The organism is SAR202 cluster bacterium (genome assembly GCA_016872285.1).
In the GTDB taxonomy this organism is placed as follows: Bacteria; Chloroflexota; Dehalococcoidia; order Lucifugimonadales.
Map to the genome: position 1 here is coordinate 1 of VGZZ01000023.1, position 41,044 is coordinate 41,044.

Sequence of the window (41,044 nt, forward strand, 5' to 3'; positions counted from 1 at the left end):
GGGGGGGTTGGAGGTCTTAATATTATGGCAAGGACATAGATGAAATACCTGAATGAGAGAGGGAAGGGCGAGGCGACCTCGCCCCTACTATCGACGTAGCCTAGCTAGCGGGACGCAGGAAGTGAGTTACCGTCATAACAGATTCCCTTCGACCAGGCTCAGGACAGGCCTGGGCTGCGTGCCGATGAGTACATCGGGTCTGCCGCTCGGAATGACAATACGATTTCTTTTCCATAGACCACAATCCTCAGCTGGCATATGTATTCAAGGCAGACCTGCCATGTGCCCTCAATTCATCTATAATGGCGGCCTCGGCAGTATGTTTTGAGGAGGTGTGTTATGAGGCTGGAAGGAAAGGTGGCGATTATTAGTGGGGGCGCCAGGGGAATGGGGGCGGTGGAGGCCAGGCTTTTCGCGAAGGAGGGGGCAAAGGTGGTGTTGGGTGATGTGCTGGAGGACCTGGGGAAGCAGGTGGCGAGGGAGATAGAGGACTCAGGCGGGGATGCTGTGTTCGTGAAGATGGACGTGCGCAACAAGAAGGACTGGGACAAGACGGTGGATACGGCGATGAAGAAGTATGGGAAGGTCAACATTCTGGTGAACAATGCCGGCATATTTAAGAGGACGCCGATTGATAAGACCACCGAGGCGGACTGGGATGAGATTATGGACGTGAACGGAAAAGGGGTCTTTCTGGGGTGCATGGCGGGGATAGCGGCGATGCTGAAGTCGGGAGGCGGGTCGATAATAAACATATCGTCGATATCGGGGATAGTGTCGCTGGGGACGCCGCCGTACAACGCGTCCAAGGGGGCGGTGCGGATTATGACGAAGACGCTGGCGGTGGAGTACGCCAAGCGGGGGATAAGGGTCAATTCGATACACCCGGGGGTTATCGACACGGACATGATGAAGGGGGATACGCACACGAAAGAGGAATGGGACCGGCTGATACCGATAGGCCGGTGGGCGAGGCCGGAGGAGGTGGCGAACGGGGCGTTGTTTTTGGCGTCGGACGAGTCGTCATATATAACGGGGGCGGAGCTGGTGATAGACGGGGGGTTCACGGCGCAGTAACGTCGGCGATTTGTGAAGCTATTCCGATTTAGGAGATGGGCATGCGACTTTCCGGCAAGGTGGCGCTGGTTAGCGGGGGCGCGCGAGGGATGGGCGCCGCAGAGGCGAAACTTTTTGCCAGGGAGGGGGCAAAGGTGGTGATAGGGGATGTGCTGGAGAAGGAAGGGAGAGAGACGGAGGCGGAGATTAGGAAGGCCGGTAGAGAAGCGGTCTTTCTGAGGATGGACGTTACAGAGGCGGCGGACTGGCAAAAAGCGATTGACCTGGCGGTGAGCCGTTATGGAAAACTTAACGTGCTGGTGAACAATGCCGGCATAATCGACCGGTCTGAGCTGCTGGACACGAGTGAAGAGACATGGGACAGGGTTCTTGGAGTGAACGCCAAGGGAATTTTTCTGGGCTGCAAGCTGTGTGTCCCGCCGATGCTCAAGTCGGGTGGGGGATCGATAATCAACATCTCGTCGGTCTCAGGCATGGTCTCGATAGGGTATCCGGCATACAACTCGTCCAAGGGAGCAGTGCGGGCGCTGACTAAAAACCTGGCGGTAACTTATGCCAAGAAAGGCATACGGATAAACTCGATACACCCAGGGTCGATTTGGACTCACATGTCGGTAACAGGGATAAACCGGACGCGCGACGAGCGCGCGGAGACGATACCTATGGGACGGGTGGGTGAGCCGGAGGAGGTGGCTTACGGGGCGTTGTTTCTGGCGTCGGATGAGTCTTCGTATATAACGGGGACGGAGCTGGTCATCGACGGCGGGCTGACAGCGGAGTAGGGAGAGGGATGCAAGAAAGAGAAGTCATGAGAGGTGTGGTCTAGCCTGGCGGACGGAGCGTGGAGCCAGTGTTTCACCCTCTCTTCTGTTCTCCCCCATCAAGGGGGAGAAAGTTGAAAAGTGGACAATCGTGCTTTGTACAGGGGAAACCGAGCTACTTTTGTAACCTCAACGTTATGACACGATGTTTAGTGTGACTAGAGAGGTGGATTTGAAAAGGCGAGGGGCTCAATAAAAGATGGGAACGGCGATGGAGAGGTGGCGGTCGATGGTGGAGGCGGAGCACGCGCAGACGGAGCGGCTGCGGGACCCGGCGCCGCCGGGCAGCGATTTCTGGAAGAGTAGGGCGCAGCATTTTCGGCTGGACCCCCATCGCAGCGACGACCCGCTGGTGCATTTTCTGTCATCGATGTTGAAGCCAGGGGATACATTGCTGGATGTGGGGGCGGGGGCGGGACGGCTGGCGCTGCCGCTGGCGCTTCGGTGCCGGCATGTGACGGCGGTAGAGCCGTCGGGGAGTATGGTGTCGGCGCTGAAGGAGGATACGGAGTATTACAAGATTGGCAATGTGTCGGTGGCGAAGGCCAGGTGGGAGGAGGCGGAGGTGGAGCCGTCGGACATCGTGCTGTGCGCGCATGTGTTGTACACGGTGAAGGACGTGGGGCCGTTTTTGAAAAAGATGACGTCCAAAGCGAAGCGGGAGGTGTGGGTGGTGCTGTTCCAGGAGCCGCCGCAGACGGGGCTGTACCCGTTGTGGCGGATGGTGCATGGGGAGGACAGGCTTAGTCTGCCGTCGCTGCCGGAATTGAGGGAGGTGCTGGGGGAGATGGGGATTGAGGCGACGCACCACCAGCTGCCGCCGCGGGCGTCAGGGGAGACGGTGGGGTCCCGAGAGGAGGCGCATGAGGCGCTGCGGTCGAGGATGTTTGTTACCGAGGGGAGTCCAAAGGATAGGCGGCTGGGGAGGGTTTTGGAGGAGGCATTAGAGGAGGTGGAGGGAGGATGGCGGCTGAAGTGGAGGCGGAGCCTGGCGCCGGTGGTGACGGTGTGGAGGGTGTAGTAGGAGGGGAGTACAGAAGACAAGGGCGAGGGCAGATAAATCGAGCCTCCACGTTGTATGGGGAAATAGCGGTAGTGGAGTGACTCGCCCCTACGTTGAGACCTGATAGGCTGTGACGAAGACGAGAAGGGGCTACAGTCACGGCGATTAGGTCCTTCGACTACGTCCCGACGAGTACATCGGGACTTCGCTCAGGATGACAGGACTTGTTTTATTATCTGTCCTACGAATGTTTAAGCGACGCTTTGGGGAAGGTGTAGGTAGCGATCGTGAGACGCGATGGTGGCAGGCGCATCGTTGAGGTTTCTCGACTACGCTCGAAATGACGCAACGTCCTGCCCTGCAACCCATCAAAAATGAGAAGGGCCCTCCGAATATTCGGAGGGCCCTGGGTGGTTGGGGGTGTGAGGGAGGTTAGGGGACGCCGACGGTGTCGTGGAAGGCTTTGGCGAGTTTTTCGATGCCGCGGCGGATAGAGTCGTCGCTGGGCATACCGAAGCAGAGGCGGATGTAGTTTTTGCCCTTGGCGGGGTCCACGGCCCAGTCCTTGCCCGGGTTGTAGATGACGCCCAGCTTCTTGGCGGCTTCCAGGGGCTTGGTGGTGTCCACGTTCTCGGGGAACTTGATCCAGAGGACCATGCCTCCTCGAGGAGTATAGAACTGGACGTTGGGTCCGAAGTGTTCTTTTAGCGCAGCCACGAGGACGTCGCGCTTGCGCTGGAGCATGTCGCGGACTTCCTCGATATGCTCCTCGTAGTGGCCTTCCAGGTAGTCGGCGACGATCCAGGGAGTGATCATGTTGGTGCCGACGTCGACTTTGGAGGCGACGAGCTGGCTCATGATGTCTTTAGGCGCCACCAGGTAGCCCAGTCTCATGCCGGGAGCCAGGGACTTGGAGAGGGAGCCGATGTGAAGGACCTGGTTGGACTTGTCCAGGGACTTGATGGAGTTTTCCCATTCTCCTTCATAAACAAGGTCTGAATAGCATTCGTCCTCGAAGATGGGGACGCCGTACTTGCCGGCGACTTCCAGCATCTTCTTGCGGCGCTCCATGGGCATGTTGGTGCCTGTGGGGTTCTGGCAGGATGGGATGGTGTAGAGGTACTTGGGGGTGACGCCCTTCTTCTTGAGGTCGGCGAGGATCTTTTCCAGGGCGTCGATTTTCATGCCTTCGTCGTCCATGGGGACGCCAATGACCTTGGCGCCGGCGCGGATGGCGTTGCGCATGGTGCCGGAATAGGTGAACTCTTCGACGAGGACGGTGTCGCCCTGGTCGATGAGGGTGTCGTTGATGAGGAGGATGCACTGGGTGGAGCCGGAGGTTATGAGGATTTCATCGGGGCTGGCGTTGATGCCGCGGTACTTTTTGAGCTTCTTGGACAGATACTCGCGCATAGCCAGGTTGCCCAGAGGGCCGTTGCCGTCGGAGTAGTAGACGGCCAGCTTCTTGCCGTGCTTCCTGAGGACCCGTTCGGCGGATTCGACGAAGTCGTCGACGGGGATGAGGTCGGGGTCGCTGTGGCCGGTGATGAAGTGGTGTTCGTAGATGCCCTCGTAGGTGGCCGCGGGCGGCGGGAGATTTTTGGCGTAAAGCTTTTTGTAGTCAAGGCCCTGGGTGGCCATTGGGAGCGCCTCCTGAAGTTATTGTCGAGAATGCGGGTGCGAGTCGGCCCCATGATAGCACCGCTGGAAAAGGGGTGTCCACTTGACAAATTCAGTGACAAGAACTAATGTGCTGCGCTATGTAGGCAAGCTGCTTTGTTATTGGTTTAGTTAATGTATTCTGCTTACAGTTGCAGGATGCCAGAATGAACAACGTCGCACGGTGGTCCTTCAGGTTCTTATTCTTGAGCGCCGTAACGGCGTCGCTGATCTTCTCTCTTTTTAATGAAGGTACGCTCGCTGTTGAGCCTCAAGCATCTAAGCCAGCCCGGGACACCTCCATGCCGACGGTTACTGTGGAAGTTGATCCGTCAGCTAACGATGGAATAATTACGTCATCGGATGGGAGAGTTCGTGTAACCGTTCCTAAAGGGGCGACTAATGAACCTTTACGTCTCGAACTGACAGCACTGAAGGGTTCGGGAGATGGTTATTGGCGAATAACTAGAGCCTTTGAGATAAACGCGTATGCAAGAACCAGAGGAGATGCCAAGGTTAGCCAATTTGCCAGGGACGTTGAATTTCGATGGAATTTCAGTGACGCCGAAATAGCCGGCCTGGAAACCAGGTCATTAAGGATGTTCTATTTTGATGAAGCGACGGGCCAGTGGGTCACCCTCACTAGCTAAATAGACTGGCAAAGCCACGAAGTGGTCGCGACATCAAACCATTTCAGTATCATTGGTGGCGGAGCTACACCTTCTATTTCAGGCCCAAGTGGAGTATTGGCGTTCCAGGTAGACCTTCATTCTGGAGCCTCTAGGTCGCAGTATCCCATAGAAGTTCCACCGGGTGCTGGCGGCATCCAACCAGATCTGGCTTTGGTGTACAACAGCGCATCTATAGATGAAATGCGAAGTACTAGGGACACAGGTTCGTGGGTCGGTATCGGTTGGAGCCTATCGCTACCCAGAATCACTAACAATCCCAATGCAGGGCAGTTCCTTGAACTCAACGGTGCAGGAGGCCAACTGCTTCAGAAATCCGATGGAAGTTTTGAGACTGCTCCAGCATCTTTCTTCAAAATCACTAGGAATTGGCCCTATTCGTGGCAAGTAGTAGACAGAGTAGGCACGTCCTATGTTTTTGCTACCCAACAGACCTATTACACATTTAATGGCAGTGATTGGACACCCAACTATCTCAGATGGTACGTAAACACCATAACAGATGTGCATGGTAATGAAATGTACATTAGCTATGAGGCGTCTGTGCGTCAATCTTGCAAAGATGGTTATGGCTGTGTGCAGAACGTTCGCTCGGTGTATCCCAAGGACATCTATTACAACAAATTTCAAAATACAGGAATACCAGCCGATGATTACCATGTAAATATTCATTTCAATTTTTCCTATGATGTAAACGATCCCACTGACGGATTTATACGCACCGATAACGTCAGGTCCAACGGCCCCCATAACCCAGCACCAGAAGTGATGGAAGATCGCAGGCTGGATTCCATAGAGGTAAAAGTTGATGGGGTCCTGGTAAGAAAATACGTTTTGCCTATTCGCAGACGGCCCCGCACACACAGGGGGTGGCAGGGAGAATGAAACTTGATGCGATTACTCAGTTTGGAGCCAACGGAACGTCTGCTCTCCCTGCTACCGCTCTCACGTACGTGGATAAGACTTTTGGATACTGGACGCAGTATGAACGAGTGCAGCCGCATACCTGGCCCTATATATCACAGGTGAATAACGATTACGGAGCAACAGTTTCCTATGTTTATGCCGAGATACCCAACGCACCATCAAGCAACTTGTGGTCGCGAATAACCGTTTCAAGTAAAACGATTTCTCCGGGAATCGGGCCAAGTAGAACAACAACTTACACCTATAACGGGGGGCCGTCCTACAACGGGGACTGTATAGGCTCATCAGAGCCGCTGGAATATCGTGGATTCCAGAGAGTAGACGAAGATGACGGCACCGGCGTTTTGGTGCAACACACCTATTATACCTGTGGAGGCCTAATTCAAATTACACATCCGTTAACCGGGGATGTGTCCTGGAAAAACACGAATCAGCTTAAGGGGCATGAGTACGACACATACTGGAGGCGATCTCAACAACTCTACCTGAAGCGGCAATACACTGATTGGAGCTCAGTCACATTGAGCGACAGCGGCTCTCATAGGATTTATCTTGATAATGCCGGTACATATACAGCAGATGGCTCGAATAGCAAGAAGCGATGGACTTGGTATGGCTATGACTCTTATAACAACCAGCGGTGGATAAAGGACTATGGCGATACCTCTTGGGTGCTAGGGAATGACGTCAATACTGGAGATGAAGTAACAACATGGCGGGCCTTTGCCTACAACACCACGGCCAACATCCTAGAGAAGCCATATCGTGAGCGGGTTTATCAGGGCATCAAGGATTCCGATGATGGAACTGGCAATATCCTCTCAATGAACCAATTCTACTATGACGGCAACAATGCTGATGGACAACTTGGAGCCTCACCATCCAAGGGAAATTTAACCCGCACCCAGCAGTTCATCAAAATCGACGGCTCTAGCTCCATCAACACTTATCATGTTTATGATTCCTTTGGGAATCTCTCGGAAGTAACAGACCCTAACGGCAACAAGAGTTTCCTGGATTATCAAGACAATATTTAGCTTAGCCGGAGAACAAATCCTGACGGTATCACTGGCCTGGTTTCCCATTGGCGCTTTTTTGAAGGTAGTGGTGTATTGGCCGCCGACAGCAAAGGGTCTAACACAGGAACCCTAACCAACGGCCCATCCTGGGTGGATGGGAAGTACGGCAAAGCCCTGAGCCTGGATGGCGTAGACGACTCCGTGCAGTTTCCTGCTGTCAACTCCACCCAGGTTATCACGCTTAGTCTGTGGATCAAGTCAAGCAACGCCACTGGCTGGCGCGGCGACGCGGTATACAAGGCCGGGAGCTACACCATTGGCCCTACGGTCACTGGTGGCCTCGACATCAACTTCTCAGTCAACACTACCGTGGCGACGCACGACCTCATCACTACCGTGAATGACCACCAGAACTGGCACCACGTCGTAGGGACCTATGACAGCGCGACGAGTACCCAGAAGATCTATGTGGACGGCGTGCTCAAGAACACCAGAACGACGACTGGGACAGTGGTGTCCAATGGCAACCCCATACAGGTGCTGCTCACAGGGTCCGTTGACGAGGTGCGCATCTATAACCGGGCTCTCACCAGTGCTGAAGTTACGACACTGTATCACAACGGCCTCAGCGAATCGGCTACATGGGAGTTAGGGTCTGGTAGGCCTCTCTCGGAGACAGATGTGAACGGGCAGACCATATCCTTTGAGCACGACACCTTCAAGCGAATAACGAAAGTAATTAAACCTGGCGATTCCTCTGCCAGCCCCAGCGTCACATACAACTACAACTCGTGGGGAACCCTCAACTCCCAGAACCTGGAAACCGTGGTGAAGATAGACGGCAGCAATAGCCTGTGGAGCAAGCAGTACTTTGATGGTATAGGACAAGTTGTACAGATACAGGCCAAAGGTGAGACTGAAGGCGCAACAACATACACCGTCATCCAAGAGACCACGTCCTTCAACACCCAAGGACGTTTGGACAAAAAGTATGTTTCTCAGAAGCTAGACTCGACACAGGTAAGCGGCTATAAAGTCCCGGAGGCATCTTGGAAGTACATTAGCTTTGTATACGATGACTTGGGTGAAGTTTCGACACTGACTAATCCCGATGGCACCACGATCACCTATACACGAGATTACGCCAATGCGCCCTGGCAGGTAACCAGCACCAATGCCAGAGGAGTCAAGAACCGACAGAGTTTCGATGCTAACGGCCGGCTGACCAAGGTTGCCGAATATGACTTTTCGCATAGTATTTACGCCACCGCCAACTATACCTATGACCTGTTGGGCAATCTGACAAAGGTTCAGGACAACAGTAGCAACCTAACTACAATAAGATATGACGCTCTGTCCCGTAAGATTGGCATGTCAGACCCGGATATGGGCAACTGCGGCAATCTGACTACTACCAACCCCAATTCATCTTTCCCCTGGTACAGCGCGCCCTGCTGGAACTACGACTATGACGCCAATGGGAACCTTGCGAGACAGCGGGACGGTAAGACCCAGGATATCTACTTCCAGTACGACGCTTTAAACCGAATGACTTGCAAGTCCACGGCTGCAAGCTGCACCGGCACGATACTGGCCCAATACACCTACGACGACACAGCAAGTGGGAACATGGGCAAGGGCAAGCGCACCGGTATGACTGATGCCTCAGGCTCCATGAATTCCAAGTACGATAGCAGGGGGAGGCTCACCGAAGAAAAACGTACTGTTGATTCCACTATCTATACAACCAGCTTCACCTATGATGGCGCAGACCGCGTCACGACCATCACCTATCCTGACGGCGATGTGGTGACCAATGGCTTCAATGGCGCCGGCCTACCCAGGACGGTTTCCGGCTCGGTTGTTGGCAATTTGGTGACCGAGACCCTCTACAACCCACTGCGACAAATCTCCCAAATTGACCTTGGCAACGGACTTAGAAACGTTTTCCACTATCACGGATTGGACGCTGTGGACGGGGGCGATGCGACGAGCTACTGGGGAAAGCTCTACCGCATTAGAACCTACAAAGTGTCTGACAGCACCGACCGCCTTCATCTGAAGTACTGGTGGGATGCAGGAAGCAACCTCACTCAACGCAAGGACGTTCAAGCCAGTGAGACCGAGACGTTCACCTACGATTTCCTAGATCGGCTGACAGGGGCCAGCGGGCCGTACACTGAGTCCTACGCCTATAACGCTATCGGCAACATTACCAACAAGAATGGGACAAGTTACACCTACGGCTCCTCTAAGCCTCATGCTGTAACCGCAGTGGGGTCTGCAATCTACGCCTATGACGCCAACGGGAACATGACGGACCGAGGGACTCAAGACCTATCCTGGGACGCTGAAAACCGCTTAGCCTCAGTGACAGCGGTGTCTTCTGGTCTCAAGGCCAACTGGCGATTTGAAGAAGGTTCAGGAACAAGCGCTCAAGACAGCACTGGGAATGGCTACACAGGCACCCTAGTTAACGGGCCCACATGGGCAACAGCAGGGAAGGAAGGCAAAGCTCTCTCCTTTGACGGAGTTAACGACAAGGTAACTTACTCGCCGGCCATTGCAGGCCATCCATTCACTGTCTGCCTTTGGGCTAAACAGAACGGCTCTGCTGCCACCAGCATCTGGGGGGGAGGGAGGCACCGATAGCGCCTACCATGTAGCAATACAGTCGACAGGCACACGGTTCAAATTCAGGCAGCGTGGCCTGAATGATACCTTCTACGATGTCCAGGGGCCAGAAAGCGCCAACGACGGGAACTGGCATCACATCTGTGGAGTGAGCGCCTCGGATACAAACCACATCCTTTACATAGACGGCGTACAGGCGGGCAGTAATACCGATAATGTGCCATTTGTAGCTTCTGCTGGACTCACTGGTAGGATAGGTACCCTTTTTGCCCAGGTGGAGGAGACCTACTTCAACGGTAGCATCGATGAAGTGAGGATCTACGAGCGCGCTTTGAGCGCTGCTGAGATTGCCACCATCCACGCCAACGGCTTTGAGACCTACGTCTATGACGGCGACGGGGTGAGGGTGAAGAAGACGGTGGGCGGCACTACCACGGTGTACGTCAACAAGTACTACCAGGTCACGGGTAGCACCGCCACCAAGCACTACTACTTTGGCGGGCAGTTGGTGGCGGTGAAAGAAGGCGCCGCCCTCCGCTACCTCCACACCGACCATCTGGGCTCCTCCAGCGTGCCCACCGATACCAGCGGGGCCAGCGCGGGGAGCCAGACCTACAAGCCCTTTGGCGAGACGCGGGCGAGCAGTGGGACGTTTGGGACGGACAGGAAGTTCACCGGGCAGCGGCTGGACGGGACGGGGCTGTATTTCTACAACGCCCGGTATTACGACGCGGCGTTGGGGAGATTTATTAGCCCTGACCCACTGATTCCGCATAGATACAACCCCCAGGCTTATAACCGGTACTCATACGTATTCAACAACCCTCTTAGATACACAGACCCAACGGGGTACTGCCCATTCTGCGACTTCGTGTCAAATACGTTTCAGGCCGTAGCTTCTGATCCGCTGGCTGTCGCACACGTCGGTTTAGACCATCTAGGCTACGTCCCAGGGCCTTTAGGCATGGCGGCTGATGCCTTAAATGCCGGCCTCTATCTGGCGGAAGGGGACTTTGCTAACGCAGCGCTCTCGGGTGTGGCGATTGTGCCGGTGGCGGGGGATGCGGTGAAAGCGAGCAAGAGCCTTAAACTAGCTGATGACGCCGCTGCTAAAATGAAGGAAGTTCATAAGAGGGGTAAGGCCGGAGAAACCCAGTACGGGGTTGACGATCCTAAAAAGAAAATCGTCTCACTGTCAGGGATGGCTACAAAGCGGTATCCAGACAAGGTCACTGATACAGCTATCCATGAAGTCAAAAATGCTAAGAAGGTGCGCCTAGATAGCCAGCTAAAGGACTACATTCTCTACGCAAAACAGAAAGATATAGACTTTATTCTGGTTGTCAGGCGGAATAGTAAAGTAGACTCAAGCATAGAGAAGTACGCGAAGAAAAATGACGTCAACATTCGTATCCTTTATGAGCTTGAGTAAATAACTTATATGAGCTTTCAAAAGACACGTAAGTGTCCTGAAGGTTACCCAGCGCCTCAGGTACCAGAAAACGAGAAGGAGAAAAAAGTCTACCTTCGTAAGGCGACGGCTGAAGCCAAAGAAGCAGCAGCGCCCCTGCTAAGAGAACTAGCCGATATCGGGGTCAATGTTGAATCTATTTGGGACCTGGTGAATTACAATTTTGACTATCGGCAGGCTGTGCCGATTCTGATTGACTGGCTGCCAAGGATGCAGAATATAAGAGTAAGGGAAGCAATTGTAAGGGCCCTGACGGTAAAGTTTGCTAGTCCCGCGGCTATATACCCTCTCCTAATAGAATTCGAATGCGGTAGTGAGTTTATTAAGTGGGAAGTGGGTAATGCCCTTGCCGAAGTAGCAGATAAGAGTGTGTTCGACGACATCTTAAGACTAGTCAAGGAGCCTCAGCACGGGACGGCGCGCCAAGAGTTGATAATAAGCTTAGGACGCCTGAAAGATAAAAGAGCGATTCCTACCCTTGTTAACCTACTGAGGGATCCAGACGTCCAGGGCCACGCAATAAACGCCCTGCGCCTCTTGAGTGCTACTGAGGCCAGGTCCGCCATAGAGCCCTTCTTGGCCCACGAGAAAGCGTGGATTCGTAGGGAAGCCAAGTCAGCCCTCGGGAAGTTTGACAAGCTAGGGAAAGATTCTTAGCTGTTAAGGGAAGAATTGCTTCCTTATCGAATTCTATGTATCACTGCCTGGATCATGTAATGGTAGAGGGCAAGGCGGTGAAGGTATAAGCGTGGACAGCAATTGAGATTCCTCCTTGATGCGGGAATCCAGGCAGGCTTTTTCTGGGGAAGGAAAGGGAAGGGGCTGAGATAAATTGGTACAATGCCTCCATAGTGTATTCGTTGGGAGGTAGGAGATAGCTATGTGGAACAACATGAAGGTTATTGACGCGGACGCGCACATGCACGAGCCGCAGTATTTGTGGGAGCGGTATGTGGAGCCGGCGTTTAGGGAGCGGGTTCCCAAGGTCATCGGGATGAATGGCATCAATTTTATCTATGAGCCGGACGGGAGGATTATTCCGCACGGGCAGGGGAAGACGGGGCATTCGGCGGCGGCGTATCGATGGATGGAGAAGAAGTACGGGGAGGCGTACCGGCAGTGGTGGTCGCCGGAGATCCGGCTGAAGGATATGGACAAGCACGGGTGGGACGCGCAGGTAATCCTGCCGACGGGCGGGAACGGGAGCTTTGCCGGCGACGCGGCGCTGAAGGACCCGGAGGTGGGAGGCGCGCTGTCGAGGGCGTACCACAACTGGTGCCGGGAGTACTGCGACGCCAACCCCAAGCGGCTGTTTTTCACGGCCATACTGCCCGCCGGCGATGTGGAGATTATGATGGCAGAGGCGCATCGGACGGTGGAGAAGCTGGGAGCGGTGTCGGCGCGGAACCCGCTGCTGCCGGAGGGGAAGTGGCTGCATCATTCGGAGATGGATCCGCTGTGGCAGTTCGCGTCGGAGGCGGACTTTCCGATCACCATTCACGGCGAATATTTGAGGCGGCGTTTTCAGCCCTTCGCGTCGATAAAAGGGAAGGAGCCGGCCTTTGCGGCGCTGGACCATGCAGTGGGGTTTGCCTTCGACAACATGGCGACGCTGGGGCACTTTATCTTCGGCGGGGTGCTGGAGCGGTTTCCCAAGCTGAGGCTTGGGATACTGGAGTCGAACGTGGGGTGGGTGCCTTTCTGGTTGGGGAGGCTGGACGAGCATGCGCACGGGCGGCAGAGCGCGTTTTCGGACGAAGGGTCGATACCGCCGCTGCAGCCCAGCGAGTATTTCAAGCGGCAGTGCATAATGTCGGCGGACGCGGACGAGCCGGGGCTAAAGTACGCGGTGGACTTTCTGGGGGAGGACCATCTGGTGTTCAACACCGACTATCCGCACCCTGACGCGCCAGACCCTGAGAGCGTGAGGCCGGCTTTTGACGCTCAGCCGATAAGCCAGAGCGCGAAGAGGAAGATTTTGTGGGATAACGCGGTGAGGCTGTATGGGCGGAGGATGGGGGTTTAGGGGGGCCGCCAAGGCTGGGGAGCGGAATGCTCTAAGCTGACGCGGTCCTCACAGACACCATCCTTGTTCTCATTCGTAATACCATCCCCTAGCCCCTTCCTGCTGGAAGGGGAGATCTAAAAAGAAGCACCAATTCCCCCTCTATCTCCCCCTTTTCCTCACAGGAAAAGGGGGAGGACCAAATAAGACAACCCATGGCCCCATGATGAAAAAGCTTGGTTGAAAAGGGTGGGGGCGGGTGATAACCTTGCCAGCATCAAGCCCCGCTTAGCCACATTCAGAAAGGCTATTTAGATGGCACTACCAGAAAGAATGAGGTTTGGGATTTTCATGGCGCCTTTCCAGGCGTTGGGAGAGAATCCGACGCTATCTTTGGATCGAAGTCTAGAGTTACTACAGTGGCTAGATTATCTAGGCTATGACGAGGCGTGGGTGGGGGAGCATCACAGCGCGGGGTGGGAGATCATCGCGTCACCGGAGGTGTTCATCGCGACGGCGGCGGAGCGGACGAAACATATAAAGCTGGGGACCGGCGTAGTGAGCCTGCCGTACCACCACCCGCTGATGACGGCAAATCGAATGGTGCTGCTGGACCACCTGACTCGAGGGCGGGCGATGTTCGGGGTGGGACCGGGGGCGCTGGTGTCCGACGCGGTGATGATGGGGATCAACCCACCGACGCAGCGGCCCCGGATGGAGGAGTCGCTGGACGTGATTATGAAGCTGTTCACGTCGACGAAGCCGATTACCCACGAGTCGGACTGGTTTACGCTGAAGGAGGCGCGGCTGCATCTTCGGCCATATACGAAGCCGCACATGCCTATCGCGGTGGCGGCGGTGCAATCGCCGTCGGGGATGATGCTGGCAGGGAAGCATGGGGCGTCGATACTGACTATCAGCGTGCCGGCGGTAGGCACGGGGACAGGGAATAACTCGGGGATGCCGGCGAGGAAGTCGCTGAAGGAGTACTGGAAGATAGCGGAAGAGTCGGCGGCGAAGCACGGGAAGACGGTAAAGCGGGAGGAGTGGCGGCTGGTGGCCCACGCGTTCCTGGCGGAGACCAAGAAGGAGGCCATGGACCGGGCACGCCGTACGGCGGGGGTGTACCAGCGGGAGTATTTCGAGGAGACGCTGGGGAACGCCATCGACTACAAGGGTCCGATCGACGGGATAATCGACTTTTTGGTGGGGACGGGACAGTGGTGCGTCGGGACGCCGGACGATTTGGTGGAGTATATACACCGGCTGGACGAAGAGAGCGGCGGCTTTGGGGGTTTCCTGGTGCAGGGGGCGGAGCTGGGAACGCGGGAGGAGCTGATGCACAGCTATGAGCTTATCGCGCGTTATGTGATGCCGAAGTTTCAGGGGTCGCTGGAGAACCTGGTGGGGTCGAGGAACTGGACGGCGGAGAGGAAGGACCAGTTCCAGGCGCTGCGTCGGAGCGCGCTGACGAAGGCGCAGGAGGATTTCGCGAAGAAACGGTGATGGGAAGAGGGGCTTGTCTATAAAAAGAGAGGTGGTTTTAACGCGACTTCTCCTTTTGTCACGGGATCTATCTTTGTAGCGCCAAACCAGTTTTCACGCCGATCAGATTCTTCGACTGCGTCCCGACGAGTACATCGGGACTTCGCTCAGAATGACAGTTCCCCCTACCAGCCTTCCCCCACAACGTGAAAAAGAAGCTAGGCTAGCGGGTGGCCTTCTATGAGGCGTTTGCCGTAGATTTTGACGGAGTTGTCCCAAAGGATTTTGCGTTTGGAGTCGTCAGAGAGGGGCTGCTCCAGCATCTCTTTGAGGGGAGCGGAGGTGGAGGGCGCGTCGGGGTGCGGATAGTCGGTGTTGAAGACGATGTTGTTGTCGCCGATGTAGTCGACGACGTACTTGATGGAAGGCTCATCGGCGTCGGCGGCGACGGCGCACTGACGGAGGAAGTATTCCTGAGGTGTGTGCTTGAGAGGATGCTCGTCGAACCAGACGGACTGGCGGCCCTCGCAGTACTTCTCGAGGCGGTTGAGCCAGAAAGGTACCCAGCCGGAATTGGATTCCAGGATGAGGAGGCGGAGCGTGGGGTACTTGTCCAGGAGGCCGCCGTAGATGAAGTGGCCGAAGTTGATCATGTTTTCGACGGGGAACTGAATGGCCTGGCTGAGGGCGATGTAGGCGCCGGTGCGCTTGGCGTATCGAGCAGCGGCAGCGGGCTCGCCGCCGGCGCTGGTGTTGCCGTGGACGGAGATGGGGACATCAAGGCCCTGGACGGTGTCGAAGAAGGGGGCGTAGTCGGGGTGGTCGAACTGCTTGTCAGGGATAGCGCGAGGGAGGAAGACCGAGACGGCGCCAAGTTTTTCGACAGTGCGGACGCTCTCTTTCACCATCTCTTTGGGGTGGGTGCCCGGGACTATGGCGGTGAACCTGACGCGCTTTGAGGAGCCGCTGCAAAAGTCGTAGGCCCAGTTGTTGTAGGCGCGGTGGAGGGCGGGGAGGACATCGGTCTCGACGTCGCCCGGAAGGGCGGCGGCGTTGGTGGGAAGGCAGACCTGGATGTCCCAGCCTTCGGTATCCATGTCGATGAGGCGGCTTTCGAGGGTCCAGCCGGCGCGGAAGGCGTGGCCGAACTTGTTCTCCATCTCGGAGTAGAGGGTGTTGGCGCGGACGGCGGAGAAGGGCTTGTTTTCGGCCTTGTAGACTAGGCGCGCCTTGCTGATGATGTCGGTGACGATGGGGCGTCGGTCGTAGAACTCCTTCTCGACGTACTTGTCCCAAATGTTTTTAGGCTCGTAGAAGTGGGCGTCAGCATCGATGACTCGGAAGCCGTTGCGCATAGAACCCTCCTATGAGAATTGTCTTAGGGTACTTGTGAGTTTTCCCAACACAGAATTGAAAAGGATAATCGCACTGTAGTATTAACGCCCGTATCGTGTCCATAGGGTTTTACCCCTCAACCTGCGCCTTCTCCCACAAGGGGAGAAGGAATTTGCTTAGTGCCTGTCAATCCTTTTATCTGCATTCGGCCTCAGTGAGCAGCAGGCCGCTATTGTACCCGGAAGTTGTCGACTTCGGCGTGGTGGATGAGAGGGGACAGCTGGTCAAAGAAGTCGTTAAAGAACTTGCGGGCCTTAGCGTCTTGCATAGCTTTGGTGAAGGAGTCCTCGATTTCTCCCATGCTTTCGGCTTCCATTTCGTGGATGACACGGTCGGTGCGTCCGCTGAGGTAGTCGGTGAGGATGCGGGACTTCAGGGTGAAGCCCATCTTTCTAATCTACTTGTCCTCGTCCTTAAGAAGCTTCACTACAGCGTCGGCTTTGCCGACCCTGGCGATGAATGTGCGGCGATGGACTACAGACATGGCGCGCCTCCTTGGAAGGTTGGGGCAATTATATAAGTAAGTCTTAGGTTACACAAAAGGGCATAAGAACAAGGGAAGAGGGTTGACCACCTAGCCTATCTGATATAAAGCCGTATCGGGATGATAAGCGGACCAGCCGTACCATTCGGAGATGAAGGAGGGGATGAACTGGAGGCTGGCGCCCTCACAGCCCTGGGAGACGCATCGACCCTGGAGGTCCCAGAGGTTGCCGGTGGCCTTGTCTTTAAGCTGTGAAGCGTTAGTCTCTGAAGGAGCAAACTCGAGAACTTTTCCTCCTACCACCCGTGAATAGGCAAGGCCAGTCTTTGCTGAAGCGTCAAAGAAAACGACAATGGGCAGGCTGTTAATTTCGTCATTGAGGATGCCGGCGGCTTTAGAGAGAGCGTCGACCGGGTAGGCTTTGTATTGGCCATTGACTTCGACGCCCACGACCAGGGCGTTGGCCGGCAGGCGCTTGTCGCCGTAGAGGGCTTCGCGGGGGTCAAAGTCGCCGATGGGGAAGCGGCGGTACTGGTTTTTGAAGGTGGTGTTGTTAGAGAGGACCAGGGTGTCTTTGTGGGCTCTCTTCCACTCGCCCCAGGTCATTTGAGGCAGAGCGATGATTTTCATTCGCTGGCCCTGGAGGGGGCCGCGGGTGGCGCGACCGTCCAGGTGGGCCCAGATGGTCCGAGTCTCACGGTCTTGCATAATCAGCACTTCTCTATCGAGGCCGAAGACTTCAAAATTGAGGTGCTGGCCGTTGACTGTGGGGTTGAACCCAACCCCTGAGCTGCACTTAATTCAATACGTTATCAGGACGGGTGAGCCTTGAACCATGTCGTTGGCGATGTGGTGATACCACATCATCATGACGGGGTAGGCGCGGGCCTCGCCGTTCAGTTCCAGACCAAGGACTAGGTCGTCATCGCGTAAGTAGGAGGCGTCGCCGGCTTTGACGAAGGTGGGGCTATAGAGGGGGACGAATTGGGTCTGACGTTTGTAAGCGGGGTCGAGGGTGGGTAGGAGGGTGGGAGTGGGGGAGGGAGGACTGGTGGATGCGATGGTGGTAGGGGAAGATCCTTCGACTACGTCCGAGTACGGACTGCGCTCAGGACTCGCTTCGCTCGGCCCCCGCCCCGATAGCGTAAGGGTGGCGGCAATGGTCGGTGTGGGCGTTTGGGCGGGGGAGGTCTGCGGGGTGAGGGAGGACTCGCCGCCGCAGGCGACGGCTAATAGGAGGAAAAAGAGCCAGAGGGGTTTTTTCACGCGAATATAATACATCGGGACGGTATGGATAGAGCAGAGTGGAGACATGGCATTATTAGGGATATACTCCCCGTAACTTTCTATGGAAAACCCCAAAGGAGGCGAGTATGCCCCTACCGCCAAATCGAGTGGACTATTTGCCGATTGTCGACAGGCCGGTTATCAAGTGGCCGAAGAAGGCGCGGGTAGCCTTTTGGGTGTCGCCGAACGTGGAGCATTACGAGTACCAGCCGATTTACGACGGAGTGCGGAACCCGTGGCCCCGGTCACCGTACCCGGACGCGCGGGAGTACTCCTACTGCGACTACGGGAACCGGGTGGGGTTCTGGCGGATGGTGAAGCTGTTGGACAAGAACAAGATAAAATGCACGGTGTCGCTGAACATGGCGGTGCTGGAGCATTACCCCGAGGTGCGGGACGCCATGGTGGAGCGGGACTGGGACTTCATGTCGCACGGGATATACAACACGGTGTACCTGAACACCTACAGCGAGAAAGAAGAGCGGGAGTTCTATCGAGACAACATAGACACGCTAAAGAAGCAGACGGGGAAGCAGTTGAAGGGGATGCTGGGGCCAGCCATATCGGGCACGGACAGGACGCCGGACCTGATGGCGGAGGCGGGGCTGATTTATCACACGGACTGGATGCATGACGACCAGCCGGTGCCGATAAAGGTGAGGAAGGGGCGGCTGGTGTCGGTGCCGTATTCGGTGGAGACCAACGACGGGATTATCAGCCGCAACTACGCCGACGGGGAGCAGTTCTACAAGATATGCAAGGCGCAGTTCGACGTGCTATATCGAGAGGGAGAGGAGAGCGGGCGGGTGATGTGCGTGGCGATACACCCGTTCCTGACGGGGCAGCCGCACAGGGCCAAGTACGTGGAGAAGGCCTTCGATTACATCATGAGCCACGATGGGGTGTGGCAGGCGACGGCAGACGAGATCGCGGAGTGTTACCTGGATAACTACTACGAGCAGTTTGTGTCGCACGCGGCGCGACTGAACGGGGAGGAAAAATAGCCATGCCAGCAACTCGAGGAAAGGTGGGGATGGACCATCCGCATTATGAGTGGTCGCCGATTATAAATCGGCCGAAGCTGAAGTGGCCTAATGGCGCGAGGGTGGCGCTGGCGGTGGTGGTGAACGTGGAGCATATGGAGTGGAACCCGCCGGAGGGGCATTATCAGGTCGCGGGGCTGTATACCAGGGGACTGCCGGATATTCGGGTGACGTCGCATAGGGAGTATGGGAAGAGGGTGGGGGTATATCGCTTGTTGGACGTGCTGGAGAAGCACGGGATACCGGCGACGGTGTCGATGGATGGATTGACGGCGAAGAACTATCCGTTTTTGGTGAAGCATTGCGTCGAAAGAGGGTGCGAGATTATCGCGCATGGGGTGTCGCTGAGCAGGATGATTACCAGCCAGATGTCGGAGGCGGAGGAGAGGAAGGAGATAAAGGCGTCGATAGATGCTATCAAGGCGGCGACTGGGAAGATGCCGATGGGGTGGTTCGGGCCGGAATACGGGGAGTCGCATCGCACGCCGCAGTTGCTGGCGGAGGCGGGGATTCGGTACGTGTGCGATTGGGTGAACGACGAGCAGCCGTACCCGATGACGACGAAGAAGGGGGAGCTGTACGCGCTGCCGATGAACCTGGACCTGGACGATGACTTCGCGCTGCGGGACAGGAAGTATCCGATGGACGAGTACGCAAAGCTGCTGGTGGATGCTTTCGATACGATGCATAAGGATGGGTTGGAGACTGGGAGGGCGCTGACGCTGAATTTGCACGCGTGGACGAGCGGGCAACCGTTCAGGACGTATTATTTGGACCAGGCGCTGGGCCGTATGATGGGGAAGAGGAGTGTGTGGGCGGCTACGGGAGGGGAGATTATCGAATGGTATAGGAAACAGGGGAAGAAGGGGAGGTGTAGAGAGGGAGGGCGCGGCGACTCGCCCCTACATTAAGGGGTCAGGGTGGAAGTAATGGATGAAGTGTGACAGTGGTCACGGCGATTAGATTCCCTTCGACCAGGCTCAGGGCAGGCTTCGACTGCGTCTCAGAATGACAAAATGGGGGAGGTTATCTGAATGGCGACGAAGACGATGATTAAGGGTGGGTGGGTGATTGGGTGGGGGAAGGAGGGGCATGAGGTGTTGGAGGGTGGGTGCGTGGTGGTGGAGGGGGATAGGATTTCTTTCGTGGGGTGGCCGTCGGACAAGGCGTGTCCGAAGGCTGATAGGACGATTGATGCCGGGGGGAAGCTGGTGACGCCGGGGCTGGTGAACCTGCACTGCATCGCGAACCTGGACGCGCAGGTGTTTCGCATGGACGCGCCGATTAAGGAGGGGAGCGGGTATTCCAAGCCCGAGGCCTGGCTGATGGACCCCAAGGCGCCGAATATATTGTCGGACGAGGACTATCGAGTGAGCGCGCTGTTTAGCGTGGCCACGCTTTTGAAGGCGGGGAGCACGTCGTTTACGGCGGTGACGACGAGCCTGACGAAGCGATGGGATGACGCCGAGGCGGAGCCGGCGGCGCTGGTGGAGGCGTCGGAGAGGCTGGGGGCGAGGGCCTGGGTGGGGCCGTTATTTCGCGAGGCGGTGGACTATACGCGACCTGACGGGACACGTGGAGAGACGTGGGATAGGAAGAAGGGGCAGGCGGCGTTCGACAAGGCGGTGTCGTTTGCCAAGTCGGTACAAAAGAAGAAGCACCCGCTGATCAGCCCGGTGCTGTTCCCGTCGAGGACGGACAAGTGCTCGGACGATTTGCTGAAGGAGACGATTCGGCAGTCGAAGGCGCTGGGCGGGATACACGTGCGAAGCCACTTCTCGGAATATTTGCAGGAGTATCGCGAGTTCAAGTCGAAGCCGGAGAACCGGGACAGGACAATGGTGGAGTGGCTGCGGGACGTGGGGTTTCTGGGCCGGAACGTGTGCCTGACGCACGCTATATACATAGCGGGGCACAGCGACACGGGTATGCCGCCCCACGACGATTTACAAATACTGTCCGAGACTGGCACCAGCGTTGGGCACTGTCCGGTGGTGTTCGGGCGGGGAGGGTCGAGGCTGGAGTCGTTCAGCCGGTATGTGAATGCGGGGGTTAATGTGGGGGTGGGGACGGACACGTTCCCGCCGGACCTGCTGGACGAGATGAGGGTGGGGTCGATCATCGACAAGACGGTGAACAAGCAGCGAGGCACGGGGACGGCGAAACAGTTCTTCGACGCGGCCACGGTATCGGGGGCGAAGGCGCTGGGGAGGGAGGACATTGGGAGGCTAGAGGCGGGATGCCAGGCGGACATAACGATTTGGGACTTCTCGAAGCTGGACGTGGGGCCGGTGGACGACCCGTTGAGGACGCTGGTGCATTTCTGCAACGGTCGTGACGCGGACACGGTGATTGTCGCGGGGAAGACGGTGGTGGAGGGAGGCCGGGTGGCGGGGCTGGACGAGGAGGAGCTGCTGCACAAGGCGCAGAGGGTGTGGGAGAAGTTCAAGTCGGGAATTGTGGGATGGGACTGGGCGAAACGGACGTCGGAGGAGGTGTATCCGTCGGGGCTGCCGAGGAGGGGGAGGAGGTGAAGAAGACTCTTGCGCTGAAGAGGCTGGAGGAGCGATGGCGGGAGTTTGGGGAGTCGTTGGAGGGGCTGCCGGATGCGGCGTTGACGGGTGGGGCTATCGTGGGTGAGTGGACGGCGCGGGACCTTATGGCGCACGTGACGACGTGGGAGGAGGAGACGCTGAAGCTGCTGCCGGTGATACTGAAGGGGCGGCGGACGCCTAAGTATTCGGCGCTTTATGGTGGGGTGGACGCTTTTAACGCGCAGTCGCACGAGAGGAAGTGGGGGATGGAGCTGGAGGAGGTGCGGAGGCAGATGGAGGGGACGCACCGGCGGCTGGTGGGGTATTTGGAAGGGGTGGCGGAGGAGGTGTTTGAGGGGAACGAGCGGTTTGTGCGTCGGCTGCGGCTGGATACGTACGGGCATTATAGGGAACATGCGGAGCATATTAGGGAGTGGCATGAGAGGAGAGGGTCCTAGCGGCCTGGGTACAAACTAGCAAAAAACATGCCCTTAAAAGATGTGATGAAGCGCATGGAATACAAAACGTTGCGTATTGACTAAATACGCAGACCGAAGTAAGGTGCTTTCTCGCGCGTCCTCTTCTAAATGGCGAAAGCGGTTAAGAATTAAGCGGAGGTACCTTGTGAAACGCACCTTACGCGATCGTATAAGTTTCTCAGTATGGGCTCTGGCAGCTTTGTTGGTAAGTATCGGCGTTATTGCAGCTTGCGGAGACGAAAGCACGTCATCGCCGACGGGCGCGCCGCAGGCGACGGCGACTTCCCAGCCCACGAGCACGCCGGTCCCGACTTCGACGCCAACGGCGGCGCCGAAAGTGCCGGTGTCGCCGAGGCTGGAGGTGGCGATGGTAACGCCGGGCAACCAGGTGACTATGTATCATCTGACGTTTTTCAGCGCCGGCAGCGTTCTAAGGCCTATGTATAACTTTCTGATCTGGAACGACGTAAAGAGCGACCAAGAGAAGCCAATGCTGGCGACGGAATGGTCGACATCGCCGGACGCAAAGAGCTGGACGTTTACGCTGCGCAAGGGTGTGCCGTTCCACGACGGCTCCGAGTTCACGTCTAAAGACGTAAGGCGGTCATGGGAGATAATCACGTCGGCCAAGAGCATCGCCACGGGGGCCAGCGACTTTAGAGGCAACATAGGGAGCGCCGACAATATCGACATCAGCGATCCCGGCAAGGTGACTTTTAAGCTAGCTCAACCCTGGCCCGAGTTCAGTTTCGCGGTGTCGGAAGCGTATACGCTGGCGATTTACAAGGCCGACCACTGGGATAAGGTGGGCGAGGAGGGCTACAAGGCCAATCCCATCGGCACCGGGCCGTTTAAATATAAGGAACTGAAGGTGAACGAGCACCTCCTTTACGAGAGGTTTAAGAAGAAGGGCGAGACGCACTGGTGGAAGGTGCCGGAGTTCGACGAGCTGCAGTTCCACTACGTCAACGAAGACGCCACCCGCCTGGCGATGCTGCTGGCGAAGGAGGTCCATATAGCGGACATCTCGCGGACCTTGCTGCCGCAAGCGCAGTCGAGGGGGTTCAAGGTCGCCAACGCGAGTTTGCCGGGGCTTGAGTTCAGGGGCGTCATTGGGGGGGCAGTACTTTGACAAGCCCATGGTAATCAAGGAAGGGGCGAATAAGGGCAAAGAGCATCCAGTATCGCCTACGTTTGATTCTAAAGACCCCTTTAGGAACGCGAATGTCAGGAAAGCGCTGAACCTAGCCGTCGATAGGGAGCAGATAAGGAAGACCTATTTTGGCGATGCGGGCATACCCAGCGCTGTCCAGGGAGTTCCGCCCTATCGGGGAGACCACAAGGGTGACTGGAAGTCCTATGCATACAACCCTCAGGAGGCCAAGAGGCTGCTGACGGAAGCCGGGTATCCTAACGGGTTTGAGTTCAATTTTTACGTGGGGCCGTGGACGGGTCTAAGCGAGGCGCCAGATATAGCCGAGGTGCTGGTGGGATATTGGAAAGCCATAGGGTTGAACCCGAAACTTGTGCCTGAGGAGACAAGTGTAACAATTCCAAAGGCGAGGGCTAGAGAGCTAGGTAAATCTATGACCATCTGGCAGGGGTCCATCAACACCTACCAACAGCACATGCTCTTCCTAGTGAGCAAGGTAACGGGTGCCCCTGGATACATATGGGAGTATGAGGAGCTGGACAACATGTACATTGAGCTTACCAAGGCTACGGACCCCAAGGAGAGGCTGCGAATTACTCAGCAGATGGGCGACTACGTTTACAATAACTACTTGAGTCTGCCCATGTTCTTTGTGGTGCCGCAGATAGCTTTTGACCCTGCGGTCTTGAAGGACTACAGCGTGAACTACAGGAACTTTGGGCCTGTGAACCACCACGAATTCTCGGAGCCAATTTACAAGTAGCCCACTGTTTCGAGGGGAACCTTCAGGGCGACGGCTTTAGCCGTCGCCCTGGTTTTTGTGTATCGTCTCGTAAATTTAGATACTATGAGTAATAGGTACTCTGAGTTAACTTCTTATGAATAAAAGGCCGCATGTAGTAATCATCGGGGCGGGGTTTGGGGGGTTGTGGGCGGCGCGTGGGCTGGCGGGGAAGGCGGTGGACGCGACAATTATCGACAGGAACAACTACCACACCTTCTTTCCGCTGTTGTACCAGGTGGGAGCCGCGGAACTGGAGCCGGAGGATATCGCGTATCCGGTGAGAAGCGCGGTGAGGGGACATCACAACGTGCGGTTTATGCTGGGGGATGTGAGCAGGGTAGACCTGGCGGGGAAGAGGGTAGAGGCGGCGGGGCACTGGATGGAGTATGACTACCTGATAGTGGCGACGGGAAGCCGCACTAGTTTCTTTGGGGTGCCGGGGGCGCAGGAGTACGCGTACCCGCTGAGGACGCTGGACGATGGGATAGCGCTTCGGAACCACATTTTGCGATGTTTTGAGAAGGCGTCGCATGAAGCTAACGAGGAGGCTCGGCGGGCGCTGCTGACGTTTGTCATCGTTGGAGGGGGGCCGACGGGGGTGGAGTTTGCGGGGGCGCTGTCGGAGCTTATTTACAGGCCGTTGAGGAAGGACTATCTAGGGTTGGATTTCGGGGAGGTCAAGGTGGCGCTGGCGGAGGCGTCGGACAGCCTGCTGTCGGCGTTTCCGCCGAAGATGCAAGCATACGCGCTGAAGCGGCTGCGACGGATTGGGGTGGAGGTGAGGTTGGGGTCGGTGGTGGCTGAGGTGTCGTCGGAGTGCGTAAGGCTGAAAGATAGGAGTGACGTGGCGACCCGGACGGTGGCGTGGACGGCGGGGGTGCAGGGGGATGTGGTGGTGAAGGAGTGGGGTCTGCCGGTGGGCAGGGGGAACCGGGTGACAGTGGAGCCAACGCTGCAGGTACAGGGGCAGTCGCAGGTGTACGCGGTGGGGGATGGGGCGATGGTGGGGGATGGGAAGTCGCTGCCCATGGTGGCGCCGGTGGCGATGCAGCAGGGGACGAGGGCGTCGGAGAATATTTTGCGGCAGGTGGAGGGGAAGGCGCCGGAGGCGTTCGAGTACAAGGACGCGGGGTCGATGGCGGTGATAGGGCGGAACGCGGCGGTGGCGAATTTGTACAACCGGTGGCAGTTCACGGGGTTTGCGGCGTGGGTGATATGGCTGGGGGTGCATCTGTTCAAGCTGATTGGGTTCAGGAACCGGCTGGTGGTGCTGACGAGCTGGGCGTGGGACTATCTGTTTTTCGAGCGGGTGGTGAGGTTGATTTTGCCGAGCGTGGAGGGGAGGGGGACACCTCCGCCCCGCCCCGACCCACCATCCTAACCTTCCCCCTCAAGGGGGGGAGGGACCAAGAGGGGGAGGCACTGCCCTTCCCACGCTGGTGGCAGGTGGTAGTGATAGAGGGTTGTATCTCTAGGGTTTCACCCTCTCTTCTGTTCTCTCCCATCAAGGGGGAGAAGGTAAAAAGCGGACTGACCTAGTTAGTGTCAGTGGAAACTGGGTTGCGGTAATAACAGATTCCTCGACTACGTCTCAGAATGACAAAAAGAGGCGCGGGTTGGCGAGGTGGGATGTGATGGTAGCGGACGGCGCGTTGAGGTTTCTCGACTACCCCATTCGGATACGTCCGAGTACAGACTTCGCTCAGGGCTAAAGGCTCATCGAAATGACGTAACACCACACCAAGCCACCCACCACCGAGGGAAGGGACTGGAATCCAGCTTCCGCTGGAATGACGAATCAGCAGTGAATTAGACGCGGTCGTATTTGGAGAGGCTGCGGAGTTCTTTGGGAGGGGTCATTTTGGAGCCGCGGATGGTGAAGGAGACTTCCGAGACGTAGAGGGAGCCGTGGGAGTCCACGGCGATGCCGTGGGGGGCGATGAACTGGCCGGGGCCTTCGCCTTCCTCGGGCGTGCCGAATCGGCATACTAGCTGGCCTTTGAGGCTGTAGATGGAGACTCGGTGGCCAAGGCCGGGGGCGTCGTCGACGCCGGCCATACCGTTGAGCTCGCCGACGTAGATGTGGTCTTTCCAGAGGACCATGGCGTCGGGCCGGTGGATGTTGTTCCACATGGTGACGAACTTGCCCTGGGGTGTGAAGACCTGGATTCGATGGGCCTCGCGGTCGACGACATAGACGTTGTCACGCTCGTCGATGGCGATGTTGTGGGGGCGGATGAACTGGCCGGCGTCGATGCCGGGCTCGCCCCAGGAGAACTTGTACTTGCCCTGGCTGGTATAGACGTGGATGCGGGAGTTGCCGTAGCCGTCGGAGACGTAGATGTCGCCGTTGGAGGGCATGATGGCCGCGGAGGTGGGGCGGTTGAAGGGCTGGCCGCTCCACTTGGGTGAAGGATGGTCGCGCCGGCCTAGCTCCAGGAGCTTTTTGCCGTCGGGGGAGAGCTTCTGGATGGTGTGGATGCCGTCGTCGGCGACGAGGAGGGAGTCGTCGTGGGCGATGTAGAGGCCGTGGGTGCGGCTGCTGAAGAGGCCTTTGCCTATGGTGCGGAGGTATTTGCCCTGTCGGTCGAAAACGACGATGGGGTGGTCGCCGCGGGTGAGGACGTAGATGTTGTCGTGGGAGTCGACGGCGACGCCGGGGCATTCCAGGAGCTTGAGGCCGGCGGGGAGTTTGGGCCAGGCGGCGACGTGGGTGAAGCTGAATCCTTTGGTACCGAAGGTGGCGGGCATGGGGGGCCTCCTGGGGAGGAGATGTGGGGGGATTGTAGCACTAGGGATGGGAGGGAGAAAGAAGCGGACATTAGGAGGGAGGAGGTTGGTTAGAGGCTGGCGGTGGGCATAGACCCTTCGCGGGGCTCAGGATGACAGGACCCTTTTTATTACCTACCCTCAGAATGTTTAGCCAACGCTTTGGGGAGGGCGCATCTGGCTGTATGGAGTGTAATGGTGGCAGGCGGATTGTTGAGGTTTCTCGACTGCGCTCGAAATGACGGAAAGAGAGTGGCCCGCCGAGTACTCGGCGGGCCACTGGGCTTAATGGGGATGGGGATTACTTGGACTTTTTGACGCGCTGGAGGGCGCGGCCCAGGCGCTGGCCGATGGCCTCCAGTTGGTCCAGGGAGGCGTTGGAGAAGGCCATGCGGCCGTGGGTCTTGTCGGTGGACTTGTCGAGGTAGAACTCTTTGCCGGCGGTGTAGAGGAGGCCTTCCTTGGCGGACTCGCGGAGGACGTCCTCGGTGGCGGCGTTGGGGGTCTCGAACCAGAGGAAGAAGCCGCCGGTGGGCTTGTTGAACTTGACCTGGGGGCCGCAGTTTTCCAGCAGGGAGGTGGCGAGGGTTTCGTTCTTCTTGGCGTAGACGGCGCGCACCTTCTTGATGTGGGGTTCCAGCTTGCCGGAGCCGATGTAGGCGTCCAGCATGTGGATGAGGAGGGGGCTGGTGCCCATGTCGAAGCGGACGCGGCCCATGGCGTCGATGTAGTCCTTGGGGGCCTGGACCCAGCCGGCGCGGAGGCCGGTGGCGATGACTTTGCTGAAGGTGCCTAGCTTGAGGACGCCCTGTCCGCCGGCCATGGCGTACATGGAGGGCGGAACGGGGTCGTCGAAGTAAAGCTCGGAGTAAGTGCAGTCCTCGACGATAAGGATTTCGTTCTCGGCGCACATCTTGATGAGCTCGGCGCGGCGGTCTTCAGGGAGGACGGTAGCGGTGGGGTTCTGGTAGTCGGGGGTGACGTAGAGCATTTTGACGCGCTTGCCCTGCTTCTGGGCCTTCTTGATGGCGGACTCGACGGCGTCGGGGTTGATGCCCTGGTCGTCGACCTCAGCGCCGACGACATTAGCCATGTGGCCCTGGATGGCGCGGGTGGTGCCGGAGTAGTTGGGGTCTTCGATGATGACGACGTCGCCGGGGTTGATGAAGGCCTGGGCGATGTTGTCGAGGCAGCCTGAGCCGCCGTTGTGGATGATGACGTTTTCGGGCTTGACGGGGAGGCCGTCCAGCCTGGTCTGACGCTGGGCGACGATGTTGCGGAGGCCGTCGAAGCCCATGACGCCGCCGTACTTGAGGGCGTCGGAGGGTTTTTGGACAAGGACCTTCTGGAAGGCTTCCATGATGTCTTTGGAGGGGAGGGTGGGGGAGTCGGGGATGCCGCCGGCGGCGATGATGGGGTTGGGGTGGTCGATTTTCCAGCCGGCGCCCGCGGCGGTGGCGCTGCCCGCGCCGATGGTGCGGGCGGAGTCGGAGAAGATATTGTTCATGTTAACGTTTTGCCACTTCTTGGCGGCTTCCTTCGGGTTGTTGGCTTTTTGCGGCATTTTTATCCCCTTTCGTGTCCTCTGGAGAGGAGGTTTATGTTTTAGGCAAGGCTGTTAGAGTTCGTAAGAGTCTATCATATTGGGGGTGAGTTGTAAGGGGAGAGTCTGATCCCTCCGCTGAAGCGCTCTAACATGAAAAGCCGGCCTTGTTCATAATCGGGATACCATCCCCTGGCCCCTTCCCCGACTGCATCGGGACTGAGTACAGCCTGCTGGAAGGGGAAGGGAAAATAAGGACCACCTCATCATCCCCCTTCGACAAGCTCAGGGCAGGCTCTATCCCCCTTTTCTCCTTTGCAATAGGAGAAGAGGGAGCACCAGAGGGGAAGGGCCAGAGGAAGCGTGGATTGTCGAAATATGGGCGCCGCTGAACGGATGACACGCTCAGGATTTCTTCAGCGAGCCTTTCGTGTGTCGAGATGGGTGCGTGCGGATGCGCGGGGGTAACTGGGGCAGGGAAGGGTAGGATGGGTGGAGGAGAGGCGGCCGGGGGTTAGGCGGCAATTTGCTGCTGCTGGACGGCTTCTGCGTATTGTTCAAGACCGGCGGATTTTTTGGCTTTGATTTCTATGAGGAGGCCGCACTGGAGGCACTGGAGGTAGGGGCCGTAGATGTCACCGTTGAGAAATAGGTCGCCGCGGCACTTTTTGCAGGTCTTGAGGTAGATAGCCATTGGGGGGATTTACTCCTTCTAAAGTAGGATTTTGCAGCCAATTGCTGTGCCTAGCCGGGATACCATCCCCTTAATCCCCTTTCCCGACTGCATCGGGACTAAGTACAGCCTGCTGGAAGGGGAAGGGAAAATATTTACCACAACCCCCTCCTTCGGTCCGCTGGAGGCGGACTCAGGACGGTCCGATTGCATCGGACTCCGCGATATATGCTTAAAGGTAGCGGAGCGTCTAACTCCCCCTTCGTCCTTCGGGGGATACTCGGGACAGGCTCTTTCAGGCCGAAGGGGGAGAACCAGACCGAACAACTCAGGCCACTGTTAATCCAAGGATGCATTAGTTCAGGCTCACGTGGTATGCGGGGCGTTTGAAGGCTTCACGCATGCCTTTGAGGGCTACGCGCTGGGTCTCCCGGATGGCGCCGATACGTTTTCCCATGATGGAGCCGACCTCTCGATAGGTGAGGCCGGCGCCGAACCGGAGGGCGAGGACTTTGCGCTGGTTGTTGGTGAGGCTGGAGAAGGCGGAGCGGACGGCTTCTTAGGAAGGCATGAAAAGGAAGGCCCCCTGGTTTTGGCCAGGGGGCAAGGTTTTTGTTGGTAGCGGGGGTTGGACTCGAACCAACGACCTTCGGGTTATGAGCCCGACGAGCTGCCACTGCTCCACCCCGCGTAACTATTGGTGCGGTTATGAGCCCGATCCGCCTGCGGCGGACCACTGCTCCACCCCGAGTCGATTGTTAAGAGTGCGGCGAAGTCCTAGTTGGACTAGTTGATGCTACACCCTGAGGAGGGAATTAACAAGAGAAAAGTTTTTAGTTTGCGGCTTTTAGCGTGGGTCAAGTCTGTCGGCTGATTAGTACCGGTAAGCTTAAAGCATTGCTGCTCTTCCACCTCCGGCCTATCAAGCAGGTAGTCTTCCTGCTGCCTTACCTCCCGGCAAGCCGGGAGAGGGAAGCCTAATCTTGGAGAGGGCTTCGCGCTTAGATGCCTTCAGCGCTTATCCACACCGCACATGGCTACCCAGCAATGCTCCTGGCGGAACAACTGGCACACCATAGGTGCGTTCCTTCTGGTCCTCTCGTACTAAGAAGAAAACTCCTCAAGCTTCCTCCGCCCACTGCGGATAGAGACCGAACTGTCTCACGACGTTCTGAACCCAACTCACGTACCCCTTTAACCGGCGAACAGCCGGACCCTTGGGACCTCCTTCAGCCCCAGGATGGGATGAGCCGACATCGAGGTGCCAAACCTTGCCGTCGATGTGAACTCTTGGGCAAGATAAGCCTGTTATCCCCGGAGTAGCTTTTATCCGTTAAGCCACGGCCTTTCCACGAAGAGCCGTAGGATCACTTTGCCCGACTTTCGTCTCTGCTTGGCTTGTAAGCCTCACAGTCAAGCTCCCTTATGCCAATGCACTCGTAGGACGATTTCCATCCGTCCTGAGGGAACCTTTGGACGCCTCCGTTACAATTTGGGAGGCAGCCGCCCCAGCTAAACTGACCACCAAGCAATGTCCCCTAGTTTTGCTAGGGTTAGAACCAGGACCACAGAAGAGTGGTATTTCAACGGCGGCTCCATCCGGACTGGCGTCCGGACTTCCAAGCCTCCCACCTATTCTACACATCCATGCTCCCAGACCAATGCCAGGATACAGTAAAGCTTCACGGGGTCTTTTTGTCCTGCAGTGGGTCGCTGGCATCTTCACCAGCTCTGCAATTTCACCGGGCCCTCCGCCGAGACAGCGGCCAAGTCGTTACGCTATTCATGCAGGTCGGAACTTACCCGACAAGGGGCTTCGCTACCTTAGGACCGTTAGAGTTACGGCCGCCGTTCACTGGGGCTTCAGTTCAGGGCTTTGACACCCCTCCCCTTAACCTTCCAGCACTGGGCAAGCGTCGGCTCCTATACTTAGGGTTACCCCTTAGCAGAAACCTGTGTTTTTGTTAAACAGTCGCCCGGCCATCTTATCTGCGGCCCCAGGGAGCTTTTGCGCGCGAGGCGCATGGCTCCCCGGGACGCCCCTTATCCCGAAGTTACGGGGCTCTTTTGCCTAGTTCCTTAGCGGAGGTTCGCCCGAACGCCTTGGGACATTTATCCCGGTCCACCAGTGTCGGTTTTCGGTACGGACACCCCTCTTCCTAACCGCGAGGCTTTTCTTGTCGGCATGGGATTGGCAGGATTTCCGTCCACCGAAGCGGACGAATTTCCTAGCCCCTCAGCTCGTAACGCCGGAGCGGATTTGCCTGCTCCGGCATGGCCTACGGGCCAGGACGCACCATGTCCAATGGGTGCGCCCTGCCTACCCTTCCGCGCCCCCCCTCGGTTTACGACGGAAGAACGGTGGTGTAGGAATATTAACCTACTGTCCATCATCTTTGGCTTTCGCCTACAACTTAGGACCGACTAACCCTACGCCGATAAGCGTTGCGTAGGAAACCTTGGACTTGCGGCGTCAAGGATTCTCACCCTGATTAACGCTACTCATTCCAGGATTCTCACTTCCCCCTGCTCCACCAGGCCTTACGGCCTAGCTTTACTGCTGGAGGAACGCTCCCCTACCTATCAGACCGATTAATTCGGTCTGATACCACAGCTTCGGTGGCAAGCTTAAGCCCCGTTACATTTTCCGCGCGGGACCCCTCGACCAGTGAGCTGTTACGCACTCTTCAAAGGATGGCTGCTTCTAAGCCAACCTCCTGGCTGTCTGGGGAACCCTACCTCGTTTCACACTTAGCTTGCTCTTAGGGACCTTAGCTGGTGGTCTGGGCTGTTTCCCTTTTGACCCGCAATCTTATTACCGCGAGTCTCACTCCCAGAGAACGGATAGACGGCATTGGCGGTTTGGTTGGGTTTGGTAAGCTCACGCCCCCTAGCCCATCCAGTGCCCTACCTCCGTCCACCTATAGTCTGAGGCTGCACCTAAATGCATTTCGGGGAGAACTAGCTATCACCAGATTCGTTTGGCATTTCACCTCTACCCACAGCTCATCCTGAGCTTTTGTACTAGCAATAGGTTCGGGCCTCCAGTGCACGTTAATGCACCTTCACCCTGGCCATGGGTAGATCATCTGGTTTCGAGTCTGCTCCTTGGGACTGGTCGCTCTATTCGAACTCGCTTTCGCTACGGCTACAGGACTCCAGTCCCTTAACCTTGCCCCACGAAGCAACTCCCTGGATCATTCTTCAATAGGCACGCCACCATCCCTCTTACGAGAGACTGTGACATTCTGTAAGCTTACGGTTTCAGGTCTATTTCACTCCCCTTCCGGGGTGCTTTTCACCTTTCCCTCACGGTACTGGTTCGCTATCGGTAGCCAAGGGTATTTAGCCTTGGAAGGTGGTCCCCCCAGATTCCCACGGGATTTCCCGTGTCCCGTGGTACTCAGGAAAACGCGAGGAGTCCCATCCCTTTGGCCTACGGGGCTATCACCCGCTATGGCAGTCCGTTCCAGGGACTTTCAGCTAGGAGTGGGATTTGTAACTCCTTGAGGAGGCTGAGGCCTCCTCCCACGTTTCCTACAACACCTCTGAGACATAGGCCCTCAGGCCACTAAGTCCCGGAGGTTTGGGCTATTCCCGTTTCGTTCGCCACTACTAAGGGAATCTCTTTCGATTTATTTTCCTCGAGGTACTGAGATGTTTCAGTTCCCCCGCTTACCTCTCCGATTTGCATCGGAGCAATGCGGCTCAACACCGCATTAGGTTTGCCCATTCGGGTATCCCCGGCTATGCCTGTTAGACGGCTCACCGGGGCTTATCGCAGTCTTGCCGCGCCCTTCATCGGCCCTTGGCTCCAAGGCATCCACCGTAAGCCCTTAGTAACTTGACCCACGCTAGAAGCCACAAACTAAAAACTTATTCTCTTGTTAAAGTGCAAAAATAAGGGCGGCTCAGTTGCCCAAGCCGCCGCTTAGGTGTCTTGAGACCTTTGTTACCGCTATGAACTGTTATGCAGTTGTTTCATTAGCCCTCGTATTATATAGGCCTGCGCAGAGTGCGTCAAGGGTTTTTAAACTTATTTTGAAAAGTGCTCAGGCACTGGTTTACAGCTTCGTTGTCACTGGGGGGGGCGCGTTGCTATACTCGCTGGCTAGAGTTTTGCCGCCAGCGGGAGTGGGCCTGTCCGTTAGATATGAAGTATAGATATGAAGTATAGATCGGTTACTGTTGAAGCGCCGGCGACGACGGCGAACCTGGGCCCCGCGTTTGATGCCATGGGCGTTGCCCTGGACATCTGGAACTGGCTAACGATGGAGGCCGGCGGCGAGTCCCGGGTGGAGGTGGAAGGCCAGGGGTCGGGAGAGCTGCCAAAGGGACGCGAGAATGTGGTGTACGCAGCAGCGCTGCGTCTGTTTAGGGAGGCGGGTGTTGAGGCGCCGCCGCTGAGGATTAGGTGCCGCAACAAGATTCCGTTGAAGAGGGGGTTAGGGAGCAGCTCCGCCGCCATTGTGGGCGGACTGGTAGGGGCCAACGCGCTGCTGGGGAATCCGGTGTCGCAGGAGAGGATGCTGGCGCTGGCGGTGGAGATGGAGGGGCATCCGGACAACGTTACCCCGGCATTGCTGGGCGGCGCGCAGATTGTAGTGACCGATGGGAACAAGCTAGTGACTTCGCCGGTGAGGATGCCGACGGACTTAAAGGTTGTGTTGTACGTGCCCAACGGGACAATATCGACGGCCGAGGCGCGAAAGGCGCTGCCCAAGCAGGTAAGCCGCGAGGACGCGGTATTTAATCTGGGGCGGGCGGCCTTGCTGGTGAACGCGCTGGCGTCCGACAGGCCGCAGGATCTAAGGGCGGCCACGGAGGACCGGCTGCATCAGCCGTATCGAGAGCATTTATTTCCAGCGATGAAGGTGATTATTCGCGACGCGTTGAAGGCGGGAGCTTTGGGGGCGTTTGTGTCGGGGAGCGGGCCGACGGTGCTGGCGCTGGCGCGAGGCCGCGAGATGAGCATAGCGTATGAGATGGCGGAGGGGGCGCGGAAGGCCAACGCGCCGGGGGAGACGGTTATCACCAGGCCTACCGAGAAGGGCGCGCATATAATTGAGGCTGCGTAGGGGATGGCGCTGGTTGGCCTAATACAGTCGAGGAATAAAACGGCAGTGGAAAGTTGCCTTAACAAAGGACCGTTTAGCCAGGGTTTCCCCCTCATCTCGCCACGGCGAGTCTTCGACCTGCACCTTCTCCCATCAAGGGAGAAGGAGTTTCTTGGTACTACACGAGTTTTTACTTACCACAAGGCTCAATTAGCCCTAGGCGTTCAAGGAGTGGGATAGACATGGCGTTGGTCGTCCAGAAATATGGGGGGAGTTCGGTATCGGACGCGGCCAAGATCAAGAGGGTGGCGGAGCGCATCGCGGCCGTTAAGGATTCGGGCAAGAGGGTGGTGGCGGTGGTGTCGGCCATGGGGGACACCACGGACGACCTGATAAAGCTGGCGAGCCAGGTGTCCTCTAGGCCGGAGCCGAGGGAGCTGGACCTCTTACTGTCATCGGGAGAGGTAGTGTCATGCACGCTGATGGCCATGGCGCTGCGGTCCATGGGGCACAGCGCTATATCGCTGACGGGAATGCAGGCTGGGATACATACTGATACCACCTATGGGAGGGCGCGTATAAGTCGGGTGGATACCAGCAGGGCGCTGAGGGAGTTGGAGCAGGGCAAGATTGTGGTGGTGGCGGGGTTTCAGGGGTTCACCGAGGATATGGACGTGACGACCCTGGGCCGCGGCGGCTCCGACACGACGGCGGTGGCGCTGGCGGCGGCGCTGAAGGCGGAGCGGTGCGAGGTGTATACAGACGTCGAAGGCATATACACGGCGGACCCCCGGATAGTAAAGGGAGCGCGGAAGCTCAAGGAGATAACATTTGAGGAGATGCTGGAGCTGGCGGCTTACGGGGCGAAAATGCATCCCCGTTCGATTGAACTGGGTTGGGTCTATAATGTGCCAATCTACGTCGCGTCCACGTTTTCGGACGCGCCCGGCACTTTGATTCATGGAGATGCAGCTATGATGGAGCATCGTGTAAAGGTTACGGGGGTGGCCTACGACAGGAATGTGGCTAAGGTCACGGTACAGGGTGTGCCGGACAGGCCCGGCGTGGCGGCGGGCATTCTGGAGCCGCTGGCAGAGGTAGGAATTAGCGTGGATACGATTGTGCAGAACGCGGGCCGTGACAACCGTTCCGACTTTAGCTTCACAGTGGCCCGCACGGACCTCGCCGAGGCGGTGAGACTCGTGAAGCCGGTGGCGCAGCGGCTGGGAGCGTCGGAGGTGCTGACAGACGGGACGCTGAGCAAGGTCAGCATTGTAGGGGCGGGAATGTACAACACGCCCGGCTATGCTTCCAGGATGTTTCGGGCGCTGGCGGACTCAGGGGTGAACATTGAGATGATTACAACGTCGGAGATACGTATCACATGCATAGTGTCGGAGAAGAAGCTGGAGGACGCCGTCAGGGAGCTGCACAAGGCGTTTAACCTAGAGGCGTCTTAATGGCCTTGGGGGAGACCACTCAGCCGCCCTGGCTTTCCATAATTATTCCCGCTTATAACGAGGAGTCCAGGATTGGGCAGACGCTGGAATTGGTCACGGCGTATTTGAGGGGGCAGAAGTATTCCTGGGAGGTGCTGGTAGCGAACGATGGGAGCGCGGATGGGACGGCGGAGATTGTGAAAGGGGTGGGAAGCAAGTGGACGAGGGTGAGACTGCTGGACTTGAGACACGGCGGCAAGGGGTGGGCGGTGAGGAACGGGATGCTGCAGGCGAGGGGGCGGCTCAGGTTTTTGTGCGACGCGGACCTATCTATGCCGATTGAGCATATCGAGCGTTTCATGTCGGAGGAGGGGAGCAGGTGGGATGTGGTCATCGGGTCCAGGGAGGCGCCGGGGGCGAGGCGGATTGGGGAACCGTGGGGTCGGCACCTGATGGGCCGGATATTCAACACCCTGACGCGGCTTCTGGCAGCGCCCGGGATTAAGGACACCCAGTGCGGTTTCAAGCTGTTCAAGGACTATGCGGCGGAGCGTCTGTTCAGTTTGCAGCGGCTGGAGGGGTTTGGGTTTGACGCGGAGGTGCTGTTCCTGGCAAGGAAGCTAGGCTACAGCGTGGGGGAGGTGGGTATAGACTGGCGTTATCAGACTCGGAGCAAGGTGAGCCCGGTAAGGGACTCGCTCAGGATGGTGGCGGACCTGTTCAATGTGCGGTGGGCTTACCGGCGGGGCGTGTATAAGGACAAAGAGCAGCCCCAGTAAGAGACTAGGCTGGTAGGCTGAAAAAGCGGCTCCGCCTAGGGTATTGCTGGGAATACCGGCAGGCTGCTGGGACTTTTTCAGTAAATTGAGTCAAAAGGGACTTGACCAATTCCGCATCTTAATGTAAGTGTTAGTTATTGGCCGTATAACCTGTGAGAGAAAGGGGATGGGGGTAGCTATACCATGTCCATGGAACTGGCACACTCAATTGACGCAACGAAACTGCGTCGGGACAAGTCTAAGGAGGCGGTGCAGCTGGCGCTGGAAGGCAAGTGGCGCGAGGCTATCAACGTAAACAAGGATATCCTTTATTACTACCCTGAGGACGTGGAGAGCCTGAACCGGCTAGGGAAGGCCCACCTGGAAGTGGGCGAGTACCCGCAGGCCAAAGAGGCGTTTCAGAAGGCGCTGTCGATATCGCCGCACAACACCATCGCCAAAAAGAACGTGGCGAGGATAGCGCAGATGCCGCGGGGGGTGTCGTCGGCGCAGGAGGGCCGGAAGGTGGCGCCGAAGCTCTTTCTGGAGGAGAGCGGGAAGTCCGGGGTAACCTCCTTGCGCAGCCTAAGCTCCGCGAAGGTGCTGGCGGCCGCCGCCGCCGGCGACCCGGTGGAGCTTCAGGCTTCGGGGAACACGCTGTGCGCCAGGGGGAAGGACGGGCAGGCGCTGGGGCATGTGGAGACGAAGCTGGGGACGCGGCTGATGCACTTGATGAAGCAGGGGAACAGGTATGACGCGGCTATTTTGAGCGTAGACCCCGGGAAGGTATCGATTATTATTCGAGAGACGTACCACCACCCGTCGCTGATGGGGGTACAGTCGTTCCCGGCGACGGGGTCTGAGGAGTATCCAAGCTACGTCCGCGAAGCCGCGGTCAGCTACGACATTGAAAGCGAGCCTGACGACGAGCCGGAGGCGGACCCGATGTCCATGTGGACGGAGGACGGGGAGGAGGCGCCGGAGCCGATGCCGCGCCGCAGTTCCCGCTCGAAGGCGATGAGCGAGGAGGAGGAAGAAGAGGATGTGGAAGAGGAGGAAGAGTAGAGAGGAGTAATGCCAAGATAACCAATTCCTCTTTAACTTCCCCCTCGATTGGTATAAGTACTTAGGATTCAAACGGTTTAGTGAGACCAACCTGACAGCGAGAGAGATAACTGTGCTAGGCTCATGTGGACATCACCACTTGTGGTTCTCGCTAAAGCTCGCTGAAAACCCACAGTCAGCCGTGAGGATCGGCTAGACAACAGTCCCTCGATGAGGACATGGTCAACCCAAACCCGTGGAGAGAAGCCTACTCTTCTCTCATTAGTTCTCCCGGTTTCTATCCGCTACGCCCGTTGAAACCAGCCGGAGTTGAAACTTATGACAAATAGCGCAAACATTCTGGAAAGGGACAGACGGTTCAAGGCAGTCCGGGAGGCCATGGTCGACGAAGGACTTGTTGGTCTAATAATTGCGGGCCATGGCAGTAACTTCGGGCGGGGCTATATCCGCTACTTTGCAGATGTTCACATATGGGAGGACATCAGCTTAATATTCATACCTTTGGATGGCGATCCTGTGCACGTTCACGTCACATATTCCTTGCCTTCCATGCCTGACACACTCTGGATTCCCGACTTCCGCCAATGGCCCGAACCAGAGAAAGAGCTAGTTAAGGCCATTAGGGATAAGGGAGTCACTAATGGCAACTTAGGAATAGCAGGGTTCAAAAAGAGGTTTGCGATGGGCGTTTATGAAGCGCTCAAGGAAGGCATGCATGGCATAAAATTTGTCAATGCCGACAGGTTAGTTGACCGGATAAGAGCGTTGAAGAGTGACTTTGAGATCCAGAAGCTTCGGAGTCTATGGCAGATGTCCCAAGGCGCTATGGAGAGGTTTGTGGAGGTCGTAGGCCCGGGAGTGACCCAGCGCGAGGCTGCAGCAGAAGCTGCCAAAGTCATTCGAGCTGCCGGATCGTTCACCGATTTGACATTAATCCAGGAGGGAGCCTTCAAGGGTCTGCCCAAAGATGTGCCGCTCCGGTGTGACGACTGGATCAACTTCCACCTGGAGGTATGCGGGGAGAGTGGCCACTGGTCGGAGATAAACGTCGTTTGCGCATTCAAAGGGCCTGATAAGTTTGAACAGAAACTCATGGAAGCCGAATATAGCGCCCTGAAAGAAACTAGATCTGCAGCCAAGCCAGGGATAAGTCTCAAGGAATTAAATGAGACCTTCCTTAAAGTAATAACTGATAATGGATGGGAGTTAGGAGAGCCTGCTTGGCACTACTCGTTCCACGGCCAAGGAATGGACGCAATAGAGTGGCCTTATTTTACCCCGATGCCCGAGGGCTCGGAAGACACGATACTCGAAGAAGGTATGGTCTTCTCCTACCACCCACACCGCGACACTATTCCGGCCGTTCGGAGACCCCCCAAGATATTCGACGGTCTTGTTATTACAAAGACTGGAGCTGAGACTTTAACGACTGATTGGGATTTCCTCTGGCGGATTAAGAAATAACAATACCTAACAGAGATCAATTTAATTCCCAGTCATTTAATTACTCTCTAAGATAACCGTGGCGATTTCTGGACCGGCTACACCCATTTTCGTAGAAATAATTCGGTGTGATTCATCGGGTGGTGAAACCAGGATTCCTAACGAATTCAACAATTTACCGAGACTGACCCCCAGACACAGCCATAATAGAATGCAGAGGAGGCCCCGAATCTATTCGGGGCCTCCTCTTTTGCAAAGCGGCTAGTTTAGGATTCGGGAGCCGTAGAGGCGGGCGGGGTTGTCCCAGAGGATGTGGCGCTTGGTCTGGTCAGAGAGAGGCTGGTCTAGGAACTGGGGCAGAGCCTTGTCGGGGTCGGGGGCGTCGGAGTGGGGGTAGTCGGTGTTCCAGACGAGCTTGTTGTCGCCGATGACATCGACGGCGCCCTTGATGCCGAGCTCATCCCCGTCGCAGGCCACCCAGAACTGGCGGTGGAAGTATTCGCTGGGTTTCATGGGCAGGGGGGTCTCGTCGAAGAAGACGCCCTGTCGTCCAAAGATATGCTCGTCCAGGCGGCCCAGCCAGAAGGGGAGCCAGCCGGAGTTGCCTTCCAGGAACGAGCATCGCAGGTCGGGATTTCGCTCCAGGATGCCGGTGTAGATGAGGTGGCCCATGGAGATCATGTTCTCAAAGGGGAAGCCGATGGCGTGTTCCAGGGCGATGAGGACGCCCTGCTTGCCGGCGTAGCGGGTGCCGGTGTGGGGGCTGCCGCTGCTGACGCCGTGGAAGGAGATGGGGAAGTCGAGCTCCGAGGCCAGGTTCCAGACGGCGTCGTACTTGGGGTCGTCCCAGGTCTCGTTCTCCAGGGGCTTGGGCATCATCATGGTGACGGCGCCGAGCTTTTGGACGCATCGGCGGGCTTCAGAAACGATGCCTTCGATGTCCAGGGAGGGAATTTGGGCGACCATTTTGAGGCGGGAGGAGTCGGTGCTGCAGAAGTCGTGGGCCCAGTTGTTATAGGCGCGGACTAAGGCCCAGATTAGCTCGGGGTCCTTGCCCTGAAGCTTGGTGGGGCCGGCGTTGGTGCCGGGGATGCAGACCATTTTGTCCCAGCCGTACTTGTCCATATCGGCGAGGCGGGACTCGGCGCTCCACCAGGTGCGGAAGGCCTCGCCGTACTTCTGCTCGTTGCGCTCGGTGACTTTGGCGGGGCGGACGCCTCGTATGCCGCCGCCGTTGGGGTAAAGCTCGCCGGGCTTGTAGGAGAAGAAGCGGCGGCCCTGATGTTTGTCGACGACGGGGCGTCGGTCGTAAAAGGCGGGCTCGACATATTTGTCCCAGATATCCAGCGGCTCTTGCAGGTGGGCGTCAGCATCAATGACTTTGAAGCCGTTCTTCACTAAAGTCACTCCTTGGAGGGGATTTTTAGTTAATTATAGAGTGCGGGAGGGTGGTGTCAAACTTGGGGGCGCTGAGTATCCTCTTTGTAGAGATGGCACCTAGTTCTCGGTATGGAATACCATCCCCATACCCCTTCCTTTCAGACGCGTGATGCAAATAACACTCCTGGTAATAAGCGGGGCACCCTCATCACCCTTAGTCCCTCTTCTCCCGACTACGGGAAGAAGAGGGACAGAAAAATAGGAACCACAACCCCCTCCTTCGGCCAGGCTCAGGACGGCGTCTAACTCCCCCTTCGCCTTCCAGGCCGAAGGGGGAGAACCAGACCAGCCCCCCAAGTCCCCATCTGTGCAAAAGGCTAGTGGTTTCCCATGATCCAGCCCATGATAAAAAGGCTCAGAACTTCCTTGTTGTGCATCATTGTGCATCACGCGTCTGCTGGAAGTGGAAGAAATAAAAGAATCACCTCATCATTCCCTAGCCCCTTTCCCGATTGACATCGGGATTTCGTCCTTCATCCTCAACTTCTACAAGGTAGGAGAAGAAGGGGAACCTGATGGGAGGAACCCCGGCAATCCCTCCGATAAAATCTGACGGCGACAGGCTGGTATACTGGCCGCGATTATTAGAGATAAAACTGAGATAGAGGGACAGCGGGAGGCTCGAAGGACGGAATTCGCGGGGGAGCTTTTTGGAGGGATTGCGGGCAATTATGGGTGGCCCGCCAGAGTGTTTAGTTTCGGGCAGTATGACAGGTGGCACAAGCGGCTGGTCTTGGAGTTGGGTGACCTTTCGGGGAAGCGGGTGTTGGACTTGTGCACAGGGACGGGGATGGTGGCCCAGAGGATGGCGCGGGGGTGTTCGGAGGTGGAGGTGGTGGCGGCGGATTTGAGCGCGGCTATGCTGGCGGAGGCGAAGGAGAACCTGGCATTCGAGATAGCTAAAGGGC

The 41,044-nt window shown here is 57.2% G+C and carries 34 protein-coding genes, 1 tRNA gene and 1 rRNA gene; 23 read left to right on the plus strand and 13 right to left on the minus strand.

The genetic code is table 11. The features are described 5' to 3' along the window. Positions 1–339 precede the first annotated feature (339 nt). The 3 genes from FJ320_07550 (at position 340) to FJ320_07560 (ending at position 2,919) form a co-directional block, all read left to right on the plus strand. On the plus strand, positions 340–1,077 hold the full coding sequence (locus tag FJ320_07550; protein ID MBM3925826.1) for a glucose 1-dehydrogenase: 738 nt from the start codon (positions 340–342) through the stop codon (positions 1,075–1,077). A 41-nt stretch (positions 1,078–1,118) separates the two neighbouring features. Then, the gene (locus tag FJ320_07555) at positions 1,119–1,859 is read left to right on the plus strand and encodes a glucose 1-dehydrogenase (protein ID MBM3925827.1); all 741 of its coding nucleotides are present in this window, start codon (positions 1,119–1,121) and stop codon (positions 1,857–1,859) included. 238 nt (positions 1,860–2,097) lie between these two features. Next, on the plus strand, positions 2,098–2,919 hold the full coding sequence (locus FJ320_07560; GenBank protein MBM3925828.1) for a methyltransferase domain-containing protein: 822 nt from the start codon (positions 2,098–2,100) through the stop codon (positions 2,917–2,919). A gap of 414 nt (positions 2,920–3,333) precedes the next feature. On the opposite strand, the gene FJ320_07565 is transcribed toward FJ320_07560, so the two are convergent. Continuing rightward, on the minus strand, positions 3,334–4,542 hold the full coding sequence (locus FJ320_07565; protein MBM3925829.1) for a PLP-dependent aminotransferase family protein: 1,209 nt from the start codon (positions 4,540–4,542) through the stop codon (positions 3,334–3,336). A 185-nt stretch (positions 4,543–4,727) separates the two neighbouring features. Here FJ320_07565 and FJ320_07570 point away from each other — a divergent pair, with 185 nt between their 5' ends. Continuing rightward, positions 4,728–5,210: a hypothetical protein gene (locus FJ320_07570; GenBank protein ID MBM3925830.1), complete on the plus strand. Its 483-nt coding sequence runs from the start codon at positions 4,728–4,730 to the stop codon at positions 5,208–5,210. A 276-nt stretch (positions 5,211–5,486) separates the two neighbouring features. Here FJ320_07570 and FJ320_07575 read toward each other — a convergent pair whose 3' ends face one another. Then, complete coding sequence (locus FJ320_07575) at positions 5,487–5,999, minus strand: hypothetical protein (GenBank protein ID MBM3925831.1); 513 nt, start codon at positions 5,997–5,999, stop codon at positions 5,487–5,489. Positions 6,000–6,130: 131 nt separating this feature from the next. Between FJ320_07575 and FJ320_07580 the strand changes: the two genes are divergently transcribed. From FJ320_07580 to FJ320_07605, 6 genes are all read left to right on the plus strand, one after another. Next, on the plus strand, positions 6,131–7,213 hold the full coding sequence (locus FJ320_07580; GenBank protein ID MBM3925832.1) for a hypothetical protein: 1,083 nt from the start codon (positions 6,131–6,133) through the stop codon (positions 7,211–7,213). 75 nt (positions 7,214–7,288) lie between these two features. Continuing rightward, positions 7,289–9,847 (plus strand): hypothetical protein, encoded by a 2,559-nt coding sequence (locus tag FJ320_07585; GenBank protein MBM3925833.1) that lies wholly within the window; start codon positions 7,289–7,291, stop codon positions 9,845–9,847. Continuing rightward, positions 9,759–11,261 (plus strand): hypothetical protein, encoded by a 1,503-nt coding sequence (locus FJ320_07590; GenBank protein MBM3925834.1) that lies wholly within the window; start codon positions 9,759–9,761, stop codon positions 11,259–11,261. Before FJ320_07585 ends, FJ320_07590 begins: the two co-directional genes overlap by 89 nt. A gap of 9 nt (positions 11,262–11,270) precedes the next feature. Continuing rightward, on the plus strand, positions 11,271–11,957 hold the full coding sequence (locus tag FJ320_07595; protein MBM3925835.1) for a HEAT repeat domain-containing protein: 687 nt from the start codon (positions 11,271–11,273) through the stop codon (positions 11,955–11,957). Positions 11,958–12,180: 223 nt separating this feature from the next. Then, positions 12,181–13,326, plus strand: a complete 1,146-nt coding sequence (locus FJ320_07600) for an amidohydrolase (protein MBM3925836.1) — start codon at positions 12,181–12,183, stop codon at positions 13,324–13,326. A 294-nt stretch (positions 13,327–13,620) separates the two neighbouring features. Further along, positions 13,621–14,811 carry an LLM class flavin-dependent oxidoreductase gene (locus FJ320_07605; protein MBM3925837.1) on the plus strand — a complete coding sequence of 397 codons (1,191 nt, stop codon included), beginning with the start codon at positions 13,621–13,623 and terminating at the stop codon, positions 14,809–14,811. 197 nt (positions 14,812–15,008) lie between these two features. Here the strand turns inward: FJ320_07605 and FJ320_07610 are convergent, their stop codons facing one another. From FJ320_07610 to FJ320_07625, 4 genes are all read right to left on the minus strand, one after another. Further along, a complete protein-coding gene (locus FJ320_07610) occupies positions 15,009–16,145 on the minus strand; it encodes an amidohydrolase (GenBank protein MBM3925838.1) in 1,137 nt (378 codons plus the stop codon). A 209-nt stretch (positions 16,146–16,354) separates the two neighbouring features. Next, positions 16,355–16,573, minus strand: coding sequence for a hypothetical protein (locus FJ320_07615; protein ID MBM3925839.1), 219 nt, complete (start codon positions 16,571–16,573; stop codon positions 16,355–16,357). Between the two features lie 186 nt (positions 16,574–16,759). After that, positions 16,760–17,470 carry a DUF3179 domain-containing protein gene (locus FJ320_07620; protein ID MBM3925840.1) on the minus strand — a complete coding sequence of 237 codons (711 nt, stop codon included), beginning with the start codon at positions 17,468–17,470 and terminating at the stop codon, positions 16,760–16,762. After that, positions 17,471–17,983, minus strand: a complete 513-nt coding sequence (locus FJ320_07625) for a DUF3179 domain-containing protein (GenBank protein ID MBM3925841.1) — start codon at positions 17,981–17,983, stop codon at positions 17,471–17,473. It lies immediately after the preceding gene. A 59-nt stretch (positions 17,984–18,042) separates the two neighbouring features. On the opposite strand from FJ320_07625, the gene FJ320_07630 reads away from it, so the two are divergent. The 7 genes from FJ320_07630 to FJ320_07660 all read left to right on the plus strand — a co-directional run bounded on the left by FJ320_07630 (position 18,043) and on the right by FJ320_07660 (position 25,330). Beyond that, a complete protein-coding gene (locus FJ320_07630) occupies positions 18,043–18,960 on the plus strand; it encodes a polysaccharide deacetylase (protein MBM3925842.1) in 918 nt (305 codons plus the stop codon). 2 nt (positions 18,961–18,962) lie between these two features. Then, on the plus strand, positions 18,963–19,910 hold the full coding sequence (locus FJ320_07635) for a polysaccharide deacetylase (GenBank protein ID MBM3925843.1): 948 nt from the start codon (positions 18,963–18,965) through the stop codon (positions 19,908–19,910). Positions 19,911–20,033: 123 nt separating this feature from the next. Then, a complete protein-coding gene (locus FJ320_07640) occupies positions 20,034–21,533 on the plus strand; it encodes an amidohydrolase family protein (GenBank protein ID MBM3925844.1) in 1,500 nt (499 codons plus the stop codon). Further along, a complete protein-coding gene (locus FJ320_07645) occupies positions 21,464–21,991 on the plus strand; it encodes a ClbS/DfsB family four-helix bundle protein (GenBank protein MBM3925845.1) in 528 nt (175 codons plus the stop codon). The genes FJ320_07640 and FJ320_07645 overlap by 70 nt, the downstream gene beginning before the upstream one ends. 166 nt (positions 21,992–22,157) lie before the next feature. Next, on the plus strand, positions 22,158–23,144 hold the full coding sequence (locus FJ320_07650) for a hypothetical protein (protein ID MBM3925846.1): 987 nt from the start codon (positions 22,158–22,160) through the stop codon (positions 23,142–23,144). 7 nt (positions 23,145–23,151) lie between these two features. Then, positions 23,152–23,928 carry a hypothetical protein gene (locus tag FJ320_07655; GenBank protein ID MBM3925847.1) on the plus strand — a complete coding sequence of 259 codons (777 nt, stop codon included), beginning with the start codon at positions 23,152–23,154 and terminating at the stop codon, positions 23,926–23,928. Between the two features lie 115 nt (positions 23,929–24,043). Then, positions 24,044–25,330, plus strand: a complete 1,287-nt coding sequence (locus tag FJ320_07660; protein ID MBM3925848.1) for an NAD(P)/FAD-dependent oxidoreductase — start codon at positions 24,044–24,046, stop codon at positions 25,328–25,330. Between the two features lie 428 nt (positions 25,331–25,758). Here FJ320_07660 and FJ320_07665 read toward each other — a convergent pair whose 3' ends face one another. The 6 genes from FJ320_07665 to FJ320_07690 form a co-directional block, all read right to left on the minus strand. Beyond that, positions 25,759–26,700 carry a hypothetical protein gene (locus FJ320_07665; protein MBM3925849.1) on the minus strand — a complete coding sequence of 314 codons (942 nt, stop codon included), beginning with the start codon at positions 26,698–26,700 and terminating at the stop codon, positions 25,759–25,761. Between the two features lie 319 nt (positions 26,701–27,019). Continuing rightward, positions 27,020–28,282 (minus strand): PLP-dependent aminotransferase family protein, encoded by a 1,263-nt coding sequence (locus FJ320_07670; protein MBM3925850.1) that lies wholly within the window; start codon positions 28,280–28,282, stop codon positions 27,020–27,022. 493 nt (positions 28,283–28,775) lie between these two features. Next, the gene (locus FJ320_07675; protein ID MBM3925851.1) at positions 28,776–28,955 is read right to left on the minus strand and encodes a hypothetical protein; all 180 of its coding nucleotides are present in this window, start codon (positions 28,953–28,955) and stop codon (positions 28,776–28,778) included. Between the two features lie 334 nt (positions 28,956–29,289). Next, positions 29,290–29,391 (minus strand): hypothetical protein, encoded by a 102-nt coding sequence (locus FJ320_07680; protein ID MBM3925852.1) that lies wholly within the window; start codon positions 29,389–29,391, stop codon positions 29,290–29,292. Positions 29,392–29,550: 159 nt separating this feature from the next. Next, positions 29,551–29,625: transfer RNA gene (locus FJ320_07685), tRNA-Met, on the minus strand. A 161-nt stretch (positions 29,626–29,786) separates the two neighbouring features. Continuing rightward, a 23S ribosomal RNA gene (locus FJ320_07690) occupies positions 29,787–32,785 on the minus strand. Positions 32,786–33,100: 315 nt separating this feature from the next. Here FJ320_07690 and FJ320_07695 point away from each other — a divergent pair. From FJ320_07695 to FJ320_07715, 5 genes are all read left to right on the plus strand, one after another. After that, positions 33,101–34,012 (plus strand): homoserine kinase, encoded by a 912-nt coding sequence (locus FJ320_07695; protein ID MBM3925853.1) that lies wholly within the window; start codon positions 33,101–33,103, stop codon positions 34,010–34,012. Between the two features lie 221 nt (positions 34,013–34,233). Next, on the plus strand, positions 34,234–35,451 hold the full coding sequence (locus FJ320_07700) for an aspartate kinase (protein ID MBM3925854.1): 1,218 nt from the start codon (positions 34,234–34,236) through the stop codon (positions 35,449–35,451). A 38-nt stretch (positions 35,452–35,489) separates the two neighbouring features. Next, a complete protein-coding gene (locus FJ320_07705) occupies positions 35,490–36,209 on the plus strand; it encodes a glycosyltransferase family 2 protein (GenBank protein MBM3925855.1) in 720 nt (239 codons plus the stop codon). 183 nt (positions 36,210–36,392) lie between these two features. Next, positions 36,393–37,253 carry a tetratricopeptide repeat protein gene (locus FJ320_07710; protein ID MBM3925856.1) on the plus strand — a complete coding sequence of 287 codons (861 nt, stop codon included), beginning with the start codon at positions 36,393–36,395 and terminating at the stop codon, positions 37,251–37,253. Positions 37,254–37,571: 318 nt separating this feature from the next. Next, positions 37,572–38,717: an aminopeptidase P family protein gene (locus FJ320_07715; GenBank protein ID MBM3925857.1), complete on the plus strand. Its 1,146-nt coding sequence runs from the start codon at positions 37,572–37,574 to the stop codon at positions 38,715–38,717. A 240-nt stretch (positions 38,718–38,957) separates the two neighbouring features. On the opposite strand, the gene FJ320_07720 is transcribed toward FJ320_07715, so the two are convergent. Next, positions 38,958–40,094: an amidohydrolase gene (locus FJ320_07720; protein MBM3925858.1), complete on the minus strand. Its 1,137-nt coding sequence runs from the start codon at positions 40,092–40,094 to the stop codon at positions 38,958–38,960. Positions 40,095–40,824: 730 nt separating this feature from the next. Between FJ320_07720 and FJ320_07725 the strand changes: the two genes are divergently transcribed. Next, positions 40,825–41,044: methyltransferase domain-containing protein (locus FJ320_07725; protein MBM3925859.1), on the plus strand; the 220-nt coding region annotated here is incomplete at its 3' end.

What these genes read in the sequence shown, in the direction of transcription:
- FJ320_07550 (MBM3925826.1), top strand. Translation starts at nt 340, where the DNA reads ATGAGGCTGGAAGGAAAGGTGGCGATTATTAGTGGGGGCGCCAGGGGA.
- FJ320_07555 (MBM3925827.1), top strand. Translation starts at nt 1,119, where the DNA reads ATGCGACTTTCCGGCAAGGTGGCGCTGGTTAGCGGGGGCGCGCGAGGG.
- FJ320_07560 (MBM3925828.1), top strand. Translation starts at nt 2,098, where the DNA reads ATGGGAACGGCGATGGAGAGGTGGCGGTCGATGGTGGAGGCGGAGCAC.
- FJ320_07565 (MBM3925829.1), bottom strand. Translation starts at nt 4,542, where the DNA reads ATGGCCACCCAGGGCCTTGACTACAAAAAGCTTTACGCCAAAAATCTC.
- FJ320_07570 (MBM3925830.1), top strand. Translation starts at nt 4,728, where the DNA reads ATGAACAACGTCGCACGGTGGTCCTTCAGGTTCTTATTCTTGAGCGCC.
- FJ320_07575 (MBM3925831.1), bottom strand. Translation starts at nt 5,999, where the DNA reads ATGGGGGCCGTTGGACCTGACGTTATCGGTGCGTATAAATCCGTCAGT.
- FJ320_07580 (MBM3925832.1), top strand. Translation starts at nt 6,131, where the DNA reads ATGAAACTTGATGCGATTACTCAGTTTGGAGCCAACGGAACGTCTGCT.
- FJ320_07595 (MBM3925835.1), top strand. Translation starts at nt 11,271, where the DNA reads ATGAGCTTTCAAAAGACACGTAAGTGTCCTGAAGGTTACCCAGCGCCT.
- FJ320_07600 (MBM3925836.1), top strand. Translation starts at nt 12,181, where the DNA reads ATGTGGAACAACATGAAGGTTATTGACGCGGACGCGCACATGCACGAG.
- FJ320_07605 (MBM3925837.1), top strand. Translation starts at nt 13,621, where the DNA reads ATGGCACTACCAGAAAGAATGAGGTTTGGGATTTTCATGGCGCCTTTC.
- FJ320_07610 (MBM3925838.1), bottom strand. Translation starts at nt 16,145, where the DNA reads ATGCGCAACGGCTTCCGAGTCATCGATGCTGACGCCCACTTCTACGAG.
- FJ320_07615 (MBM3925839.1), bottom strand. Translation starts at nt 16,573, where the DNA reads ATGGGCTTCACCCTGAAGTCCCGCATCCTCACCGACTACCTCAGCGGA.
- FJ320_07625 (MBM3925841.1), bottom strand. Translation starts at nt 17,983, where the DNA reads ATGTCTCCACTCTGCTCTATCCATACCGTCCCGATGTATTATATTCGC.
- FJ320_07630 (MBM3925842.1), top strand. Translation starts at nt 18,043, where the DNA reads ATGCCCCTACCGCCAAATCGAGTGGACTATTTGCCGATTGTCGACAGG.
- FJ320_07635 (MBM3925843.1), top strand. Translation starts at nt 18,963, where the DNA reads ATGCCAGCAACTCGAGGAAAGGTGGGGATGGACCATCCGCATTATGAG.
- FJ320_07640 (MBM3925844.1), top strand. Translation starts at nt 20,034, where the DNA reads ATGGCGACGAAGACGATGATTAAGGGTGGGTGGGTGATTGGGTGGGGG.
- FJ320_07645 (MBM3925845.1), top strand. Translation starts at nt 21,464, where the DNA reads ATGGGACTGGGCGAAACGGACGTCGGAGGAGGTGTATCCGTCGGGGCT.
- FJ320_07655 (MBM3925847.1), top strand. Translation starts at nt 23,152, where the DNA reads ATGGTAATCAAGGAAGGGGCGAATAAGGGCAAAGAGCATCCAGTATCG.
- FJ320_07660 (MBM3925848.1), top strand. Translation starts at nt 24,044, where the DNA reads ATGAATAAAAGGCCGCATGTAGTAATCATCGGGGCGGGGTTTGGGGGG.
- FJ320_07665 (MBM3925849.1), bottom strand. Translation starts at nt 26,700, where the DNA reads ATGCCCGCCACCTTCGGTACCAAAGGATTCAGCTTCACCCACGTCGCC.
- FJ320_07670 (MBM3925850.1), bottom strand. Translation starts at nt 28,282, where the DNA reads ATGCCGCAAAAAGCCAACAACCCGAAGGAAGCCGCCAAGAAGTGGCAA.
- FJ320_07675 (MBM3925851.1), bottom strand. Translation starts at nt 28,955, where the DNA reads ATGGCTATCTACCTCAAGACCTGCAAAAAGTGCCGCGGCGACCTATTT.
- FJ320_07680 (MBM3925852.1), bottom strand. Translation starts at nt 29,391, where the DNA reads ATGGGAAAACGTATCGGCGCCATCCGGGAGACCCAGCGCGTAGCCCTC.
- FJ320_07695 (MBM3925853.1), top strand. Translation starts at nt 33,101, where the DNA reads ATGAAGTATAGATCGGTTACTGTTGAAGCGCCGGCGACGACGGCGAAC.
- FJ320_07700 (MBM3925854.1), top strand. Translation starts at nt 34,234, where the DNA reads ATGGCGTTGGTCGTCCAGAAATATGGGGGGAGTTCGGTATCGGACGCG.
- FJ320_07710 (MBM3925856.1), top strand. Translation starts at nt 36,393, where the DNA reads ATGTCCATGGAACTGGCACACTCAATTGACGCAACGAAACTGCGTCGG.
- FJ320_07715 (MBM3925857.1), top strand. Translation starts at nt 37,572, where the DNA reads ATGACAAATAGCGCAAACATTCTGGAAAGGGACAGACGGTTCAAGGCA.